This is a genomic window from Winslowiella arboricola (assembly GCF_025527015.1).
Lineage (GTDB): Bacteria > Pseudomonadota > Gammaproteobacteria > Enterobacterales > Enterobacteriaceae > Erwinia > Erwinia arboricola.
Genome location: NZ_JAODIM010000029.1, coordinates 1 through 55,684 on the forward strand (window position 1 = coordinate 1; position 55,684 = coordinate 55,684).

The 55,684-nt window shown below is 54.0% G+C and carries 58 protein-coding genes, 1 other RNA gene and 1 other annotated feature; of the genes, 26 read left to right on the forward strand and 33 right to left on the reverse strand.

Features of this window, described 5'->3' with window-relative positions; genetic code table 11:
* Window positions 1–169: 169 nt before the first annotated feature.
* Together N5923_RS00360 and N5923_RS00365 are read right to left on the reverse strand one after the other, a co-directional pair.
* Window positions 170–325 carry a Hok/Gef family protein gene (locus tag N5923_RS00360; protein WP_267141378.1) on the reverse strand — a complete coding sequence of 52 codons (156 nt, stop codon included), beginning with the start codon at window positions 323–325 and terminating at the stop codon, window positions 170–172.
* A gap of 353 nt (window positions 326–678) precedes the next feature.
* Complete coding sequence (locus tag N5923_RS00365; RefSeq protein ID WP_267141379.1) at window positions 679–834, reverse strand: Hok/Gef family protein; 156 nt, start codon at window positions 832–834, stop codon at window positions 679–681.
* A gap of 417 nt (window positions 835–1,251) precedes the next feature.
* Between N5923_RS00365 and N5923_RS00370 the strand changes: the two genes are divergently transcribed.
* The 4 genes from N5923_RS00370 to N5923_RS00385 all read left to right on the forward strand — a co-directional run bounded on the left by N5923_RS00370 (window position 1,252) and on the right by N5923_RS00385 (window position 4,392).
* Window positions 1,252–2,025: an SDR family oxidoreductase gene (locus N5923_RS00370; protein WP_267141380.1), complete on the forward strand. Its 774-nt coding sequence runs from the start codon at window positions 1,252–1,254 to the stop codon at window positions 2,023–2,025.
* A gap of 80 nt (window positions 2,026–2,105) precedes the next feature.
* Window positions 2,106–2,963: a co-chaperone YbbN gene (locus N5923_RS00375; RefSeq protein WP_267141381.1), complete on the forward strand. Its 858-nt coding sequence runs from the start codon at window positions 2,106–2,108 to the stop codon at window positions 2,961–2,963.
* Between the two features lie 62 nt (window positions 2,964–3,025).
* Window positions 3,026–3,943, forward strand: coding sequence for an SPFH domain-containing protein (locus tag N5923_RS00380; RefSeq protein WP_267141382.1), 918 nt, complete (start codon window positions 3,026–3,028; stop codon window positions 3,941–3,943).
* Window positions 3,943–4,392 (forward strand): NfeD family protein, encoded by a 450-nt coding sequence (locus N5923_RS00385; RefSeq protein WP_267141383.1) that lies wholly within the window; start codon window positions 3,943–3,945, stop codon window positions 4,390–4,392. Before N5923_RS00380 ends, N5923_RS00385 begins: the two co-directional genes overlap by 1 nt.
* Here the strand turns inward: N5923_RS00385 and cueR are convergent.
* Together cueR and N5923_RS00395 are read right to left on the reverse strand one after the other, a co-directional pair.
* Window positions 4,376–4,798 (reverse strand): Cu(I)-responsive transcriptional regulator, encoded by a 423-nt coding sequence (cueR, locus tag N5923_RS00390; protein WP_267141384.1) that lies wholly within the window; start codon window positions 4,796–4,798, stop codon window positions 4,376–4,378. The two genes, N5923_RS00385 and cueR, sit on opposite strands and share 17 nt — an antisense overlap.
* A 135-nt stretch (window positions 4,799–4,933) precedes the next feature.
* Window positions 4,934–5,323, reverse strand: coding sequence for a hypothetical protein (locus N5923_RS00395; RefSeq protein WP_267141385.1), 390 nt, complete (start codon window positions 5,321–5,323; stop codon window positions 4,934–4,936).
* Window positions 5,324–5,594: 271 nt separating this feature from the next.
* On the opposite strand from N5923_RS00395, the gene copA reads away from it, so the two are divergent.
* From copA to ybaK, 3 genes are all read left to right on the forward strand, one after another.
* Window positions 5,595–8,108, forward strand: a complete 2,514-nt coding sequence (gene copA / locus N5923_RS00400) for a copper-exporting P-type ATPase CopA (protein WP_267141386.1) — start codon at window positions 5,595–5,597, stop codon at window positions 8,106–8,108.
* Window positions 8,109–8,215: 107 nt separating this feature from the next.
* Complete coding sequence (locus N5923_RS00405; protein ID WP_267141387.1) at window positions 8,216–9,019, forward strand: TraB/GumN family protein; 804 nt, start codon at window positions 8,216–8,218, stop codon at window positions 9,017–9,019.
* A gap of 169 nt (window positions 9,020–9,188) precedes the next feature.
* Complete coding sequence (gene ybaK, locus N5923_RS00410; protein WP_267141388.1) at window positions 9,189–9,668, forward strand: Cys-tRNA(Pro)/Cys-tRNA(Cys) deacylase YbaK; 480 nt, start codon at window positions 9,189–9,191, stop codon at window positions 9,666–9,668.
* Here ybaK and N5923_RS00415 read toward each other — a convergent pair.
* Complete coding sequence (locus tag N5923_RS00415; RefSeq protein WP_267141389.1) at window positions 9,665–10,534, reverse strand: LysR family transcriptional regulator; 870 nt, start codon at window positions 10,532–10,534, stop codon at window positions 9,665–9,667. The two genes, ybaK and N5923_RS00415, sit on opposite strands and share 4 nt — an antisense overlap.
* A gap of 90 nt (window positions 10,535–10,624) precedes the next feature.
* Between N5923_RS00415 and N5923_RS00420 the strand changes: the two genes are divergently transcribed.
* Entirely contained in the window at window positions 10,625–11,059 is a 435-nt protein-coding gene (locus tag N5923_RS00420) for a multidrug/biocide efflux PACE transporter (RefSeq protein ID WP_267141390.1), read from the forward strand.
* Between the two features lie 468 nt (window positions 11,060–11,527).
* Here the strand turns inward: N5923_RS00420 and ushA are convergent, their stop codons facing one another.
* Window positions 11,528–13,294, reverse strand: a complete 1,767-nt coding sequence (gene ushA, locus N5923_RS00425) for a bifunctional UDP-sugar hydrolase/5'-nucleotidase UshA (RefSeq protein WP_267141391.1) — start codon at window positions 13,292–13,294, stop codon at window positions 11,528–11,530.
* Window positions 13,295–13,549: 255 nt separating this feature from the next.
* On the opposite strand from ushA, the gene N5923_RS00430 reads away from it, so the two are divergent.
* Both N5923_RS00430 and ybaL read left to right on the forward strand, forming a co-directional pair.
* Window positions 13,550–14,752 carry an MFS transporter gene (locus N5923_RS00430; protein ID WP_267141392.1) on the forward strand — a complete coding sequence of 401 codons (1,203 nt, stop codon included), beginning with the start codon at window positions 13,550–13,552 and terminating at the stop codon, window positions 14,750–14,752.
* 256 nt (window positions 14,753–15,008) lie between these two features.
* On the forward strand, window positions 15,009–16,697 hold the full coding sequence (gene ybaL / locus N5923_RS00435) for a YbaL family putative K(+) efflux transporter (protein WP_267141393.1): 1,689 nt from the start codon (window positions 15,009–15,011) through the stop codon (window positions 16,695–16,697).
* A gap of 89 nt (window positions 16,698–16,786) precedes the next feature.
* Here the strand turns inward: ybaL and N5923_RS00440 are convergent, their stop codons facing one another.
* From N5923_RS00440 to N5923_RS00455, 4 genes are all read right to left on the reverse strand, one after another.
* On the reverse strand, window positions 16,787–18,088 hold the full coding sequence (locus tag N5923_RS00440; RefSeq protein ID WP_267141394.1) for an inosine/guanosine kinase: 1,302 nt from the start codon (window positions 18,086–18,088) through the stop codon (window positions 16,787–16,789).
* A gap of 59 nt (window positions 18,089–18,147) precedes the next feature.
* Window positions 18,148–19,107 carry a ferrochelatase gene (hemH, locus tag N5923_RS00445; RefSeq protein WP_267141395.1) on the reverse strand — a complete coding sequence of 320 codons (960 nt, stop codon included), beginning with the start codon at window positions 19,105–19,107 and terminating at the stop codon, window positions 18,148–18,150.
* A 122-nt stretch (window positions 19,108–19,229) separates the two neighbouring features.
* Entirely contained in the window at window positions 19,230–19,874 is a 645-nt protein-coding gene (gene adk, locus N5923_RS00450) for an adenylate kinase (RefSeq protein WP_267141396.1), read from the reverse strand.
* 200 nt (window positions 19,875–20,074) lie between these two features.
* Window positions 20,075–20,689 carry a DUF6024 family protein gene (locus tag N5923_RS00455; RefSeq protein ID WP_267141397.1) on the reverse strand — a complete coding sequence of 205 codons (615 nt, stop codon included), beginning with the start codon at window positions 20,687–20,689 and terminating at the stop codon, window positions 20,075–20,077.
* A 242-nt stretch (window positions 20,690–20,931) separates the two neighbouring features.
* Between N5923_RS00455 and N5923_RS00460 the strand changes: the two genes are divergently transcribed.
* Complete coding sequence (locus N5923_RS00460) at window positions 20,932–21,804, forward strand: LysR substrate-binding domain-containing protein (protein ID WP_267141398.1); 873 nt, start codon at window positions 20,932–20,934, stop codon at window positions 21,802–21,804.
* A gap of 79 nt (window positions 21,805–21,883) precedes the next feature.
* Here N5923_RS00460 and htpG read toward each other — a convergent pair whose 3' ends face one another.
* The 6 genes from htpG to N5923_RS00490 form a co-directional block, all read right to left on the reverse strand.
* Entirely contained in the window at window positions 21,884–23,752 is a 1,869-nt protein-coding gene (htpG, locus tag N5923_RS00465) for a molecular chaperone HtpG (RefSeq protein WP_267141399.1), read from the reverse strand.
* 104 nt (window positions 23,753–23,856) lie between these two features.
* Window positions 23,857–24,462, reverse strand: coding sequence for a recombination mediator RecR (gene recR / locus N5923_RS00470; protein WP_026111470.1), 606 nt, complete (start codon window positions 24,460–24,462; stop codon window positions 23,857–23,859).
* Window positions 24,462–24,791, reverse strand: coding sequence for a YbaB/EbfC family nucleoid-associated protein (locus N5923_RS00475; protein ID WP_017799391.1), 330 nt, complete (start codon window positions 24,789–24,791; stop codon window positions 24,462–24,464). The genes recR and N5923_RS00475 overlap by 1 nt, the downstream gene beginning before the upstream one ends.
* Window positions 24,792–24,845: 54 nt before the next feature.
* Window positions 24,846–26,774, reverse strand: a complete 1,929-nt coding sequence (dnaX, locus tag N5923_RS00480; protein ID WP_267141400.1) for a DNA polymerase III subunit gamma/tau — start codon at window positions 26,772–26,774, stop codon at window positions 24,846–24,848.
* Window positions 25,449–25,510, reverse strand: a sequence feature (DnaX frameshifting element). Its footprint overlaps the gene before it by 62 nt.
* 103 nt (window positions 26,775–26,877) lie before the next feature.
* The gene (gene apt, locus N5923_RS00485) at window positions 26,878–27,429 is read right to left on the reverse strand and encodes an adenine phosphoribosyltransferase (RefSeq protein WP_017800971.1); all 552 of its coding nucleotides are present in this window, start codon (window positions 27,427–27,429) and stop codon (window positions 26,878–26,880) included.
* 156 nt (window positions 27,430–27,585) lie between these two features.
* A complete protein-coding gene (locus tag N5923_RS00490) occupies window positions 27,586–27,963 on the reverse strand; it encodes a DUF454 family protein (RefSeq protein ID WP_267141401.1) in 378 nt (125 codons plus the stop codon).
* Between the two features lie 57 nt (window positions 27,964–28,020).
* Here N5923_RS00490 and priC point away from each other — a divergent pair, with 57 nt between their 5' ends.
* The 3 genes from priC (at window position 28,021) to rsmS (ending at window position 29,049) form a co-directional block, all read left to right on the forward strand.
* Window positions 28,021–28,557: a primosomal replication protein gene (priC, locus tag N5923_RS00495; protein WP_267141402.1), complete on the forward strand. Its 537-nt coding sequence runs from the start codon at window positions 28,021–28,023 to the stop codon at window positions 28,555–28,557.
* 72 nt (window positions 28,558–28,629) lie between these two features.
* The gene (locus N5923_RS00500) at window positions 28,630–28,875 is read left to right on the forward strand and encodes a GlsB/YeaQ/YmgE family stress response membrane protein (protein ID WP_267141403.1); all 246 of its coding nucleotides are present in this window, start codon (window positions 28,630–28,632) and stop codon (window positions 28,873–28,875) included.
* Between the two features lie 24 nt (window positions 28,876–28,899).
* Window positions 28,900–29,049 (forward strand): pleiotropic regulatory protein RsmS, encoded by a 150-nt coding sequence (rsmS, locus tag N5923_RS00505; protein ID WP_267141404.1) that lies wholly within the window; start codon window positions 28,900–28,902, stop codon window positions 29,047–29,049.
* Here the strand turns inward: rsmS and acrR are convergent.
* Window positions 29,040–29,675: a multidrug efflux transporter transcriptional repressor AcrR gene (gene acrR / locus N5923_RS00510; protein WP_267141405.1), complete on the reverse strand. Its 636-nt coding sequence runs from the start codon at window positions 29,673–29,675 to the stop codon at window positions 29,040–29,042. The two genes, rsmS and acrR, sit on opposite strands and share 10 nt — an antisense overlap.
* 141 nt (window positions 29,676–29,816) lie before the next feature.
* Between acrR and N5923_RS00515 the strand changes: the two genes are divergently transcribed.
* The 4 genes from N5923_RS00515 (at window position 29,817) to ykgO (ending at window position 34,731) form a co-directional block, all read left to right on the forward strand.
* Window positions 29,817–31,007: an efflux RND transporter periplasmic adaptor subunit gene (locus N5923_RS00515; protein ID WP_267141406.1), complete on the forward strand. Its 1,191-nt coding sequence runs from the start codon at window positions 29,817–29,819 to the stop codon at window positions 31,005–31,007.
* A 17-nt stretch (window positions 31,008–31,024) separates the two neighbouring features.
* Window positions 31,025–34,177, forward strand: a complete 3,153-nt coding sequence (gene acrB, locus N5923_RS00520; RefSeq protein WP_267145185.1) for a multidrug efflux RND transporter permease subunit AcrB — start codon at window positions 31,025–31,027, stop codon at window positions 34,175–34,177.
* Between the two features lie 141 nt (window positions 34,178–34,318).
* Window positions 34,319–34,576 carry a type B 50S ribosomal protein L31 gene (locus N5923_RS00525; protein WP_267141408.1) on the forward strand — a complete coding sequence of 86 codons (258 nt, stop codon included), beginning with the start codon at window positions 34,319–34,321 and terminating at the stop codon, window positions 34,574–34,576.
* 14 nt (window positions 34,577–34,590) lie between these two features.
* Window positions 34,591–34,731, forward strand: a complete 141-nt coding sequence (gene ykgO / locus N5923_RS00530; RefSeq protein WP_017800962.1) for a type B 50S ribosomal protein L36 — start codon at window positions 34,591–34,593, stop codon at window positions 34,729–34,731.
* A gap of 170 nt (window positions 34,732–34,901) precedes the next feature.
* Here ykgO and N5923_RS00535 read toward each other — a convergent pair whose 3' ends face one another.
* The 4 genes from N5923_RS00535 to N5923_RS00550 are packed head-to-tail and all read right to left on the reverse strand — an operon-like array spanning window position 34,902 to window position 37,451.
* Window positions 34,902–35,780 (reverse strand): metal ABC transporter substrate-binding protein, encoded by an 879-nt coding sequence (locus N5923_RS00535; protein ID WP_267141409.1) that lies wholly within the window; start codon window positions 35,778–35,780, stop codon window positions 34,902–34,904.
* Complete coding sequence (locus N5923_RS00540; RefSeq protein WP_267141428.1) at window positions 35,777–36,652, reverse strand: metal ABC transporter permease; 876 nt, start codon at window positions 36,650–36,652, stop codon at window positions 35,777–35,779. Before N5923_RS00540 ends, N5923_RS00535 begins: the two co-directional genes overlap by 4 nt.
* On the reverse strand, window positions 36,652–37,332 hold the full coding sequence (locus N5923_RS00545; RefSeq protein WP_267141410.1) for a metal ABC transporter ATP-binding protein: 681 nt from the start codon (window positions 37,330–37,332) through the stop codon (window positions 36,652–36,654). The genes N5923_RS00540 and N5923_RS00545 overlap by 1 nt, the downstream gene beginning before the upstream one ends.
* Window positions 37,326–37,451 carry a hypothetical protein gene (locus N5923_RS00550; protein WP_267141411.1) on the reverse strand — a complete coding sequence of 42 codons (126 nt, stop codon included), beginning with the start codon at window positions 37,449–37,451 and terminating at the stop codon, window positions 37,326–37,328. The genes N5923_RS00545 and N5923_RS00550 overlap by 7 nt, the downstream gene beginning before the upstream one ends.
* A 299-nt stretch (window positions 37,452–37,750) precedes the next feature.
* Between N5923_RS00550 and N5923_RS00555 the strand changes: the two genes are divergently transcribed.
* From N5923_RS00555 to N5923_RS00565, 3 genes are all read left to right on the forward strand, one after another.
* Window positions 37,751–38,104, forward strand: coding sequence for a hypothetical protein (locus tag N5923_RS00555; RefSeq protein ID WP_267141412.1), 354 nt, complete (start codon window positions 37,751–37,753; stop codon window positions 38,102–38,104).
* A 152-nt stretch (window positions 38,105–38,256) separates the two neighbouring features.
* Window positions 38,257–38,637 carry an Hha toxicity modulator TomB gene (gene tomB, locus N5923_RS00560; protein WP_267141429.1) on the forward strand — a complete coding sequence of 127 codons (381 nt, stop codon included), beginning with the start codon at window positions 38,257–38,259 and terminating at the stop codon, window positions 38,635–38,637.
* A 29-nt stretch (window positions 38,638–38,666) separates the two neighbouring features.
* Window positions 38,667–38,885 (forward strand): HHA domain-containing protein, encoded by a 219-nt coding sequence (locus N5923_RS00565; RefSeq protein WP_017800956.1) that lies wholly within the window; start codon window positions 38,667–38,669, stop codon window positions 38,883–38,885.
* Between the two features lie 73 nt (window positions 38,886–38,958).
* Here the strand turns inward: N5923_RS00565 and ffs are convergent.
* Window positions 38,959–39,055: signal recognition particle sRNA small type (gene ffs, locus N5923_RS00570), an RNA gene on the reverse strand.
* A gap of 302 nt (window positions 39,056–39,357) precedes the next feature.
* Here ffs and N5923_RS00575 point away from each other — a divergent pair.
* The gene (locus tag N5923_RS00575) at window positions 39,358–39,669 is read left to right on the forward strand and encodes an MGMT family protein (RefSeq protein ID WP_267141413.1); all 312 of its coding nucleotides are present in this window, start codon (window positions 39,358–39,360) and stop codon (window positions 39,667–39,669) included.
* 46 nt (window positions 39,670–39,715) lie between these two features.
* On the opposite strand, the gene N5923_RS00580 is transcribed toward N5923_RS00575, so the two are convergent.
* Window positions 39,716–40,273 (reverse strand): YbaY family lipoprotein, encoded by a 558-nt coding sequence (locus tag N5923_RS00580; protein ID WP_267141414.1) that lies wholly within the window; start codon window positions 40,271–40,273, stop codon window positions 39,716–39,718.
* A gap of 229 nt (window positions 40,274–40,502) precedes the next feature.
* On the opposite strand from N5923_RS00580, the gene tesB reads away from it, so the two are divergent.
* Window positions 40,503–41,363 (forward strand): acyl-CoA thioesterase II, encoded by an 861-nt coding sequence (gene tesB, locus N5923_RS00585; protein ID WP_267141415.1) that lies wholly within the window; start codon window positions 40,503–40,505, stop codon window positions 41,361–41,363.
* Between the two features lie 94 nt (window positions 41,364–41,457).
* Here the strand turns inward: tesB and amtB are convergent, their stop codons facing one another.
* The 5 genes from amtB to N5923_RS00610 all read right to left on the reverse strand — a co-directional run bounded on the left by amtB (window position 41,458) and on the right by N5923_RS00610 (window position 47,423).
* On the reverse strand, window positions 41,458–42,744 hold the full coding sequence (gene amtB / locus N5923_RS00590; RefSeq protein ID WP_267141416.1) for an ammonium transporter AmtB: 1,287 nt from the start codon (window positions 42,742–42,744) through the stop codon (window positions 41,458–41,460).
* Window positions 42,745–42,778: 34 nt separating this feature from the next.
* Entirely contained in the window at window positions 42,779–43,117 is a 339-nt protein-coding gene (gene glnK, locus N5923_RS00595) for a P-II family nitrogen regulator (RefSeq protein WP_009114005.1), read from the reverse strand.
* Between the two features lie 265 nt (window positions 43,118–43,382).
* On the reverse strand, window positions 43,383–45,152 hold the full coding sequence (locus tag N5923_RS00600) for a SmdB family multidrug efflux ABC transporter permease/ATP-binding protein (protein WP_267141417.1): 1,770 nt from the start codon (window positions 45,150–45,152) through the stop codon (window positions 43,383–43,385).
* Window positions 45,145–46,914, reverse strand: a complete 1,770-nt coding sequence (locus N5923_RS00605) for a SmdA family multidrug ABC transporter permease/ATP-binding protein (protein WP_267141418.1) — start codon at window positions 46,912–46,914, stop codon at window positions 45,145–45,147. The genes N5923_RS00600 and N5923_RS00605 overlap by 8 nt, the downstream gene beginning before the upstream one ends.
* A 47-nt stretch (window positions 46,915–46,961) precedes the next feature.
* The gene (locus N5923_RS00610) at window positions 46,962–47,423 is read right to left on the reverse strand and encodes an Lrp/AsnC family transcriptional regulator (protein WP_267141419.1); all 462 of its coding nucleotides are present in this window, start codon (window positions 47,421–47,423) and stop codon (window positions 46,962–46,964) included.
* Between the two features lie 113 nt (window positions 47,424–47,536).
* Between N5923_RS00610 and N5923_RS00615 the strand changes: the two genes are divergently transcribed.
* Complete coding sequence (locus N5923_RS00615) at window positions 47,537–48,571, forward strand: PLP-dependent cysteine synthase family protein (protein WP_323372701.1); 1,035 nt, start codon at window positions 47,537–47,539, stop codon at window positions 48,569–48,571.
* A gap of 37 nt (window positions 48,572–48,608) precedes the next feature.
* Here the strand turns inward: N5923_RS00615 and cof are convergent, their stop codons facing one another.
* The gene (cof, locus tag N5923_RS00620; RefSeq protein ID WP_267141420.1) at window positions 48,609–49,430 is read right to left on the reverse strand and encodes an HMP-PP phosphatase; all 822 of its coding nucleotides are present in this window, start codon (window positions 49,428–49,430) and stop codon (window positions 48,609–48,611) included.
* A 99-nt stretch (window positions 49,431–49,529) separates the two neighbouring features.
* Between cof and N5923_RS00625 the strand changes: the two genes are divergently transcribed.
* On the forward strand, window positions 49,530–51,230 hold the full coding sequence (locus tag N5923_RS00625; protein ID WP_267141431.1) for an SgrR family transcriptional regulator: 1,701 nt from the start codon (window positions 49,530–49,532) through the stop codon (window positions 51,228–51,230).
* Window positions 51,231–51,382: 152 nt separating this feature from the next.
* Window positions 51,383–52,078: a 7-cyano-7-deazaguanine synthase QueC gene (gene queC, locus N5923_RS00630; protein WP_267141421.1), complete on the forward strand. Its 696-nt coding sequence runs from the start codon at window positions 51,383–51,385 to the stop codon at window positions 52,076–52,078.
* A 153-nt stretch (window positions 52,079–52,231) separates the two neighbouring features.
* Here queC and N5923_RS00635 read toward each other — a convergent pair whose 3' ends face one another.
* From N5923_RS00635 to hupB, 4 genes are all read right to left on the reverse strand, one after another.
* A complete protein-coding gene (locus N5923_RS00635; protein ID WP_267141422.1) occupies window positions 52,232–52,627 on the reverse strand; it encodes a YbgC/FadM family acyl-CoA thioesterase in 396 nt (131 codons plus the stop codon).
* A 123-nt stretch (window positions 52,628–52,750) separates the two neighbouring features.
* Complete coding sequence (locus N5923_RS00640; RefSeq protein WP_267141423.1) at window positions 52,751–53,092, reverse strand: helix-hairpin-helix domain-containing protein; 342 nt, start codon at window positions 53,090–53,092, stop codon at window positions 52,751–52,753.
* Window positions 53,093–53,235: 143 nt separating this feature from the next.
* Window positions 53,236–55,101, reverse strand: a complete 1,866-nt coding sequence (gene ppiD / locus N5923_RS00645) for a peptidylprolyl isomerase (RefSeq protein WP_267141424.1) — start codon at window positions 55,099–55,101, stop codon at window positions 53,236–53,238.
* Between the two features lie 256 nt (window positions 55,102–55,357).
* Window positions 55,358–55,630: a nucleoid-associated protein HU-beta gene (hupB, locus tag N5923_RS00650; RefSeq protein WP_026111673.1), complete on the reverse strand. Its 273-nt coding sequence runs from the start codon at window positions 55,628–55,630 to the stop codon at window positions 55,358–55,360.
* Between the last annotated feature and the right edge of the window lie 54 nt (window positions 55,631–55,684).

Here is a 55,684-nt window from a genome sequence, read left to right on the forward strand (position 1 = left end):
TGCAATATAAAATTCAGATAAACCAGAGTTAATTAAATCCTGTCATCAGTAATTTCAATTATTAATTATAAAACCAGAATAATTATCATAAGAATAATTCAGGACGGGTGCTCAGGGATCTCTGCCTGACAACCAACAGACGGGGGTTACCCCCCGCCGTTGGGTTGCCTTAACCTCTGGATTCGTAAGCCAGAGTCGCCACAACCTCTGTACTACCTCGCCTGATATATAACTCGCAAAGCGAATTATGGCTTATCCATGCAACAATAAGTATTGTCACACAGATAATTATCAGACTCAGTAATCGCAGTTTTAATGGCGTCATTGCCTTATCTCCTTATTGCCTTGCGGCAGGTAAAAGGCTACCATCATGTTGTCGTGCATGAGAGTGGCCTCACTTTGACTTAATCGTCGGGGTGGGGCCTTTCTCTTTCTGTCCGTTGCCAATGCTCAGGACAAAAAAGATCCAGAGCACCCGCCGCAGAGTTTATATATCACGCCACCTGGTATGCAATATAACATTCAGATAAACCAGAGTTAATTAAATCCTGTCATCAGTAATTTCAATTATTAATTATAAAACCAGAATAATTATCATAAGAATAATTCAGGACGGGTGCTCAGGGATCTCTGCCTTACAACCAACAGACGGGGGTTACCCCCCGCCGTTGGGTTGCCTTAACCTCTGGATTCGTAAGCCAGAGTCGCCACAACCTCTGTACTACCTCGCCTGATAACTAACTCGCAAAGCGAATTATGGCTTATCCATGCAACAATAAGTATTGTCACACAGATAATTATCAGACTCAGTAATCGCAGTTTTAATGGCGCCATTGCCTTATCTCCTTATTGCCTTGCGGCAGGTAAAAGGCTACCATCATGTTGTCTGGCATGAGGGTGGCCTCACTTTGACTTATATCGTCGGGGTGGGGCCTTTCTCTTTCTGTCCCTTGCCTATGCTCGGGACAAATAAGATCCAGAGCACCCACCGCAGAGTTTACGCTTCTCACCTTTTATTTCGCAATATAAAATACTCTGAACCTGCTGTAAGAGAGTTGTTTTATATACATGCTTATAATGAATCCAATTATATTTTCACATCTTCATATATCACTCAGATAAATACGTTTTATCTCACGCAACCAATGCCTTCTTAGCGATATAACGTGTAGACTGATGGCAGGAAAACAGGATATTGCCAAAAAACGCACTATCCTGAAGCAATAAATAACATCTGCAGCGTAGAGGATTATGCAAAAGTCTATTTTAATTACCGGCTGCTCAAGCGGCATTGGCCTGGTAGCAGCTCATGATTTGCTGCATCGTGGTTATCGGGTGTTGGCCGCCTGCCGTAAAGCCGACGATGTCGCACGTATGGATCAGCTCGGTTTTACCGGTATAGAACTCGATCTTGATGATGCACACAGCGTTGAACGCGCGGCGCAGCAGGTGATTGAACTCACCGGTAACGATCTTTACGCGTTGTTTAACAATGGCGGTTATGGCGTCTATGGCGCACTGGACACCCTGTCGCGCCAGCAACTGGAGCAGCAATTCTCTACCAACTTTTTTGGCACTCATCAGCTAACAATATTACTGTTGCCGGCGCTGCTGGCCAATGGCGCAGGCCGCATTATTAATACCAGTTCGGTGATGGGATTAGTGTCAACACCGCGCCGTGGCGCTTATGCCGCCAGCAAATATGCACTGGAAGCCTGGTCTGATGCGCTGCGCATGGAGCTGCATGGCACGGGCGTGCGGGTCAGCCTGATTGAGCCCGGTCCGATTCATACCCGATTTACTGATAATGTGAACCAGACCCGGCAGGACCAACCGGTCACCAACCCGGGTATCGCGGCGCGTTTTACTCTGCCGCCGGAAGCAATCCTGCCAAAATTGCGCCATGCTTTAGAGAGTCGCTGGCCCAAAATACGTTATCCGGTAACTATGGTGGCGCACGCTATGACTATTTTGCGCCGCCTGTTGCCGGGCTGGATGCTGGATCGCATTTTGCGCAGTAACTAGACGTGTAATAATAATTTCGCTTGAAGCCAGGGGTTACGCCCCAATATCGTTACAAAGTCATCAGCAAAAGAGACGAATTCATGTCACCACAAGCTTCGATTATCAACATCAATGAATCCAACCTGCACCAGACACTGGAGCAGTCGACGTCCATACCGGTGCTGTTCTACTTCTGGTCTGAACGCAGCCAGCACTGTCAGCAGCTGACGCCGATTCTGGATCGCCTGGCGCAGGAGTATGCAGGGCAGTTTATTCTGGCTAAACTGGATTGCGATACCGAACAGGCGGTGGCGTCTCAGTTTGGACTGCGCTCTATCCCGACAGTCTATCTGTTCCAGAACGGCCAGCCGGTTGATGGTTTCCAGGGGCCGCAGCCTGAAGAAGCTGTACGCGCATTGCTGGAAAAGGTTTTGCCACGTCCGGAAGAGCTGAAGGCGCAGGAAGCCGTGGCGCTGATGCAGGAAGGCAAAATGATCGACGCGCTGCCCTTGCTGAAAGATGCCTGGCAGCTGAGCAACCAGTCGAGTGATGTCGGTTTTCTGCTGGCTGAAGTGCTGATCGCGTTAAACCGCAGCGATGAAGCCGAAACCATTCTTAAGGTCGTACCGCTTCAGGATCAGGATACCCGTTATCAGGGGCTGCTGGCGCAGATTGAGTTGCTGAAACAGGCCGCTGATACGCCGGAGATCCAGCAGCTGCAACAGCAGCTGGAAGCGGAACCAGAGAATGCCGGACTGGCGGCGAAACTCGCTCTCCAGTTGCATCAGGTTGGGCGTAATGAAGAAGCGCTGGAGTTACTGCTTATCCATCTGAAAAAAGATATGAATGCGGCGGATGGCCAGGTGCGTAAAATGTTGCAGGAGATCCTTGCGGCACTTGGCACCGGCGATGCACTTGCGGCAAAATACCGTCGTCAGCTCTACTCTTTGCTCTACTAATTCAGGAATCAAGCGGGCCGAAGCGACTCGGCCCGTCAATTTAACAGTCAGGAGGTTTATCTATGTTAGCCATTATCCCGGTACTCATCATACTGGCGCTTATTGTTGTCTGGTCTGGTATCAAAATCGTCCCACAGGGCTATCAGTGGACGGTTGAACGCTTTGGCCGTTATACCAAAACACTCTCCCCCGGACTTAACCTGATCGTTCCTTTTATGGATCGTGTAGGTCGCAAGATCAATATGATGGAACAGGTACTGGATATTCCCTCGCAGGAGATCATCTCCAAAGACAACGCCAACGTCACTATTGATGCCGTCTGTTTTATTCAGGTGATTGATGCCTCGCGGGCCGCTTATGAAGTCAGCAACCTTGAGCTGTCGATCCTTAATCTCACCATGACCAACATTCGTACCGTACTCGGCTCGATGGAGCTGGATGAGATGCTGTCACAGCGTGACAATATTAATACCCGTCTGCTGCATATTGTTGATGAAGCCACCAATCCCTGGGGCATTAAAGTGACGCGTATTGAGATTCGTGACGTGCGTCCACCCGCCGAGCTGATTGCCTCAATGAATGCACAGATGAAAGCGGAGCGTACCAAACGCGCCGATATCCTTGAAGCTGAAGGGGTACGCCAGGCCGCCATTCTGCGTGCGGAAGGCGATAAACAGTCACAAATTCTGAAAGCTGAAGGTGAACGCCAGTCAGCATTTTTACAAGCTGAAGCGCGTGAACGTGCCGCCGAAGCTGAAGCGCGCGCCACGCAGATGGTTTCTGAAGCCATTGCCGCAGGCGACCTGCAGGCGATTAACTACTTTGTCGCCCAGAAATATACCGATGCACTGCAAAAAATTGGTTCGGCAAATAACAGTAAAGTGGTACTGATGCCGCTGGAAGCCACCAGCCTGATGGGTTCCATTGCCGGCATCAGCGAGTTATTAAACGAGAGCAAGAAGGATCGGAGTAAAAACTGATGCTGGCTGAAATGATTGCCCACCCACACTGGTTCTGGCTGACGTTAGGCGGGCTGTTACTGGCCGCCGAAATGCTGGGAACCAGTGGCTATCTGCTGTGGAGTGGTATCTCGGCGGTGTTGGTTGGGCTGCTGGTCTGGCTGTTGCCACTGTCGTGGGAGTGGCAGGGCGGCATATTTGCGCTGCTGATTATGGTATCGGCTCTGTTATGGTTCCGCTGGATGCAGCGACGTGACCGTAAACAGACACCGAGTACGCTAAATAAGCGCGGCAGCCAGATGATTGGCCTGCATCTGACTCTGCAGACACCACTGGTTAATGGTTTGGGTCATGTGAAAATCGGCGACAGCAGCTGGCGCGTTCAGGCTGACAACGATCTGCCCGCAGGGAGTGAGGTGATAGTGACCGCCGTTGAGGGGATCACCCTGCGAATCAGCCCCCGGATTTAACTGTTTTACCGGTGTGACAGCAGCCTGCAAGGTTATTGATAATCGGGCAATCGGCGCTGTCATCGCCCGGACAAGCCTCCGCCAGTGCCAGCAGGCGCTGGCGCATAAGGGTTAATTGCTGGATGTGCGCTTCAATTTCCGCCACTTTATCCAGCGTACGTGCTTTGACATCAGCACTATGCCGCTGCGGATTATTAAACAGCGCCACCATCTCGCGACATTCATCCAGATTAAACCCTACCTGCCGTGACTGGCGCAGCAGCATCAGCTCTTCGATATGCTTGCTGGTATAACTACGGTAACCATTTTCGCTGCGCAGAGGCGGCGTCACCACGCCCTTTTCCTCATAAAAACGAATCGCTTTACTGGTGAGCCCGGTTTTTTTTGCCACATCACTGATATTCATCGTTGCACCTTTTATAACCACCTGTTCGCCAGCGGAATCTTAACAGATGTTGCCCGGAGAGATACCGTGTCGGCTCGCGATTTTCACCTCTCTTTGCCTGTTAATGCTTCCCCAGCCCATTAACGGATTTAAAAACTAAAATGCACCACCGGCCCCTTTCGCTATTGCTACCACAGCGACACCAATGGCAACAACGATAGCGACGGTTACAGCACTACCGCCAACCAAAGCGGACGTTTTTGTTTTAGAGAGATCTTTTCTTTCAATCGATGCTATCTGCGAGAGAGGAATTACCTGACCATTATTAGCGACAATAGAATTTGGTTCTATTTTTTCTATCGTCACCTGACCACTGTCACCACTTTTTAATTTGTATTTAATGATATCGCCAACGTACAGCGGTGGTTCTGTTTTATAATAACTGTATTGGCTGCCAATTTGTTCCGGTTTAAGCTGTACAGCGTTATAGGATGTACAGCCCCCTGACAACAATATTGATAGCATGATAATCGAAATGATTTTCATAATCCCTCCGGTCTCTGTTATTTCAGCAACCTGCAACTGCTGAAACTTACCCGTACATGATTATCGCCAGTACCAGTCCATTTCTTCGCGTAGCGCACAATACTGAAAAAATCATCAGGTCAACGAGTGAAACCAAATTGTCTGGTCAGACACCAAAGGTTGTTTTTTAATTATCAGGATAACTGCTTGACCTTCCCCTTGATGGAAGGTTTAACCTTGAATTCAATCCAGATTGATATTAAGTCAGGATGGATAATCAGGAGCGATAACTATGTCACAAACTACGTTACTGGCGCTGGACGGTTTGTCCTGCGGCCACTGTGTAAAAAGAGTCAAAGAAGCACTGGAACAGCGTACCGATGTTGAACAGGTGGATGTCACGATCATCGAAGCTCGGGTGACCGGCGCTGCCACCGGCGCTGAGTTGATAGCCACCGTAGAACAGGCCGGATATCACGCCAGCCTGCAACAGAGCGACATCCACCCAAAGCCTGACCCGTTGCCAGATTCAGACCTTCAGCCGGAAGCGCTGACAGCGGATACTCAACAGCTTCCGGCCCCCTCTTCCACCGACAGCCATCAGTTACTGATCGACGGCATGAGCTGCGCCAGTTGCGTCAGCCGGGTGCAGAATGCGCTGCAACAGGTGTCGGGTGTCGTCCAGGCAAGGGTAAACCTGGCGGATCGCAGCGCCCTGGTTTTGGGTTCTGTGACAGCCGAGGCGCTGGTGCACGCGGTGAGCAGCGCCGGTTATCACGCGGAAGTTATCGAGGATGACCAGCTGCGGCGGGAAAAACAGCAGCACAACGCCCGCCGCGCGATGCGCCGTTTTAGCTGGCAGTCAGCGCTGGCGCTGACGCTGGGTATCCCGCTGATGGTATGGGGAATGTTCGGCGATAATATGATGCTGACCGCCAGCAACCGTAGTGGCTGGCTGGTGGTCGGCGTAATTACCTTGTTGGTGATGGTGACTGCCGGTGGTCATTTCTATCGCAGCGCATGGCGCAGCCTGCTAAAAGGCGCGGCGACCATGGATATGCTGGTGGCGCTGGGTACGTCTGCGGCCTGGCTCTACTCGATTAGCGTTAATATCTGGCCCGACTTTTTCCCGATGGCGGCGCGCCATCTCTATTATGAAGCCAGTGCGATGATTATTGGCCTGATTAACCTTGGCCATGCGCTGGAGCAGCGGGCACGTCAGCGCTCCTCAAAAGCGCTGGAGCGGCTGCTGGATCTGACACCCCCTTCCGCCCGGGTGGTGACTGAACAGGGCGAGCAAACCCTGCCATTAAGCGCAGTGACGCCAGGTATGACTTTGCGTCTGACCACCGGTGATCGCGTTCCGGTGGATGGTGATATTAATCAGGGTGAAGCCTGGCTGGACGAAGCGATGCTGACCGGCGAGCCGCTGCCGCAGCAGAAATCAGTGGGTGATGCGCTGCATGCCGGAACGCTGCTACAGGATGGCAGCGTACTGTTTACCGCGCGCGCCGTTGGCAAAAACACCACCCTGGCGCGGATTATCCAGATGGTTCGCCAGGCGCAAAGCAGCAAGCCGGAAATCGGCAAACTGGCTGACCGTATTTCAGCGGTATTTGTACCAGCCGTGGTGGCTATCGCCGTGCTCAGCGCCGCCATCTGGTATTTCGTTGGGCCACAGCCGCAGCTGGTTTACACCCTGGTGATTGCCACTACCGTGCTGATTATCGCCTGTCCTTGCGCGCTGGGGCTGGCGACGCCAATGTCGATTATTTCCGGCGTCGGCCGCGCTGCCGAATTTGGCGTGCTGGTACGGGATGCCGATGCCCTGCAACGCGCCAGCAGCCTTGATACGCTGGTATTTGATAAAACCGGCACGCTGACGGAAGGTGTCCCGCGCGTTACCGATATTTTCACCTTTAATCAGATCGATGAAGCGCAGGTATTACTGTGGGCCGCGGCACTTGAGCAGGGTTCCAGCCACCCGCTGGCAAGGGCGATAACTGAACGCGCCAATAACCAAACTCTGCCGGTAACTGAGCAATTTCGTACAATACGCGGCCTTGGGGTCAGCGGCACAATTGACGGCGTGCCGATGCTGCTGGGCAACAGCGCACTGATGCATCAGCATCAGATAGATACTGCGGCAGTGGAAAGCGTGGTTAGCGCGCAGGCAGAGAGCGGCGCCACGCCGGTGTTGCTGGCGGCGGCGGGTCAGGTGGTGGCGGTAATGGCGATCCGCGATCCGCTGCGGACTGGCAGTCGCGAAGCGCTGCAACGTCTGCATCAGCTGGGCTATCGCCTGGTGATGCTGACCGGGGATAACCCGGCGACCGCCAGTGCCATTGCGCGCCAGGCCGGTCTGGATCAGGTGATTGCCGGCGTACTACCCGATGGCAAAGCGCAGGCGATTATTCAGCTGCAACAACAGGGTCACCAGGTCGCGATGATTGGCGACGGCATTAACGATGCGCCGGCGCTGGCGCAGGCTGATGTCGGCATTGCGATGGGTAGCGGCAGTGATGTGGCGATTGAAACCGCTGCCATCACCCTGATGCGCCACGACCTGAACAGCGTGGCCGACGCGCTGGCGATTGCCAGGGCCACTTTACGCAATATGAAGCAGAACCTGTTGGGTGCCTTTATCTATAACTCACTGGGGATACCGATTGCTGCAGGGGTGCTCTATCCGCTGACTGGCACCCTGCTAAGCCCGGTAGTGGCAGGGGCGGCGATGGCATTATCGTCGATTACCGTGGTCAGCAATGCCAATCGCCTGCTGCGTTATCAGCCGCCAAAGTATTGATGTACAGGGATTACCTCGCCTTGTAACTGGCGCATTACAGAGCTTTCCTCTGTTCATCAGTAAGTTTAACCGCTAGCATAAATCGTTTCCTTTCATGAGGCGGCATAATGGTTAAATTACTGCACAGAGTCAGCTCCCTGTTCAGAGCACTCTCTCCGGTGAAGTATGCATATCCGGCGCTGGATATCATGTTGCCCGCTAAGCGCCAGCTTCATCTGGTCGGCAGTATCCATATGGGTACCCGCGATATGATGCCGCTACCCGCAGCACTGCTGCAGCGTCTTAATCGCGCCGATGCGCTGATTGTCGAGGCGGATATTACCGGCGGCGCTTCGCCTTTCGCCCATAGCGAAACCCATGCGCCGCTGGAGCAGCGCCTGTCAGTGCAGAATATGCCAACGCTGCTGCGCCTCTGTGATGAGCTGGCGATTAATGCGGAGATGATCGCCTCGCTGCCGGGCTGGCAGGTAGCGCTGATGTTACAGGCGCAGCAGGCGCAACGGCTGGGGCTGCGACCTGATTACGGTATCGACTATCAGCTGTTGCAGGCCGCTAAACAGCGCGAGCTAAAAATTATTGAGCTGGAAGGGCCGGACGAACAGCTCGAACTGCTGAAAGCGCTGCCGGATAACGGTATGCCGCTGCTGGAGGATACGCTGCAGCACTGGCACACCAATGCGCGCATGTTGCAAACCATGGTGAGCTGGTGGCTTGAAGCGCCGCCGGGTCAGCGTCAGGTCGAACTGCCGAGCACATTTAGCAGTGAACTGAATGATGTATTAATGCACCAGCGCAACCAGCGCTGGTCAGATGCGTTACTAAGCATGCCGCCAGGCCGCTATATCGTTGCGGTAGGTGCGCTGCATCTCTATGGCGATGGCAATTTGCCGGATCTGCTGAAAGGCAGATAAAAAAAAGGCCAATATTAAAATTGGCCCGTCAAAGAGGAATTTATTTATGATTTTGGTTATCCACCGCAAGTGACTTGCTGATGGGATGGCGATTGTCGCTCAAAGCCTGGATTTTCGCCAGTACTTTTCTTCACCAGCTATATAAGATTATTCTGACCAAGGACAGCCCATGACCCCGGCGGTTAAACTTCTCGAAAAACATAAAGTCGCCTTTACCCTGCATTCCTACCAGCATGACAGTGATGAAACACACTTCGGCGACGAAGCTGTACGTAAGCTGAATCTGAATGCTGATCAGGTGTATAAAACGCTGCTGGTGGCGCTCAATGGCGACGCAAAAAATCTGGCAGTGGCGGTCACGCCGGTGTCGGGTCAGCTTGATTTAAAGAAAGTGGCGAAAGCGCTGGGAGCAAAAAAAGCGGATATGGCCGATCCGCTGCTGGCCCAGCGCATCACCGGCTATCTGATTGGCGGCATCAGCCCGCTAGGACAGAAGAAGCGCCTGCCAACGGTGATTGATCATCTGGCGATGCAGTGGCCGGGCATCTATATCTCCGGCGGTAAACGCGGGCTGGATATTGAGCTGGCGGCCAGCGATCTGGCAAAGTTGCTTGATGCCACGCTGGCCGATATCGCGCGCCGCGACTAATCAGGTCGCTGCGCGCAGAGCTGATCGATCATCCAGCGCCCTGCCGGCCCCGGTGGAGAGCGTTTTGACCATAGCGCATCGACCGCAATATTCTGCGGCCAGCCGTTAACTGGCAGCTCCGTCAATACCTGATGACCAAACTGCCTGACCAGCCAGCGTGGCAGGATACTCCAGCCAAAACCCTGCTCCGCCATCTCCAGCAGCAACAGATACGACGGTGCTGACCATACTTTGCCCACCGGTCGGTCACTGTCATTCTGCGTCCAGGTATTCAGCCGTAACTGGCGTTCAGGAGTAAGCTGATTCCAGCTGACCTTGCTCTGCTGCGCCAGCGAATGATCCTGGTGAATATAGATCGCCATCTGCGCCTGCACCTGCAGACGTGAGCAGGCGATATCCGGCGGCAAATGCGGCTGTGCCCGCACCACCCCAATATGCGCGCGCCCCATCTGCAGCGCGTCAATCACATCGGCATCTTCAGCAATCATGCAGTCAAATTCGATCAGCGGATAACGCGCCGCCAGCCGCTTCAGCAAAGACTCATGATGATCGGTCTGCCAGAAATCGGAGATCGCCATGCTAAGAAAAGGCTCTTCCTCACCCGCCAGGCGCACCGCAAGCTCCTCCAGCCGCTCGCTGGCAGCGAGAATTTCCTTCACCTGCGCCAGCGCGCGCCGTCCCTCTTCGGTCAGCACTGGTTGCCAGGCCTCGCGGTTAAACAGCGCGAAACCGAGATCGGCTTCTAAATTTGCCACGGCGGTACTGATAGTAGACTGACTTTTACGCAACGCACGTGCGGCGGCGGAAAACGAACCGCTCTCAACAGTCTGAACAAAGGCTTCCAGTGATTCAGGTGAATAACGCATGGCACTCTATCGCTTTTATCGATGGATACTCATTTTATTTTATCAGTAAAAACGATGAAAATAGCTGCCGAAACCGATTAAGGAGCAAATATGCGTACCAGAACACTGAAAGAACGTTTTTTACATGCTGCAGGCTTTGAGGTGCTGGCAATTCTTATTGTTGCGCCCGCAGCGGCCTGGATTATGGATAAACCGCTGTTTCAGATGGGCGCACTGGCGATCATGCTGTCGACTGTCGCCATGGTGTGGAACATGATCTATAACAGCATTTTCGATCGCTTTTATCCGCCGGGCAAAACTAAGCGTGGTCCAGCCCTGCGCGTGGCGCATGCGCTGGGTTTTGAAGGGGGCTTTATTCTTATGGGTCTGCCGCTGGCGGCGTGGATGCTGGGGATCAGCTTACTGCAGGCGTTTATGATTGAGATGGCCTTCTTCCTGTTCTTCCTGCCCTACACCGTATTTTATAACTGGATGTGGGATACCTTGCGGCAGAAGCTGATGGCGCGGCGGGCATGTGAGGTTTGATAAATTGGTCGGGCGCAGCTCAGGAGCACTTTAAGGTCAACTGCTGAAGGTCAAAATCAAGGGCATTTCTTTCGTCCTGAAGGCCGACCGACCCAGGGCCGACAGTCGCCCCGGCACTGGGAACCCACCTCCCATACCTCGCCATCCTGCAAATTATTTCGCAGTGAAACACCGCGCTCACATTGATGGTTTTGACCTGGAGGCGGCATTAAGAACGCTGAGTAAAAACCTCACTCCAGGATGAGCCGCATGGACGCGGCGAAAGAGTTGGCCGTGCCGGGAGCACGTCCAACCCGGTCCGTCAGGAGGGAGGGTTTTGCGAAGGAACCCGCACAGCGGGCGTTCGCCCTGCCGCAAGCGCGGATTGTTAAGGCCCGCGCTTACGGGCCTTAACTCGCTCGCCACGTGGGCGAGCGAAACGCCTTTGACCTGGACCTGGACCTGGACCTGGACCTTAAAAACATAAAACTATAACGAAGCGGTATCCATCTTTGGATACTTCGGCGCGCGCAGTTTCTCAGGCTCCGCCGCTTTCTCTTTCTCTTTCTCTTTCTCTTTCTCTTTCGCCTGCTTCTGTTCGGCGCTGAGATAAACTATTTCCCCCTGCGGAGCAAACTTCGCCGCATCCAGCGGGGAATTCTGCTGAATATACTGTTTCAGCACTTCCGCATCGACAAAACCGGTATTGACGTAGCCGGGCAGATTACTGACCATCGGATAGCCGTCACCGCCAGTGGCATTAAAACTCAGTAGCGCCATGCGGTAGGTTTTATCCATTTGCAACGGTTCACCTTTGATTTTAATCTCGCTGACTCCTTCGCCATCCGCCACCAGGCTGACGTTAGCAAACTGCGCGTAAGCACCGGAATCCACCTGCTTATTGGCAACAACTGCCAGATACTTCTCCACTTCGCTGCCTTTGATATCGACATAGGTCAGCGTATTGCCAAACGGCTGCACCTTCAGCACATCTTTATAGGTGATCTCGCCCTTCTCGATGGAGTCACGTACGCCCCCGCCACTCATCACCGCAAAATCAGCCTTCGTACGATCCATCTGCGCACTGAGGATCAGCCGCGCCAGGTTGGTTTGCACAAAGCGCACTTTACTGCGATCGCCTTCCAGATGATCGTTAACGCTGCCGATCTTCACTCCCAGCTGCGCTTCACCTTTTTTCTGGTACGGGGTCAGCAATTTCATCATCGCCGGATTTTTATCAATTTGCTGGGTGTAGTTAACCCAGCTTTCCGAGCCATCGCTGTTTTTCACTTTGTGCTTCAGGTTAACCGGCAGCAGCGCATAATGCTCCAGCGTCAGTTTGCCATTGAGGAAAGTGAAATCCGCGCGACCAACATATTTGCCCCACTCATGCGCCTGCACAATCCAGGTGCCGTTCTGCCGATCCGGCGCGCATGGGGTACCCGGCACATAGTCGGCCTGTTTCACATTGTCGCTGGCCATACAGACAGGATCCTGGGAGTGACCGCCGACAATCATATCGAGATAACCTGCCGGCAACTCGCGCGCCATCTCCACGTCACCCGGCGCATTGGAACCATGTTTGCCGTTATCGTAGTGACCCATATGGGTCGCGGCGATAATCACATCCGGCTTCTCTTTCGCACGCAGCTCTTCAACTACCGCTTTCGCTTCGGTGGCGGGTTTACGGAACTCCATATCAGTAAAGTATTCCGGATTGCCGATTTTGGCGGTGTCATCGGTGGTTAAACCGATAACTGCGATTTTCAGTCCCATACGGTTAAACAGCGCATAGGGCTGGAACAGACGCTTACCGGTGCTTTTCTGGTAGATATTGGCGGAAAGCAGCGGGAATTTAGCCCACTTTTGCTGCTGGCGTAACACCGGGAGCGGATTATCAAACTCATGGTTGCCGAGCGCCATCGCATCGTAACCAATCAGGTTCATACCGCGGAAATCAGGTTCGGCGTCCTGCAAATCGGACTCCGGCACGCCGGTATTAATATCACCACCGGAGAGAACCAGCACCTGCCCGCCATGGGCCTGCACATCATAGCGAATAGTGTCCACCAGCGTTTTCTGCGCGGCCAGACCATATTCATCGTGATCGTTATTCCAGAAGCGTCCGTGATGATCATTGGTGTGCAGCACGGTAAATTTATAAGTACGGCCTTTTTCCCATGCCTGGACCTGCAGTGATGCGGCCATTAATGACAGCAAAAGGGTTCCCAGCACCGTTTTTTTGGTAAAACGCAAAATCGATCTCCTTGTCAGCAACGCCATCTGATTATCTCGCCAGTGTAGAACGCCAGTGAAGATAACATCAACGCTTTCAATTTTTTGAGACTGCGCACCGATTATGCCGCAGCTTTATGACCGTACCCAGTCAGCATTGTTATGGATATGTTAGTAATCGCACGCAGAACCATTGCAATAGCGGCGACAACCCGTTTGAATAACCCCTGCGCTATTGTCCGGCGCCATAACAATACTCAATATTCAGGTTAATTAATGGCAAGCGAACAAACCCTCTCTGCATCTCCGGCGGCGCCACGGCGTACCGCTTTCGGCGTGCTGGGCGCAATCAGCCTGGCGCATCTGTTAAATGATATGATTCAGTCGTTGATCCTGGCGATCTACCCGCTACTGCGCAGCGAGTTATCCCTTAGCTTTGTGCAGATCGGTTTGATCACCCTGACCTTCCAGGTCACCGCCTCACTGCTGCAACCGCTTATCGGCCACTATACCGATAAACATCCACAGCCATGGTCACTGCCGATTGGCATGGGTTTTACCCTTTCTGGTCTGCTGCTGCTGGCGGTAGCGCAAAGTTTCCCGCTGATTCTGCTGGCCGCCGCGCTGGTAGGCACCGGATCTTCCGTATTCCATCCTGAATCCTCGCGCGTGGCACGTATGGCATCCGGGGGGCGTCACGGTCTGGCGCAGTCACTGTTCCAGGTCGGCGGCAATCTCGGCAGCTCGCTTGGCCCGTTGCTGGCGGCGATCATTATTGCGCCTTACGGTAAAGGTAATGTGGCCTGGTTTACCCTCGCGGCGCTACTGGCGATTGTGGTATTGCTGCAAATCAGCCGCTGGTATCAGACTCAGCATCGCGTGGCGAAAAGCGGCCCGACGGCAGAGGTGAAAAACCCGCTGCCACGCAACAAGGTGGCGCTGGCGATCGCTATTTTATTGCTGCTGATATTTTCCAAATATTTTTATCTCACCAGCCTCAGCAGCTATTACACCTTTTATTTAATCCATAAGTTTGGCCTGTCGGTACAGGATGCGCAGTTGCATCTGTTTGCCTTTCTGTTTGCCGTCGCCGCCGGTACGGTGATTGGCGGGCCGCTGGGCGATAAGATTGGCCGTAAGTATGTTATCTGGGGATCGATCCTTGGTGTTGCGCCCTTTACCCTGCTGCTGCCCTATGCCTCACTGGCGTGGACCGGGGTACTGAGTGTGATTATCGGCCTGATCCTCGCCTCGGCGTTCTCCGCGATTCTGGTGTATGCGCAGGAGCTGATGCCGGGCCGCATTGGCATGGTTTCGGGGCTGTTTTTCGGCTTTGCTTTTGGCATGGGTGGCATCGGCGCAGCAATTTTAGGCCTGGTGGCGGATCGCACCAGCATTGAGTTGGTCTATCAAATCTGTGCTTACCTGCCGCTTCTCGGCATTCTTACCGCTTTCCTGCCGGATAATCGGCACAAATAGCCCCTTTATGCGGCGGATATTTGCGAATCGTGCCGCACCTTTCTGCGATAAAATACCGTCCGTTTTATGATGAGTGGGAGAAATCCCGCTCATCTGCCGAAGTCGGCGCCATTTTCATATTTTTTGCACTTATCACCATTATTGACAAGCGCGCACCAGAAATTTGCCATAAACTGAATACTTACAACCGGACACATTTGCTTACCCTCAAAGTCGCTGCAATGTCAGATACGAAGAGGGATACAAGGAGACAGGCATGCATCACACTACGCCGCTTATCACGACAATTGTCGGAGGCCTTGTTCTCGCCTTCCTCTTTGGCATGCTGGCTAACCGGCTACGCATCTCACCTTTAGTGGGTTATCTGTTAGCTGGCGTCTTAGCTGGCCCTTTCACCCCCGGTTTTGTGGCAGATACGAACCTCGCCCCGGAACTGGCTGAACTCGGCGTAATCCTGTTGATGTTCGGTGTCGGTTTGCACTTCTCCCTGAAAGATTTGATGTCGGTTAAATCCATTGCTATCCCCGGCGCCATTGCGCAGATTGCCGTCGCTACACTGCTGGGTATGCTGCTGTCGTGGGCAATGGGCTGGTCGCTGATTACCGGTTTAGTGTTTGGTCTCTGTCTCTCCACCGCCAGTACCGTGGTGCTGTTGCGTGCGCTGGAAGAGCGTCAGTTGATTGACAGCCAGCGCGGACAGATTGCAATTGGCTGGTTAATTGTAGAAGACCTGGTGATGGTGCTGACGCTGGTCCTGCTGCCAGCGATTGCCGGTATGCTGGAAGAAGGCAACGCCAGTTTCTCGATGCTCGCCTGGGATATGGTGTGGACCATCGGTAAAGTGGTGGCGTTTATGGTGCTGATGATGGTGGTCGGCCGCCGCGTGGTGCCGTGGATTCTGGCGAAAAGCGCCGCCACCGGTTCGCGTGAGCTGTTTACCCTTTCGGTATTAGCGCTGGCGCTGGGCATCGCCTTTGGTGCTGTTGAGTTCTTCGATGTCTCCTTTGCACTTGGCGCCTTCTTTGCCGGTATGGTGCTGAACGAGTCGGAGCTCAGCCATCGTGCTGCCCACGATACGCTGCCGCTGCGTGACGCTTTTGCCGTGCTGTTTTTTGTTTCGGTCGGCATGCTGTTTGACCCGATGATCCTGGTGCAGGAACCGCTGGCGGTGCTTGGCGCGCTGGCGATTATCGTGCTGGGTAAATCCATCGCCGCTTACTTGCTGGTGACGCTGTTCGGCCATTCACGCCGTACCGCGCTGACCATTTCCGTCAGTCTGGCGCAAATCGGTGAATTCGCCTTTATTCTGGCCGGACTGGGTATTTCCCTCGGTATTCTCTCCGATGAAGGGCGCAATCTGGTGCTGGCGGCGGCGATTCTGTCGATTATGCTGAACCCGATTCTGTTTACGCTGCTGGAACGTTATCTGGAGAAAACCGAGACGATCGAAGAGCAGACCATGGAAGAGGCGATTGAAGAAGAGAAGCAGATCCCGGTCGATCTCTGTAATCATGCGCTGGTGGTCGGCTATGGTCGCGTTGGCAGTCTGCTCGGTTCGCGTTTAATTGCCGCCGGAGTGCCGATTGTGGTGGTGGAAAACTCACGTCCCCGCGTTGAAGCGCTGCGTGAGCAAGGCATCAAAGCGGTGCTGGGCAATGCCGCGCGTGCCGATACCATGGAACTGGCACGTCTCGATTGCGCACGCTGGCTGTTGCTGACCATCCCCAACGGTTACGAGGCAGGTGAGATCGTGACAGCGGCGCGCGAGAAGCGACCTAATATTGAAATTATTGCCCGCGCGCACTACGACGATGAAGTGGAATATATTATGGAGCGTGGCGCCGATCGCGTGGTGATGGGCGAACGTGAAATTGCCAATAGCATGCTGAATATGTTGCAGCTGGAGCTGGAAAAAGATCCGCAGCCGCAGGAGTGTCCGATTTAGTCATAGCCGGGAGGCGAAAACGCCTCCCCTACAACTCGACAGGGGTGGCGTTCTCGCCGCCCCTGTCGATGGTTTGCACCTGCCGTAATCTACCTTTCCCAGTATGCCTCTTCCAGACTGTCTTCACGCTCTGGCAGACCCCGGGTTAAACGCGGCGAATGCTGGTTTAACACCTGATAGCTGACGCGGTTGGCATACTTGCACACCTGCGCCAGTGATGAATAAGTCAGATAGCTGCGCCCATGCTTGCTGGAGTTCGGCACATTGCTGCGATGGTAGTTATTGGCGGTAATATCATGCAGCAGCGCCGCCAGCGCGCCATCACCGGCGCCATTGGTATTCATAATTTTCTCCGGCCCGCCCATATAAGGGGCGATATGCGAGAAAATACGCAGCGGCTGCTGACAATCCTGATGACGCATGGCGCGGCTGAATTCGTACAGGTTAAACTCCGGGATCACCCCTGGCAGCAGCGGATGGTTGGTCTTACGCTTGCCTTCATCCTCGGTAAAACCGGCCATATACAGACCATTTGGCCCGGCGGTACACAGTACCAAATCGACCCAATCCAGTGCCTTATCGGCCGCCTGCAGCGGATCGCTAAAACCGGTCAGCTCCTGCGCTTCATCTTCATTCATCGCCACAATCGATACATGATCGCGCAGGAAGTCGCGCCAGAACTGCGGATTATCGGCAATCACATATTTGGTGCCCAGCGTCAGTACCACCGGTACATTGTGTTTTTTCGCCAGTTCAATGGCTTTCATCGTCGCCTGCGGCATCGGCTCGCCCGGCTTACAGCGCACCAGATAGGAAGTCAGTACCAGCGCCGACGCACCGGCAATCACCGCTTCAGGGATACTCTCTTCACGCAGCTGATTCATCATGCCCGGACTGATGGCGAAAGTACGCTCACCGTTATCGCCAATCAGCGTAAAACAGCGGCCAATGGCGCCATCAACGCCTTGCAGATAGTTAAGATCGGTACGGCTGGAGGTATTGCACAGATAACGATAGGCGTAGCCGCCAATCTGCACATTGTTGCACATCACGCCGAGTAGTACGGAGCGGTCATCCGCCAGTACCGAGTAGTTGTGCAGCGTATTACCAATGGTGCCGCCTGCAAACTGATGGCTGATCAGCTGGTCACGCATCAGTTCGCTGTACAGCGCTTCCGCCACATCATCATCAATCACCAGCGAATGGCCCGCGCTCAGGCCATAGCGCGCCACAAACGCATCATCCACTTTGGCTTCAATATCCACCAGCGTCTGATCGATACCCACCACCCAGCTGCTGACGTTTTCCGGCGGGAGTTGGGTTTGCAGTAACGGATCGCGGGCGCTGACGGGGAAGTAGTGTTTAGATTTGCGTTTGCCGGGAAATTTCATGATCGATAGCTTCGGAAGAATTCAGGCCGTAAATAGTATCATATTCACGGCCCTCACGGTCAGCGCTGGCGGTTAACCAGTTCCACCATCATCTCAATATGTCCGGCATCATCATTCAGCGCCGGAATATATTCAAATTTGCGGCCACCGGCATGCATAAAGAATTCGCGGTTCTGCTCACTGATCTCCTCAAGGGTTTCAAGGCAGTCAGCGGAGAAGCCAGGGCTCATAATCTGAATATGCTTCACACCTTTGGCCGGCAAACTTTTCAGCGTCTCATCGGTATAAGGCGTCAGCCACGGCTCGCGGCCAAAGCGCGACTGGAAGGTGAGCATTACATCGCCCGCAGCCAGCCCCAGTGCCGCCGTCAGTGCTGCGCAGGTATCGTGGCAGCGCTGTGGATAATCATCACCTTCATCGGCGAAGCGTTGCGGAATACCGTGGAACGACATTACCAGCAGATCGGGCTTGCCATGCACTGCGAAAGAGCGCTCAACCGAGGCCTTCAGCGCGGCAATGTATGCCGGATGTTCGGCGTAATCGCGAATAAACTGCACATCCGGCAGCGAGCGATAGCCCGCGAATACGCTGGTTAAGCCATCCCATACCGCCGCCACTGTCGAGCAGGAGAATTGTGGATAGAGCGGCAACACAATCAGGCGGGTTACGCCCTGCGCCATCAGGCTGTCTGTCGCGCTTTTCAGGCTGGGATTACCGTAACTCATCCCCAGTTCAACCGGCATATCAAGCCGGGCCGCCAGGGCATTACGCTGACGCTGGCTGTACACCAGCAGTGGTGAACCTTCGTCCATCCATACTGAAGCATACAATTTTGCCACGCGCGGTGAGCGGATCGGCAGGATCGCGCCATTCAGGATCGGCCACCACAACCAACGCGGGGTGTCCACCACCCGTGGATCGCTGAGAAATTGTTTCAGATAACGTTTTACCGCTGGTGTGGTGGGCGCATCAGGCGTCCCTAAATTCACCAGCAATACGCCGGGCTTATCTTGCCTCATTGTTATTCCTTTGATTGGCATAAAAGGGGTCTAAATGAAAACGAGAATGATTGTAGCGAAAAAATGCGGGGGATAAACCGATTGCTGTAACAGGGCCAGGTTAAACCTGGCCCGAAAAGCGATTAACCGAGGATTTTTGCCAGCTCGGCGCTGACTTCAGACACTTTACGCGTGCCGTCAATTTTATGGTACGCGGTGTTACCGGCTGCGGCTTCTTTGCTGTAGTAAGCAATCAGCGGCGCGGTCATCTGATGGTATTCCACCAGGCGCTTACGCACGGTCTCTTCCTGATCGTCTTTACGCGTGGTCAGCTCTTCGCCGGTCACGTCGTCTTTACCTTCTTCTTTCGGCGGGTTATAGGTGACGTGGTAAACACGGCCTGATGGCGCATGCACACGACGTCCGACGATACGATCAACAATCAGTTCGTCGGGAACCGCGAACTCCAGCACGTTATCGACTTTGATGCCCGCTTCTTTCATCGCATCAGCTTGTGGGATGGTGCGCGGGAAGCCGTCTAACAGAAAACCATTGCGGCAATCTTCTTGCGCAATTCGCTCTTTTACCAGCGCAATGACCAGTTCATCGGTTACCAGTTTGCCAGCATCCATAATTTCTTTGGCTTGTTTACCCAGCTCACTGCCTGCTTTGACTGCGGCACGTAACATATCACCGGTGGAGATTTGCGGAATACCGTATTTCTCCATAATGAACTGAGCCTGAGTACCTTTACCTGCGCCCGGAGCGCCGAGCAGAATAATACGCATTGCGTAAATCCCCTTGCGAATCGCATTGATCTAACGAATAAGGGCAAGAACATACCATTAAGCCCCGATATCCACAAGAAAACGGGCGGTTAATCAACCGCAACATTCTGGTTACATCACAGCAAGAAAATCCAGATAAGCGGATGAGTTACAGGGAGTTAACACGCAGAACCCGGCAGAAAGCCCGCCGGTATTTCAGACTAGCGGCATAATGTAACAGCGCCATGAGTGACGGCAACCGGCGCCATTCTGAAAGGCTGCCAGTAGCCATTATTGATAATTGCCAGTGACTTCTCCAGCGGCGTCGCCACGGAGGTCGCCGCTTCAAACAGGCGCAACTCGCTGCGCAACAGGGTACTGAATTCCGCAGTACGCAGGGCAATTATCGTCAGTGCAGGTGAAAGCCCGGCATGCAGATTTAACGGTGCAACAAAAATCGCACTGTCACGCACCAGTTCTTCATGGTGCAGCGTCGCAAAGCTGTGTGAACCATCCACCACCCCTTTACCCGCGCAACCGCGCAAATCGGTAACCTCACCACTGCAAGGATCGACATGGCTGATCAGCGTAACATGACCCGGTTCACCGATTTGCATCGCCGGGCGCTGCAATAGCTCACTGACCGGTTGTTGCAGGGCCTGGCGCGCATGACAGCGCGCCACTTCCTGTTTGTAAAACTGATGGGATAAGATCACCCGGGCAATACGCAGCGACTTCATAAAAAAGATGTCGTGATTTTCCAGCTTATAGTGGCGGGAAAGGGTCTGACGCAGTTCGTTGCGTAGCGCATTAACCTGCTGTTGTGATGGTTCCATGAAATGATTAACTCTTGCTGATAAAGCAGTGCCACAGATGAAGGGTGTTATTTTTTTTATGTTTGTTTAGCGAAGTGTTACTGATGCACGGGTTCCCTGGTGCTGGCGGAAAAATCAGCGCGCACAGAGTGTTACCCGGGCTGACCGCTATTTTCTGTCGCTAAGAGTATGAAAATGCGGCTGGACTTTAAAATGATATAAACAGACAATTCCTGTTAGTTTTTCTCACAGGGATAATATTTATGGCTGGCCTTCCTCCGCTGCGCGCCCTGCGCTATTTCCAGCAGGCGGCGCTGCACAACAGCTTCAGTCTGGCGGCGCAGTCACTGAACGTGACCCACAGCGCCATCAGCCATCAGATTAAACAGCTGGAAGAGTGGCTGGGTAAGCCGCTGTTTATTCGCGCCAATGGTCGGGTACAGCTGACAGCGGATGGTGAGCGCCTGAAAGTGACCTGCACTCGGGCATTTAGCGACATCGAAACCACCTGTGAAAAAATAAGCCTGCGTCATAACAGCAGCCTGACGGTCTCTTCTGCCCCCAGTTTTCTGTCGCAATGGCTGATTCCGCGTATCAGCGACTTCAGCCAGCTCCACCCGACGATTACACTGAACTTCCAGACCCATATGGATGTGGATAAAGTACGCGGCGACCAGACCGATATCCTGATCCTCAGCCATGAGCAGTCTTCCCACGAGGATATTGCCGCAACACTGATCACCGTCGACTATATTGGCCCGGTCTGCTCGGCAAATTTTGCGCAGCCAGTGAGTTACGACACCGATTTCACCACCCTGCCGCTGCTGCATGCCGATACCAAACGCCACGCCTGGGCGGAATGGGCGGAAAAAACCGGCGCGCGCGGTGATTTCTGGGCGGGCAGATATTTCGATAATCTGACGCTGGGCATTCAGGCGGCGCGCAATGGTCTCGGCCTGATGATTACGCCGCAGATTCTGGTGAAAAAAGAGCTGGAGGAAGGCACGCTGGTGGCGCCTGTCGGCTTCGCGGCAATGGATCGTGCGACCTGGATGATGGTCAAGCAGACCAGAAAAGATGAGCAGGAGATTGCGCTGTTTCGGCAATGGTTATTAGCCGAGGCGGCCGGGGAATAAGATGAAAAAGGGCGGCGAAAACGCCGCCCCTACCATAGCCATCGGTCTTGTGCAGGGGCGGCGTTCTCGCCGCCCACTATCAGGCAATCAACAGCTGATTCATACGACGAATAAACTGGTTAGGATCTTCCAGCGTGCCGCGCTCGGCGAACAGCGCCTGCTCCAGCAACAGCTCGATCCACTCGGCAAACTGCGCTTCATCCTGAGTATCCGCCGCGCGTTTCACCAGCGCGTGATCCGGGTTGATCTCAAACAGATACTTCACTTCCGGCACCGCCTGACCCGCGGCGGCAAACAGCTTCGCCATCTGGGTGGTCATATCGTTAGCTTCGGTAGTGACGATGGCTGGCGTATCGGTTAAGCGATGCGTCAGACGCACTTCTTTCACCCGCTCGCCAAGCAGCGTCTTCACCCGCTCGATAAACGGCTCCAGCGCTTTCTCCGCTTCTTTCTGCTCGTCGCTCTCTTCATCCGCCAGTTTGCTTAACGCGTCATCCGCTTTGCTGGCCGACTGGAAGGATTTACCGTCGAACTCAGTCAGATAGCTCATCATCCACTCGTCGATGCGATCGGAGAGCAGCAGCACTTCGATGCCTTTCTTGCGGAACACTTCCAGCTGCGGGCTGCTTTTCGCCGCCGCGTAGCTGTCCGCGGTGATGTAGTAGATCTTATCCTGACCTTCCACCATACGGCTGACGTAATCTTCCAGCGAAACGGTCTGCGTCGCGCCTTCGCTGCTGGTAGAGGCAAAGCGCAGCAGTTTAGCGATGGTTTCCGCGTTGCTGGTATCTTCCGCCGGGCCTTCTTTCAGCACCAGACCAAACTGCTGCCAGAACTGCTGATATTTTTCTGCGTCATCTTTCGCCATTTTCTCCAGCATCTGCAACGCACGCTTGCTTAACGCGCTGCGCAGACTCTGGGTAATGCGGCTGTCCTGCAGAATTTCACGCGATACGTTTAGCGGCAGATCGTTGGAGTCGATCAGACCACGGACGAAACGCAGGTAATTCGGCATAAACTGCTCGGCGTCATCCATAATAAACACGCGCTGCACATAGAGTTTCAGACCATGTTTATGCTCGCGGTTCCACATATCGAACGGTGCCTGCGCCGGAATATACAGCAGGCTGGTGTACTCCTGCTTGCCCTCAACGCGGTTGTGGCTCCAGGCCGCCGGGTCGCTAAAATCATGGGCGATATGCTTATAAAACTCTTTGTATTCGTCTTCGCTGATCTCAGACTTATTACGCGTCCACAGCGCCTGGGCTTTGTTAATTTTCTCCCAGTGGGTGGTGTCATCTTCTTCATTATGCGACTCAATCTCGACCGGCAATGCAATATGGTCGGAGTATTTGCCGATAATGCCGCGCACGCGCCAGGCATCAAGGAACTCATCTTCGCCTTCGCGCAGATGCAGAGTAATTTCGGTCCCGCGATCGGCTTTATCAATATCGGCAATGGTGTAATCGCCTTCGCCTGCTGATTCCCAGTAAACCCCTTCATCTGCGCCAGCACCAGCGGCACGGGTGCGCACCGAGACTTTATCGGCAACGATAAATGCGGAGTAGAAACCGACGCCAAACTGACCAATCAGCTGACTGTCTTTCGCCTGGTCGGAACCCAGCGATTCGAGGAAGGATTTGGTGCCGGATTTGGCAATGGTGCCCAGGTTTTCAATGACTTCATCACGGCGCATACCGATACCGTTATCGCTAAGCGTGATGGTGCGTTGTTCCTTGTTCACCGAAACCCGTACCCGCAGATCGCCATCACCTTCATACAGCTCAGGGGTGGAGAGCGCGCGGAAACGCAGCTTATCCGCCGCATCGGAGGCGTTGGAAATAAGCTCGCGCAGGAAGATTTCTTTATTTGAATAGAGCGAATGGATCATCAGATGCAGAAGCTGTTTCACTTCTGACTGGAAGCCACGGGTCTCTTGTCCTTTCATGGTCATTGATACCTCAACAAATCAGGTTTATTGAATGATGAGGAGGAGATGGGGATGAAAAAAAACTTTTCAAGCAGGTACGGAAACACCGTACCTGTGAATGCTTAAAATTTAATCTTCTGACGTCCTGCCAGCGAGTGCGACAGGGTGGTACCGTCGACCATTTCCAGCTCGCCGCCCATTGGCACGCCATGGGCAATACGACTGGCGTCGACGCCATATTGCCCGCACAGCTCAGCAATATAGTTAGCAGTGGCTTCCCCTTCTACCGTTGGGTTGGTAGCGAGGATCACTTCGACAATGGTTTCACGTTCCAGACGCTGCTCCAGACGATCCAGCCCAATATCATTGGGGCCGATACCGTCCAGCGGCGAAAGATGGCCCATCAGCACAAAGTAGCGACCGGCAAACTGCCCGGTCTGCTCAATGGCATGAATATCGGCCGGGCTCTCCACCACGCAAATCTGGCCATTCTGCTGACGTCGCGGATTGGCGCAGATGGTGCAGATATCCTGTTCGGTAAAGGTATGGCAATCCTTACAGTGACCGATTTCGGACATCGCCCGCGTCAGCGCCTGCGCCAGACGCATGCCGCCGCTGCGATCGCGCTGCAGCAGCTGAAAAGCCATGCGCTGCGCTGATTTAGGCCCGACTCCGGGTAAACAGCGCAGCGACTCCATCAATGTTTCGAGGAGTGGGCTGGTTTGCATCAGAACGGCATCTTAAAGCCCGGCGGCAACTGCATACCGCTGGAAACTGCTGCCATTTTCTCTTTCTGCGTTTCAGCCACACGGCGCGCCGCATCGTTAAATGCCGCCGCAACCAGGTCTTCGAGCATATCTTTGTCATCTTCCAACAGGCTTGGATCGACTTCCACACGACGGCAGTTATGCGCGCCGTTGATGGTGACTTTAACCAGACCTGCGCCGGACTCACCGGTCACTTCCATTGCAGCAATCTCTTCCTGCACCTGGGCCATTTTGTCCTGCATTTGCTGGGCCTGCTTCATCAGGTTGCCCAAACCGGCTTTACCAAACATAGTCTTCTCTCTCAGCTCAGGCCGCGTAATCGTCGGATACGCTTAGGCGGCGGTTCAAACGGGGCGGATACTCTCTTCATCCAGGTCGGCATCAAAGAACCGGCGCAGAGTCTGAATATGAGTATCCGCGATTATCGACTGGCGCGCCTGCGCCAGCTTCTCTTCATAAATGGCCTGTCGCCACTCCAGCGGCGTTAACACCGCCGGATTATCGTCTTCGACGATGGTCAGTTCAACCGGCTGTCCGGCCGCCTGACTTAATGCTTCGGCCAGCACCTTCTGCGCGGAAGGGGAGTTAAGATGTCGCTGACCAGCGCGTAAATGCAAACAGACACCCTGCTCAGTCTGTTCTTTCCACGCATTTAATGCCAGCTGCTGCACCAGTTTCGGAATGGTCATGGCGGCGATTTCCGCCGCCCAGGCATCACGCTGCTGTGACTCTTCCGTCAGCTTGCCCGCCAGTTCCGGCGTCTTTTCATGCTCTAACGCCGAACGCAGCGCTTTCGGCGTCGCCACCACTTCCGCCTTCACTTCCTGCGGATTTTGCGCCGTCCAGCGATACGCCTCTTTTTTTACCGCCGCGACAGATTCGGCAACAGCGGCTTGCTGTCGCTTCTGACCGCGTTCGGTAACTGAAGCCAACCGCTCCAGTGCCGAACTCGCCGGCCGCGCACCTGGCGCCGCCGGCTCACTCTTTTTTAGTTTGGTCGCTCCCTGCTGGCGCATCAGTTGGGTGCGCGCCTGCAGAAGCTGGCTGGTAGCATCAGGTAAATTGCCCGCCGCTTCCGGCGCACTGTGCGCTGCCGGGGGTTGCGACGGCGGCGTGACGGGGACTTCCGGCTGTGGCTGCGCCTGCGGCGTCATCGTCGGACGTGCGGCTGGTTCGGCAATCACCTGGCGTGGATGAAAGGCCAGCGCGCGCAGCAGGGTCATCTCGACGCCCATACGGCGATCCGGCGCCAGCGCCAGCTCTTTACGCCCGACCAGTAAAGTCTGGTAATAGAGCTGAACATCCGCCGGCGGCAGCACTCGCGCCAGTTCGCGCAGACGCTGTTCAGTCGCCGCCTGCTCGTCGCCCATCGCCGACGGCAACAGCTGCACCATCGCGATACGGTGCAGCAAACGCAGCATTTCAACCAGCAGCGCTTCCCACTCGACGCCGCGCGACGCCGCCTGGTTCAGCAGCGTCATCACCTGCTGACCTTCAGCATTGACCAGCGCTTCGATTAGCGCCAGCGGCTGCTCATCATCCAGCGTGCCAAGCATCGCGTTAACGGTGTCAGTGGTAATTTGCCCCTGTCCCATCGCGATGGCCTGGTCGGTCAGACTCAGCGCATCACGCATACTGCCGTCGGCGGCGCGCGCCATCAGCTGTAATGCACGGGTTTCCGCACTGATATTCTCTTCTTTAAGCACATGCTCCAGCTGGCCGCGGATCTGTCCGACATCCAGCGCTTTCAGATGGAATTGCAGACAGCGTGACAAGATGGTCACCGGCAGTTTTTGCGGATCGGTGGTTGCCAGCAGGAATTTGACGTGTGATGGCGGCTCTTCCAGCGTTTTCAACAGGGCGTTGAAGCTGTGGCGCGACAGCATATGCACTTCGTCAATCAGATAGACTTTGAAACGACCGCGCGCCGGAGCGTACTGCACGTTGTCCAGCAGGTCACGGGTGTCTTCAACTTTGGTGCGCGAGGCGGCATCGATCTCAATCAGATCGACAAAGCGCCCCTGCTCAATTTCACGGCAGTTATCACACTGGCCGCACGGCGTCGCCGTAATACCGGTTTCGCAATTCAGTCCTTTCGCCAGCAAACGCGCAATAGTGGTCTTTCCCACACCGCGGGTGCCGGAAAAAAGATAAGCGTGATGGATGCGGCCGAGCGACAGGCCATTCGCCAGCGCTGTCAGGACATGCTCCTGACCGACAACATCAGTAAACGCTTGTGGACGCCACTTGCGGGCAAGTACCTGATAGCTCATTAATTCGCGGAATTTGTCAGTGAAACAGAGGGTAATGCTAACACAGCCCCACCTTTACGGCGAGGCTGAAGAATATGAGAATCTGGAAGAACCCGGGCTGGAATCAATGACCCGGAAAGGCAACCAGGCTGTAGCTGTTAACGCCCATCGCTTTCAGACGCGCTTCACCGGTCAAGTCGAACAGGTTGATCACAAAAGCAGCGTCTTTCACTTCACCACCGGCACGGCGGATCAGTTTCACCGTGGCTTCGATGGTGCCGCCGGTCGCCAGCAGATCGTCAACCACCAGCACCACATCACCGGCGCCAATCGCGTCACAGTGCAGTTCGAGGCTGTCGGTGCCGTACTCTAACTCATAGCTTTCGCTGAAGGTTTTACGCGGCAGTTTGCCTGGCTTACGCACCGGGACAAAACCGACGCCCAGTGCCAGCGCAACCGGCGCCCCAAACAGAAAACCGCGCGCTTCAGTGCCCACGACTTTAGTAATGCCACTATTGCGATAGCGATCAACTAACAGTTCAATGGCAGTGGCATACGCTTTCGGATCTTCCAGCAGGCTGGTTACGTCACGAAACAGGATGCCCGGCTTTGGATAATCCGGGATGCTTTTGATACTGTCTTTAAGGAATTCAAGCTGCTGCGCAGTCGCGGTCATAATATTATGCCTGGTAAAAACGAATCTGACTCACGCAGCTTCACTCCATACTGACAGTCAAAAACTGCAGACGGAGGAGATAAATCAGGGAAGCCGCGCACGAAAACGACCAAATCTAAGCAAAGTGTCTGGCAAATGCAACCTTGAAGCGGGAAATCAGCGGTTTTGTTGTTCTTTCTCAACTACCGGCAGGCGCAACATAAAGATCACCAGTACACAGAGCATGCATGCCAGTAGAATACGTAACCAGAGTATTTTTACCAGCCATAGCGAGACGGCGAAAGTGATAATGATAAAAAGTATCGCCCGCCCTTTGGCTTTGGGCGGTAAAGCACGATGCTGTTGCCAGTGGCGAATGTAACTACCAAACCATGAGCGGTAAAGTAACCAGTGGTGAAAGCGCGGCGACGAGCGTGCAAAACACCAGGCCGCCAGCAGAATAAACGGCGTGGTGGGCAACAGCGGCAGAACCACGCCCAGTGTGCCAAGGGCAATCGCCAGCCAACCGACAACTAATAATAATATGCGCTGCATAGTGCGACCTGAATTAATCATGCTGTGGCTACTTTAACACAGCACCGGAGAAGCAAAATGAGAAGCTCGCTATTACTGCAACAGCTGGACAGCCGCGTGGAACAGCTGGCAAAGCGTGTTGCGCCGCTGGCTGGCAGGCGTGCCCGCCGGGCGCGCTTTGATAACCAGCTGTTTCATTGTCAGAGTCTGCGCCTTGGCGACTATCTGCTGGAAATCCGCGAAACCCTGCTGCAACTGCGGCACGCCGTTGACGACAGTCACACCGAGCGCCTCGCCTGGCTGGCGGAACGCGTGGTGCTGCAAATCGGCGCGCTGCAGCGTGAGATCGCCACCCTGCCGTTGCGCGATCAGGAAGGTGGCGGCAGCAAACGCGCCGCGACGATCTATCAGAAGCTGGCCGATCACCAGGAGTTTGAACGCCGTCTGCTGCAGATGATTGCCGAGCGTGAAAGCCTGCTCGGCCAGCAGGAGACACTGATCCAGCAGCAAAAAATGCAGCAGGAGCTGGAGGCGCTGGAAGCGCGCGTGCAGCGCTGCCGCGCGGCCTTAAAAGAGATCGAGCAGGAGATCGCCCGGCGCGAGGAGCAGCAGTAAGCGGCACGCGGCTGCCACTTCAGTGGATGGCGGGCTATACTGGACAGGCAATTTTCACCGCGGAGCAACAGAATGGGACTTCTCTCCTGGATTGTTATCGGCTTAATCGCCGGTTTACTGGTACGCAAGTTTTTCCCGGGCCGTCAGGGGGGATCGATTCCCACTCTGGTGCTGGCGCTGGTCGGCGCGCTGGTCGGCGGCTATATCAGCAGCTATTTCAGCTGGGGAACGCTGGCCACCATTGAACCGCGCGCACTGTTGCTGGCGCTGCTGGGCGCGCTGGTGATGCTGCTGGTGGCGAAGATACTACGTTTATAATCACCCATTTAATGGAGTCGCGCGATGTCACTAGAGAACGCCCCCGATGAGGTCAAACTGGCGGTAGATTTGATTATGCTGCTGGAAGAGAATCGGCTGGCGCCGCAAACGGTGCTGGCGGCGCTGGCGATTGTTAAGCGGGATTTTGAAAAAAAACTGGCGACTCAGGACTGACGTAGCGTCGGGCTGTTCATCAGCATATCGATCAGGGTTTCTACTAATAGCGGCGCGTCGGCCGCCAAATCGAAGCTGTCAGGCATAAACAGCCAGTTTTCCATGATTCCGCTGACATAACCGCGCATTATCACCGCCGCGCGACGGGTATTGAGTTCAGCGGGTAATTGTTCCCGCTCAATGCAACTACGCAGGACTTCTTCAATTTTTTCGTAACACTCAAGATATAAATTTTGCTGCATCATTTGCAGAGTGGTCATTTCACCGACAAACTCACACTTATGGAAAATAATTTCCATAAGTGACCTTCTCCGCTGGTCGCGCGCCGTGGACTCAAATACATAGTTAAGCATCGCACGCATAACGGAAAGTGGATCGTCAGGGTATTTTATTTGATACTCAGTCTCTAAGTCGTCCATTCCGGACTCAGACTGTGACCAAATCTCGTTCAGCAAGTCAGCTTTATTTTTGAAATGCCAGTAAATCGCACCACGCGTCACACCTGCGGCTTGAGCAATGTCCGCCAGTGATGTCGCGGAGACACCATCTTCAGAAAACCGGGTTATCGCTGCATCAATAATTTGATTCCGCGTTTCAAGGGCTTGCTGTTTGGTTTTTCGTGCCATAAGGGTGTTTTTTACAAAAGGGTAGATTTACATACATTTGCGAATGTATGTAACATAGCACGACCATAATTTAAACGCAGCAATGGGTTTAACGGTTTGTGATCCATTGAACAATCGATATCGGAAACTCGAGGTTTATTTATGAACAAAAACAGAGGGTTAACGCCTCTGGCGGCCGTCCTGATGCTATCAGGCAGCTTAGTGCTAACAGGATGTGATGAAAATAAATCCCAGGAAGCCGGCCAGCAACAAGCACCTGAGGTTGGCATTGTCACCTTAAAAAGCGCGCCACTTAAAATGACCACCGAGCTACCGGGCAGAACCTCTTCCTTCCGCGTTGCAGAAGTGCGCCCACAAGTTTCGGGCATTATTTTGAAGCGGAATTTCGTTGAGGGAAGCGATATCAAAGCAGGGGAATCCCTGTATCAGATCGACCCGGCCACTTACCAGGCGGCTTACGACAGCGCCAAAGGTGATCTGGCTCAGGCTAACGCTAACGCGCAGATCGCCGCGGTAACCGTCAAACGTTATAAACCGCTGCTGGGCACTAAATATATCAGCCAGCAGGATTATGACCAGGCCATCGCCACCGCCAGCCAGACCGCAGCAGCGGTACAGGCAGCGAAAGCGAATGTCGAAACGGCGCGGATTAACCTCGCCTACACTAAAGTCACTTCACCGATCAGCGGACGTATTGGGAAATCGTCGGTCACTGAAGGTGCTTTAGTGCAGAGCGCGCAAACCACCGCCCTCGCCACCGTGCAGCAACTTGACCCGATCTATGTTGACGTTACGCAATCCAGCGATGAATTTCTGCGTCTGCGTCAGGAACTGGAGTCAGGCAAACTGAAACAGGATGACGGCAAAGCCAGCGTCACACTGTTAATGCAGGATGGTAGCGCCTATGCCCGCACCGGAACATTAGAATTCTCTGATGTCACCGTGGATGAAACCACCGGCTCCATTACCCTGCGAGCCATGTTCCCGAATCCGGATCAGCGTTTGCTGCCAGGGATGTTTGTTCGTGCCCGTCTGGATGAAGGCACCAACCCGACTGCGCTGCTGGTTCCGCAACAGGCTGTGACCCGTACGCCAACCGGTGAAGCGACCGCGATGGTGATTGGTCAGGATAATAAAGTGGAAGTGCGCAAGCTGACCGCTGAACAGGCGATTGGTGATAAGTGGCTGGTTTCAGCAGGTCTGAAGGATGGCGATAAAGTTATCGTTACCGGTATTCAGCGTGCGAAACCTGGCGCTCAGGTGACTCCGCAGGAAGTAAGTGCAGACGACGCAAAGAAACAAGATGCGTCGGCTGAACAAACCAAGTCATAAACAGGAGCCGCTGATACATGGCTAAGTTCTTTATCGATCGCCCCATTTTTGCCTGGGTTATCGCCATCATTATTATGCTGGCGGGTGCGCTGTCGATTCTTAAACTGCCGATCGAGCAATATCCTAACGTTGCTCCACCGGCGATTGAGATCACCGCGACTTACCCGGGTGCTGATGCGAAAACCTTGCAGGACTCCGTCACGCAGGTCATCGAACAGAATATGAATGGTATCGATGGCCAGATGTACATGAGTTCCAGCAGTGACTCCTCTGGTACCGTGACGCTGACCATTACCTTTGAATCGGGTACCGATCCGGATATCGCGCAGGTTCAGGTGCAGAACAAACTGCAGCTGGCGATGCCGTTACTGCCTCAGGAAGTTCAGCAACAGGGGATTAAAGTTCAGAAATCCTCCAGCAGCTTCCTGATGGTGGCCGGTTTTATCAATGATACCGGCAGCATGACGCAGAATGATATTGCGGACTATGTTGGCTCGAATATCAAAGATCCGATCAGCCGCGTCAGCGGTGTCGGCGATACCCAGCTGTTTGGCGCCCAGTACGCGATGCGTATCTGGATGGATCCGCATAAGCTGAATAACTATCAGCTGACGCCGGTGGATGTGATCACCGCGATTACCAATCAGAACGCCCAGGTCGCAGCCGGTCAGCTTGGTGGTACGCCACCGGTGAAAGGCCAGCAGCTGAACGCCTCAATTATTGCGCAGACACGTCTTACCTCCAACGATGAGTTCGGCAAAATTTTGCTGAAGGTCAACGCGGATGGTTCGCAGGTCCGCCTGCACGATGTGGCGAAAATTGAACTGGGTGGGGAAAACTACGAGATTGTTGCCCGTTACAATGGCCAGCCGGCATCCGGTCTGGGGATTAAACTGGCAACCGGCGCTAACGCGCTGGACACCGCCGCAGCGGTAAAAGCGGAGCTGGCAAAACTGGAACCGTTCTTCCCTGCGGGTCTGAAAGTCGTTTATCCGTATGACACCACGCCGTTCGTTAAAATCTCCATCTTCGAAGTGGTGAAAACCCTCGTTGAAGCGATCGTGCTGGTGTTCCTGGTAATGTATCTGTTCCTGCAAAACTTCCGCGCCACCCTGATCCCAACGATCGCGGTGCCGGTGGTGTTGTTAGGTACCTTTGCCATTATCAGCGCCTTTGGCTATTCGATAAATACCCTGACGATGTTCGGGCTGGTGCTCGCCATCGGGCTATTGGTGGATGACGCCATCGTGGTGGTGGAGAACGTCGAGCGTGTGATGGCGGAAGATGGGCTACCGCCCAAAGAAGCCACGCGCAAATCGATGGATCAAATCCAGGGCGCATTGGTGGGTATCGCACTGGTGCTGTCAGCGGTATTTATTCCGATGGCGTTCTTCGGTGGTTCTACCGGGGTAATCTATCGTCAGTTCTCAATCACCATCGTCTCCGCGATGGTTCTGTCGGTGATTGTGGCACTGGTGCTGACTCCGGCGCTCTGCGCCACCATGCTGAAGCCGATCAAGAAAGGCGATCACGGCAAAACTACCGGTTTCTTCGGCTGGTTTAACCGTATGTTTGATAAGAGCACCCATCACTATACCGACAGTGTGGGCCATATCATTCGCAGTACCGGTCGCTACCTGATTATCTATCTGCTGATTGTGGTGGGTATGGCGTTTCTGTTCCTGCGCTTACCCAGCTCGTTCCTGCCGGAAGAGGATCAGGGTGTCTTCCTGACCATGGCGCAGCTGCCTGCTGGCGCGACGCAAGAACGTACGCAGAAAGTGCTCGACCAGGTGACGGATTACTATCTGACCAAAGAGAAAGAGACGGTCAGCTCAGTGTTTACCGTTAACGGCTTCGGTTTTGCCGGTCGTGGTCAGAACACCGGTATCGCCTTCGTCAGTCTGAAACCATGGGATGAGCGTCCGGGTACCGAGAGCAAAGTTCCGGCGATTACCGCACGTGCCATGGGTGCGCTGTCGGTCATCAAAGATGCGATGGTGATTCCGTTTAACCTGCCAGCGATTGTTGAACTGGGTACTGCCACCGGCTTTGACTTCCAGCTGATCGACCAGGCTAACCTGGGTCACGAGAAGCTGACGCAGGCACGTAACCAGCTGTTTGGTCTGATTGCACAGCACAGCGATACGCTGGTGGGTGTGCGTCCAAATGGCCTGGAAGATACGCCGCAGTACAAACTGGATATTGATCAGGAAAAAGCGGAAGCGCTGGGCGTCTCAATTTCTGATATCAATACCACGCTGCGTGCTTCCTGGGGCGGGACTTACGTCAACGACTTTATCGACCGTGGTCGTGTGAAGAAAGTTTACGTAATGGGTGATGCGCCTTACCGTATGTTGCCAAGTGATATCAATAACTGGTACGTGCGTAACAGCAGTGGCGGCATGGTCTCGTTTAACGCCTTTGCATCGGCGAAATGGGAATATGGTTCACCACGTCTGGAACGCTATAACGGTTTGCCATCGATGGAGATTCTCGGCCAGGCCGCACCGGGCAAAAGTTCCGGCGCTGCAATGGACCTGATGGAAAATCTGGCGGGGCAGTTGCCAACCGGCATCGGCTACGACTGGACCGGAATGTCCTATCAGGAACGCCTGTCCGGTAACCAGGCCCCTGCCCTGTATGCCATCTCGCTGATAGTGGTGTTCCTCTGTCTGGCGGCATTGTATGAGAGCTGGTCGATTCCGTTCGCGGTTATGCTGGTGGTGCCGCTGGGTGTGATCGGTGCGCTGTTGTTCACCACCCTGCGTGGTCTGAACAATGACGTCTACTTTGTGGTGGGCCTGCTGACAACCATTGGCTTGTCGGCGAAGAACGCGATATTAATCGTCGAATTCGCCAAAGATCTGATGGAAAAAGAGGGCAAAGGACTGGTCGAATCGACTCTCGAAGCGGTACGTATGCGTTTACGTCCGATTCTGATGACCTCTCTGGCCTTTATCCTCGGGGTATTGCCACTGACCATCAGTACTGGCGCCGGTTCCGGTTCTCAGAACGCCGTAGGTACAGGCGTAATGGGCGGGATGGTCACGGCGACCGTGCTGGCAATCTTCTTCGTTCCGGTGTTCTTCGTGGTGGTACGTCGCCGCTTTAGTAAACACAAAGAAGAGATTGAACAGGGACATTCAGAACAGCAATCGCATCACTAAGCTTTCACAACAGTGATCAAAAGAGGCCGCAAATGCGGCCTCTTTTTTTTGCCCGTTTTCCGCGATTAAGTTGGGTTGCAATTCTTATCTGGCCGGCGCATAATAATTGTTATGTTATAACATATCTACCCCGGAGCAACGATGAAAGCTGATATCCATCCCCACTATCGTACGGTGGTGTTTCATGACACCAGCGCTGATCACTACTTTAAAGTCGGTTCCACGATTAAAACCGACCGCACCGTCGAGTTTGAAGGGGCGACTTACCCGTACGTGACCCTCGATGTCTCTTCTGCCTCACATGCTTACTACACCGGCAAGCAGAAAGAATTTAGCAAAGAAGGCAGTGCGGCGCGCTTTAATCAGCGCTATGGCAACTTCTTTAATAAAAGCAAATAAGTCAGGGGGCCGTTATGCAGGTACTGAGTTCACTGGCTTCGGCCAAAAAGCGTCATAAAGATTGCATCGTGGTGCGCCGTAAAGGCCGTATCTACGTCATTTGTAAGAGTAACCCGCGCTTTAAGGCGGTTCAGGGAAGAAAGAAAAAACGTTAGTGTCGTATCGTTTATCCCTTTGGGCCGGAAGCACGCTTCCGGCCCTTTTTTTATGCTGCGGGCGGCGAAAACGCCGCCCTTACGTTCAAAATCAAGTAGGGGCGGCGTTCTCGCCGCCCGTGTCGATGATTTGCGATATTCTTAATGACGGCGTTCTCGCCGCCCTTCTGCTAACGCATACTGCCGGCAATACTTTCAACATTGTGTTTGAACGCCGCAATATAACTGGCTGCCGGACCATCCTTCGGCGATAACGCTTCCGGATAGAGCTCGCCGCCCGGTTGTGCGCCGGTCGCCGCCGCAATCTGTTTAACCAGACGCGGATCGGTTTGATTCTCAATAAAGTAGCTGTGAATTTTCTCCTTTTTCAGCTGCCTGATTAAGCTGGCCACATCGCTGGCGCTGGCTTCTGACTCGGTAGAAAAACCGACGGGCGCGAGGAAGCGCACGCCATAACGCTGACCGAAGTAGCCAAAAGCATCGTGGCTGGTCAGCACCTGGCGCTTCGCATCCGGGATACCCTTGAAGGTTTGCTGCGCCCAGCTGTCGAGCTGCTTGAGCTGGCTGATATAAGCGGCACCGTGCTGACGGAAATAATCAGCATCGTCAGGATCGGCGGCAATCAGCGCGTTCATCACGTTGGTGGCATAAACCACGCCATTTTGCATACTGTTCCACGCGTGGGGATCGGTAATGGTTTCGCCATCTTCTTCCATTTTGCGCGTATTGATGCCATTTGAAGCGACAATCACGGTGCCTTTGTAGCCGGAAGCGGTCACCAGGCGATCCATCCAGCCCTCCATTCCCAGTCCGCTGACAAACACCACATCCGCCTGCGACAGCGCCTGGCTGTCCTGCGGCGTCGGTTCAAAGCTGTGCGGGTCGCCATTGGGTCCGACCAGACTTTTCACCTTCACATGTTCCCCACCTACCTGCTGCACGATATCTGCCAGTACAGTAAAACTGGCGACGGTTTCTACCGTTTTGGCCAGCGCCAGCGGGCTGCCGATCAACGCCGCTAATGCCAGCGCTATGGGTAACTTCTTCATACTTTCTCCTTACCTGTCAAAATAAAACGGCGGCCGGTTAACAGACCACCGTGCGGCCCGACTAAAATCGAGATAAAAAACAGAATGGCGGCACTCAGCACCACCGCCGGACCGGCAGGCAGCGCGAGATAAAATGAGGCGAACAGTCCGCTGAAGCTGGCAATTACGGCGAGGATCATCGCGGCGGCCAGCATGCCGGGCAGGCGCTGACTCCAGAAACGTGAGCTGGTGGCCGGCAACATCATCAGCCCCACCGACATCAGCGTGCCCAGTACCTGAAAACCGGCCACCAGATTGATCACCACCAGCACCAGAAACACACCGTTCACCAGGGGCGAACTCCAGCGGCTCTGCGCGCGTAAAAAGGTGGGGTCGAAGGCATCGATCACTAATGGCCGGTAGATCAGCGCCAGCAGCAGCAGCGTAATCATCGCGATGCCGCCGACCAGCATGATCGACAGACTGTCGACCGCCAGCAGCGAACCAAACAGCACATGCAGCAGATCGACACTCGATCCGCGCAAAGAGACCAGCGTCACACCCAGCGCCAGCGATCCAAGGTAAAAACCGGCAAAACTGGCATCTTCACGCAACGGGGTAAAGCGACTGACGGCGCCGGAGAGTAACGCGACGGTCAGACCGGCAATAAAGCCGCCGATGCCCATCGCCACCAGCGACAGCCCAGAGATCAAATAGCCAATCGCCGCACCGGGCAGCACCGCATGGGACAGCGCGTCGCCCACCAGGCTCATACGTCGTAGCTGAAGAAACACCCCAAGCGGTGTGGCGCTGATTGACAACGCCACACAGGCCACCAGCGCGCGACGCATAAAGCCGAACTCAATAAATGGGTGCAACAGGCTAACCATCATCACTGCATGCTCCCCACCTGCCGTAGCGGCGCCGCAGAGAGCATACGCGTCTGCCATTCGCACTTATCGTCATGCAAACGCAAAACCTGCGGAAACCACGCATCGACCATACTCAGGTCATGCAATACCACAATCAACGTGCATCCCTGCCGATGGCGTTCTGCCAGCAACTCCAGCAGCAGCTCGATGGTCTGGCTATCGATGCCGGTAAATGGCTCGTCGAGTAACAACAGAGAAGCCTGTTGCATCAGCAGGCGGGCAAACAGTACTCGCTGCAACTGTCCGCCGGAGAGCGTACCGGGCTGGGCATCAGCGAAATCAGCCATTCTTACCCGCTGCAGATTTTGCATAATCTCCTGACGTAGCTGACGACCAATACCACCAAACCAGCCGCTGCGCTGCCAGCAGCCCATTGCCACCAGATCAAATACGCTAATCGGGAATTGCCGTTCAATTTCAGACTGCTGCGGCAGCCAGCCAATTGCCGCAGAGGGCTGCGATAGCTGACAGTCTCCCGCAACCGGCGGCAGCAGACCGGCGAGGGTTTTTAGCAGTGTAGATTTTCCCGAGCCGTTGGCACCGACCAGTGCAGTCATCGATCCATCGGCAAAATGGCCATTTATTACCGGCGTAACCGCCTGACGCCGATAGCCGGCCTGCAGGTTTTGCAAGGTCACCATGGCGTGGTCGCCCAGCTTATCGCAGCAATCAACAACACCACGGGCAATAAGCTCAGCAATAGCCGGGCTGCGACAGAGAGCGTAAACAGAGTAGAGTGAGGAGGAAGAGAAGCAGGCATTACGATGGTTCCGGTGATACAATGTATGTTATAACATAACATTAAACATCAGCATTTTTTCACTCACCACATCGGAAAAATGTATCCAGGTGTTACCTTACATGCCCATACAATGGATATGGATTTAGATAAACAAAACTCATCAGCAAATTGTGCGCTGTCGCAGAAAAAGACGCAAAGCCTTAAAATAAAACTGATTAAAATCATAAAGATGGCAATATGGCTTTTTTTGCCACTTGCTTTATTTAGTACTGAATACAATGATCAATATTAGTAGTGATTAACACAGTGATGGAAAAATGCGCACATTAATTCCCTGTAATAATTTGCAGGACGATGTTGACCCGCTAATATTGAAGGAAATAATTCAACAGAATATTCCCAAAATAGAACCGCAACTGGTGGGTGACTTAGCATGGTATTCTCAAAATGCCCGATTCGTTCCCGGCAGTGTAAAAATTATTTCAATAGCTCCTGCCGGAACTTTACGTTATAAAATGAGCTATCAGTTTGAATGGATGATATTCAATGCCTGTCTGGATATTGATGCCAGCGAGACCGCGGTGGAAACGGTGCAGTTCCAGATAATTCCCGGTTTTCTCGCCTTTGAACTGATAGACAATCAATACCCATCCACCGCTAATGAATTGTAATCTTTGGTAATGAACTCAGGCACTATTAATTAATCTGGGTTATATTCAGGAAGTCCGTTTAATAAACTATTTTTTATAATCACTTCCAGGCCGCATACCTTTTAGCTTAGCCCGTGTACCGGCTTGTATCACTCGCTATGGAGGGGAAAGAGATGGACGAATACTCACCAAAAAGGCATGATATTGCCCAGTTGAAATTCTTGTGTGAAAGTCTGTACGATGAAAGTATGTCAACCCTGGGTGACAGTCATCACGGTTGGGTCAATGATCCTACTTCAGCGGTAAATTTGCAGCTTAACGAATTGATTGAACATATCGCCTCTTTCACCATGAATTACAAAATCAAACATGTTGAGGATGCGGATCTGATTGCGCAAATCGATGAATATCTCGATGATACATTTATGCTGTTCAGTAACTACGGTATTAATGCTCAGGATCTTCAGCGCTGGCAGAAATCAGCAAAACGACTTTTTAACATTTTCGCCGAAGAGTGCGCGCAGCGGCCTTTGCCTGCCAGCCACTCAGTTTAGCAACCCATTATTTTTACTACGGTTTAACAATGACAGACAAAATCCTTACTAAAACTGATTACCTGATGCGTTTAAGACGCTGTCGTTCAATCGATACCCTTGAGCGAGTAATTGAAAAAAACAAATACGAATTATCTGACGACGAATTAGAAGTGTTTAATTCTGCTGCCGATCACCGCCTGGCAGAATTGACCATGAATAAACTTTACGACAAAGTCCCGGTTTCCGTCTGGAAATATGTACGGTAAAAGCATCTTCTGAATATTGTAAGTTTTGACTGAATAAAAAAGAGGGTAATGCGAGGGGCTGAATTGGTGGAGGCCCTGCCAGCGACATCCCGGCACACGCGTCACCTGCTGCGGCTGCTTCCTTCCGGATCTGACCGAGTTCACAAGTTAGCATTGCGGGAGCACCAACAGGGCCTCCATTGACTGGCTCTAACCTTCAGAGCGCAGGCATTATCAATGATGCCCCCGCCAATTGCAAGCGCCCCTCCTGCGACCGTTGCTTTCTTGAACAGGTCACGCTTTTTAGTAGAATGTTCAGTCTGAAAAAACCTCGGTATTCTCCTAAATATTCCCCATCAACGGGTGAATTTTCCGCAAGAAGTGGTCAATATCTCCGCGTTACGATCGCCTTTAATGGCTGCTGTGATTAAATTTACTTTAGTATCGACGGGCTATCGATTAAGGTTTTATTATTATTCCCCCGGATATTGATATGTGCAATAACGACAACTTTCAGCAGCGCGTCTGGCAAATTATCGCCGCGATACCCAGCGGTTGCGTCACTACCTATGGCGACATTGCCGGTCTGGCCGGATCGCCACGCGCCGCACGTCAGGTGGGCGGCATCCTGCGCCGCTTACCCGAAGGCAGCAAACTCCCGTGGCATCGCGTGATTAATCGTAAAGGCGAAATCTCGTTGATGGGTGATGATCTTGATCGCCAGCGTACGGCGCTGGAAGCGGAAGGTATTGAAGTCAGCAACGACGGGAAAATCTCGCTGTCGCGCTATCGCTGGCAGCCCTGACAGCGGATGTTGCTGGCAAAGCATACGCCCTGCCAGCAATCGCCAGTCAGTAGCTGGTTGGCGCCGGTACTGATGAGGATGGCGTCACCTGCGTTGGCGAGGTTGATGGCACGGTGGTTGCCGCTCCGCTTTGCGCAGGCATGGCTACCGAAGGTACTGGCACCAGTAACAGTTCGGCTTTAGTGCCGCCACCGTTGATCACCGGTTTTACCGCTTCGGTGATAAATGCCATTTTGCCATCAATGGTAATCGCGGCACTTAACAGAATACGCGCATTGGGCTGAATGTCGGCCGGGTTAAATGGCAGTACAAAACTGAATGGCGCCTGTTTGCCTTCGGTGCGCACTGCACGCTGCGACAACACTTTCGATGGCGCATCCGCAAGTGTTGCATCTGATAAGGTCACCGTTAATACCGCATCCGGCGGTAACGCAATACGCTGACGAATATAGACTGAACCACTCACGTTTGGCTGCGCTATTGCCGCCTGCTGCCCTGCGGTCTTCGCGCCCAGCGTCGGGGTAGGAACATCTGCACTTTTATCTGCACAACCTGCCAGAGCCACCGCCATGGCGGCGCCACTCATAAGATGCCAAAATTTCATTGATTTATTCTCCTTGCTTATTATCAATGTGTTCCGCCAGTCAACAGGCAGAACCACGCTGTCAGCCAGCGTCACAAGCATAAGCCTGGCACAAGTTACTGCTTTTTTCCTGTTCACAACTTTTCATCATCCCTGCATAAAAAAAGGAGGAGATTACGCTTTAACGCAGTTGACGATAACTGGTCGGATCTCGCAAACTGATCGCTGAACACTTTTCGAGGATGCTGCTATGAGCCAGGCACTGCAAAACCTGCTAAATCTGCTTAATTTAGAAAAATTAGAAGAGGGCCTGTTTCGTGGCCAGAGTGAGGACTTAGGCCTGCGTCAGGTGTTTGGCGGTCAGGTGGTCGGACAGGCGCTGTATGCCGCCAAACAGACCGTCCCTGCTGAACGGATTATTCACTCATTTCATAGCTATTTTCTGCGCCCTGGCGACAGCCAGAAAGCGATTATTTATGATGTCGAGACCTTGCGTGACGGCAACAGCTTTAGCGCCCGTCGCGTTAGCGCCATCCAGAACGGTCAGCCAATTTTCTATATGACCGCCTCATTCCAGGCGCCGGAAAGCGGCTATGAGCATCAGAACAGCATGCCGTCAGTACCAGGCCCGGAGACACTGCCTTCTGAAACCGATATCGCTCATCAGCTGGCGGAGTTTATCCCGGAAAAAGCGCGCGAGAAGTTCCTGGCGGAAAAACCGCTGGAAATGCGCCCGGTGAAGTTTCATAACCCGTTGCAGGGGCATGTCGATGAGCCGGTGCGTCAGGTGTGGTTTCGCGCCAATGGCCCGATGCCTGCCGATCCCGGAATCCATCAATATCTGCTGGGTTACGCCTCCGACTTCAACTTCTTACCGGTCGCACTGCAACCGCACGGCAAAGGCTTCCTTGAGCCGGGCATGCAGATAGCGACTATCGATCACTCGATGTGGTTCCACCGCCCTTTCGATCTCAATCAGTGGCTGCTGTATAGCGTGGAGAGCACCTCAGCATCCGGCGCGCGGGGTTTTGTTCGTGGTCAGTTCTATACCCAGGACGGCACGCTGGTCGCCTCGACGGTTCAGGAAGGGGTAATGCGACTGCGCAGCTAATCGCGATGCAATAAAAAAGGGCGATATCATCGATATCGCCCTGTTCGTATTTATATTTTTTTTAGCGCACTGCTCTCTTCGAGCGATTTCTCTGTTACTGGTTGTAAGCGTTTTCGCCGTGGCTGTTGACGTCCAGACCTTCACGTTCCTGATCTTCCGGAACACGCAGACCGACAATCATATCCGCCAGTTTGAAGCCGATAAAGGCTACCACACCGGTCCAGACGATAGTGACGCCAACGCTGAACAGCTGAACCCAGACCTGATGGCCCATTGTCACGCCTTCTGCGTAGCCCACGCCGCCCAGTGAAGAGGAAGCGAACACACCGGTCAGAATACAGCCAACGATACCGCACACGCCGTGGACACCGAACACATCACAAGGGTCATCAACGCGCAGCCATTTTTTCAGGATGGTAACACCCCACAGACCGGCGATACCGCCTGCGATACCGATAATCAATGCACCGCCCACACCGACGTAACCACATGCCGGGGTGATAGCAACCAGACCGGCAATCACGCCTGAGCTGGCGCCCAGCAGTGATGGCTTACCGCGGAACATCCACTCACCGAAGGTCCAGGCCAGTACCGCACCGGCTGTCGCCATCACGGTGTTCAGGAAGGCCAGCGCAGCAATTTCGTTAGCGGCACTTGCTGAACCGGCGTTAAAACCGAACCAGCCAACATACAGAATCGCCGTACCGGTAAAGACCATCGGCAGGTTGTGTGGTTTAAAGGCTTCTTTACCGAAACCAGCACGTTTGCCCAGCAGGTAAGCACCGACCAGACCCGCCACCGCGGCGTTAATATGCACTACTGTACCGCCAGCGAAGTCCATTGCGCCATCCTGAGCCAGGAAGCCGCCTGCCCATACCATATGTGCAATCGGCAGATAAGCCAGCGTCAGCCATACCACCACAAAAATCAGCACCGCGGAGAAGCGGATACGCTCAGCGATAGAACCAACAATCAGCCCCACGGTGATACAGGCAAACGAGCACTGAAACGCCACGTGAATATATTGATAGAAAGTGCCGGTCAACGCCGTCAGTTCGATCCCTTTCAGCATTGCCATGCTAAAGCCACCGAAGAAGGCATTACCTTCGCTGAAAGCCAGCGAGTAGCCATACAGCATCCAGAGTACGCAGACCATTGAGAAGGTCACCGCCACCTGAGTCAGCATGGAAAGAACGTTTTTGCCGCGAAGCAGACCGCCGTAAAACAGCGCGATACCTGGTACAGACATAAAAAGCACCAGTGCGGTGCAAATCATCATAAATGCGTTATCAGCTTTATCTGCAACGGCAGGTGCAGCCATCGCGAGCGATGGTAACAATGCCAGGCCTGCCAGACCCAACTTAGTCAGTACTTTATTCATTTTATTCCATCCCTTCACAATTCAGAGCCCGAAATTACAGCGCGGCTTCGTCTGTTTCGCCGGTACGTATACGGATTACACGCTGCAGTTCTGCAACGAAGATCTTACCGTCGCCAATTTTGCCCGTGTAGGCAGCTTTGCTAATCACATCAATAACTTCATCGAGCTGATCGTCAGCAATAGCGATATCGATTTTTACTTTTGGCAGGAAATTCACGCTGTACTCTGCACCGCGATAAAGTTCTGCATGACCTTTCTGGCGACCAAACCCTTTCACCTCGGTGACGGTCAGCCCCTGAATGCCGATTGAAGATAATGCTTCACGCACATCTTCCAGTTTGAACGGTTTGATTACCACGGTAACCAGCTTCATAGAATCCCCTCCAGGTAGATAATTTGTTTGCCACACCCGACTCGGATTGATTAAAGCAAAGCCTGTGCCACAAATTAAAAAGACGAAAATTTCAGGGAATTAGCCAGACGGCGACTGATGCCGGGCTGTGACAGCGATCATCATTACCCGCAGGACGCCAGTGAACGGGCAAAAAAAACGCACCATAAAGGTGCGTTACGCGTTAACAGAGTGCATCAATATAGACGTTTCCGAAAAAACTGAGCAAAAAAGGTGCAAACTGAGTTTATGCTTCTGCAGCAATGCCCGACGTAAGTTCATCGCCTGCCAGCTGTAACTGGTACATCTGCCAGTAACGCCCCTGCTCAGCCAGCAGCTGGCGATGGTTGCCCTGCTCCACGGCCTGACCACGATGCAGCACCAGAATGCTGTCCGCTTCGGTAATGGTCGACAGACGATGGGCAATCACCACCAGCGTGGTCTGCTGGCGTATGGCGCGCAGTGCGCGCTGAATTGCCTGTTCGGTACCGGAATCGATATTGGCGGTGGCTTCATCAAGGATCAGGATTTGCGGTGACGCCACCAGTACGCGCGCCATTGCCAGCAGCTGCTTCTGCCCTACGGAGAGATTATTGCCCTGCTCACCCAGGCGGGTATAAATGCCGTCCGCCAGGCCAGCAGCCAGTTCGGCCAGCTGCACCGTCTCCAGCGCCTGCCACACCTGCTGTTCACTGATATCACGCCCAAGAGTGACATTGGCGAAGAAACTGTCGGCCAGCACCACCGGATCCTGCTGCACCATCGCAACGCCCTGCCGCAGTACCTGATGGCTGAGGCTGCTAAGCGGGCGGCCATCGAGATTAATTTCACCCTGCTTTAACGGGTAGTAACCCATCAGCAAATTCGCCAGCGTACTTTTGCCACTGCCGGTATGCCCCACCAGCGCCATAAAATGGCGCGATGGCACCTGCAGATTGATATCGCTGAGGACATTGCGGTCATCGCGATAGGCGAAGCTAAGGTTTTTCACCTCAATGCTGCCGCTGGTCAGTGGCCGCTTATCGTCGCCATACAGCTGACGCGGCGCATCCATCAGTTCGAAAATACGCTCACCGGCCACCACCGCCTGTTGCAGCATTGACTGCTGGGTGGTGAGTTCAATCAGCGGTTCATTCAGGCGTCCGAGATAGTTGATAAAGGCATACAGCACCCCGACTTCAATACTGCCCACCGAGGAGAAACCAAACAGCATCATCAGCCCGCACAGGATCATTGCCGAGAACAGGCTCAGCAACGGGCGCAGCAGAAAGCCATCCAGCCGCAGCGTCTGCATGCGCGCCAGATAGTGCGAACGGCTGGCTTCGCCCATCCGCTCACCAAAGCGCGCCTGCTGGCGGAACTGCTGGATCACACTCATACCGTTAATGACTTCGTTAAAGCCATTGTTGATATCCGCCAGATAGCTGCGCACGCGGCGCACAATCGGCGTGCTGTAACGCTGATAGATTAGCATCACGGTGATTACCGCCGGGAAAATAGTGATTGCCACCAGCGCCATCCGCCAGTCAAGGCTGAACATCGCCACCAGCATCGCGCCAATCAGCGCGGCGCTGCGCAACACTGTCGCCACTACCGTCACGTAGAGATCACGCACCACTTCGGTATCGTTGGTCACACGCGAGATAATCTGCCCCACCGGCTGGGTATCGAACGCGCTCAGCGGCTGACGCAGCGCGGCATCCATCACATCGCTGCGCAGACGCTGTACCACACCCACCGCCGCCTGATTAAACAGCAGCGCCTGGATATAGTGCAGCGTCGCCGCCAGCACCTGCAGCAGAATATATCCCGCAACAAGACCGACCACGATCCCCAGCGGCATCTGATGCTTCGCCACCATATTATCGATAAAGTAGCTCACCAGAATCGGCCCCAGCACTTCAGCTGCCGCGGCAACCCACAGCAGCGCCACCGCGATGCCCAGAGATTTACGCCACGGTTTGCCATAGGCCAGCAAGCGTTTAATGGTAGGCCAGAGCTGCGCCAGACTAGTCATGCGGCACTCCCTTTTCGTTCTCATCGTCGTCCAGTGCCGCTTCCAGCTGCTGATAGCGATACATATCGCTGTACCAGCCCGGCTGGCCGGCTAACAGCTCATGACTGCCGCGTTGCGCCACCACGCCATGCTGCATAACCAGAATTTCATTCGCTTCGGTCAGTGCCGACAGACGATGGGCGCTGATAATCACCGTGCGCCCTTCACCCCAGTTGCGAAGATTGTGCAGAATCTGATGTTCGGTACGGCCATCGACCGCCGATAGCGCATCATCCAGCAGCAGAATCTCGGCATTTAACAGCAGCGCACGTGCGATCGAAATTCGCTGTTTCTGTCCGCCGGAGAGCATTACGCCGCGCTCGCCCACTTCGGTGTCATAGCCCTGCGGCAGGCGCAGAATATCCTCATGGACGCTGGCCAGCCGCGCCACCTGCTCAATATCACTTTGCGTGGCATTCGGGCGACCCAGCGCAATATTGTTAGCTACCGTATCGGAGAACAGGAACGGGGTTTGGCTCACCACCGCCAGCCGGCTACGCCAGCCGTCAATGCGGAGTTGGGTTAGCGGGATGCCATGGTAACGAATATCCCCCTGCGCGCTGTCAAAGTGGCGCTGAATCAGGCTTAACAGCGTGCTTTTACCGGCGCCAGTCGGGCCACACAGCCCCAGCATCTGCCCCGGCTTCAGATTGAGATTGATATTGCGCAGTGATGGCTGCTTACTGCCCGGATAGGTAAATTCGCGAATCGCCACCTGCAACAGGCCACGTCCTTCCGGCAGAATTTTGTCGCCATCCTTCACCGTCGGCACTTCGGTCAGTAATGAACGAATACGGCTCCAGGCCGCGCTGCCGCGTTCGACGATATTAAACATCCATGCCAGCGCCAGCATTGGCCAGATCATCAGACCAAGGTACATCACAAAACTGGTCAGCTGGCCGAGTGTCATCTCACCCTGCCACACCAGCCAGCTGCCACCACCAATCGCCAGCAGATTTGACATGCCAATCGCGATATAGATGGTAGGGTCGAAACGCGCATCCACGCGCGCTACGCGCATATTTTTCTCGCCGGTGTCACGGGCAATCGCGGAGAACTGTGCGGACTGGTGATCTTCAAGGCCAAAGGCTTTGATCATGCGGATACTGGTCAGGCTCTCCTGGGTTTGATCGTTAAGCGAGGAGAAAGCCGCCTGCGCCAGTTTGAAACGGTTATGCAGCTGATCGCCATAGCGTTTAATCACCAGTGCCATCACCGGCATCGGCAACAGCGCCAGCAGGGTTAACTGCCAGCTAATCTGGGTGCTCATCACAATCAGCACCGCCAGCCCCATTACCAGCGAATCCACCAGCGTCAGCACGCCTTCGCCAGCGGCGAACACCACGCGGTCCACATCATTGGTGGCGCGCGCAATCAGATCGCCGGTGCGGTGGCGCAGATAAAACTCGGGATGCTGACGACTTAGCTGGCGATAGAAGTCTTCGCGCAGCTCAACCGCCAGTTGATAAGAAGCACCAAACAACAATACGCGCCAGACGTAGCGCAGCAGATAGACCACCACGGCGGTGACCAGCATCGCGCCAATCCACATCAGAATCTGCCCAACGCCCATATGTCGCTGTGTGACGCCATCGACGATTTCACCGACCACCTTCGGCGGCAGCAGCTGTAAAATCGCTATCACAATTAACAAAGAAACCGCGCCAAGATACCGACGCCACTCCCGGGCAAAATACCAACTTAATTGGCTAAACAATCGCACGCAATATGTCCTGAACTGGGAAAAGGAGGCGAAAAACCTCCATTAAATTAAGGATTCACCGGCAAAGCCGTGGTGTATTTTATCTCTTCCATGGCAAAACTCGAAGTGACATCGATTAATCCCGGAACGCCATTCACTAATCGTTTGTAAAATGCGTCATAGCATTTCATATCCGCCACCTGAATCCGCAGCAGATAGTCGTATTCGCCTGCCATGCGATAAAAAGCCATCACTTCCGGCAGGCTTTGCACCACGTCAACAAACTGCTGATACCAGGCGCTGCTGTGCTGCTGGGTTTTGATCAACATAAAGGCGGTTAATGACAGGCCAATTTTGTCGCCATCCAGTAGCGCCACTTTGCCACGAATTATGCCGTCATCTTCCAACTTTTTCAGCCGTTTCCAGCACGGCGTGGTGGTCAGATTAACCGCATCGGCCAGTGCCTGCAGCGAAAGCGTGCAATCCTGTTGCAACAGCGCCAGCAGTTTACGGTCAGTTTTATCTAACATACGCCAACTCCGGAGAAAGGTTTTCTCTAATCAGGCCATTATACAGTAAAGAAGATAAACCTTTTTTCCTCTGAATGCCTTACTCTTGCTGCACGATTATCAGGAGCCAGATCATGAGCAGCCAGTGGGTAAAGCACGCAATTAACGAAATTAACGCCGACTTTCAGCGTTCCGCTGATACGCATCTGATCCGTCTGGCTTTACCTGATTTTCCCGGTATCTGGCTCTATTTAAAAGATGAGAGCACCCATCCTACCGGAAGCCTGAAGCACCGTCTGGCCCGCTCGCTATTTTTATATGGTTTAAGTAATGGCTGGATCAAACAGGATCGGCCGATTATTGAAGCGTCTTCAGGCAGTACCGCGGTATCGGAAGCCTGGTTTGCCCGCCTGATTGGTGTGCCGTTTATTGCGGTGATGCCAGCCAGCACCGCCAGACGTAAGGTTGAGCAGATCACTTTCTATGGTGGCCAGTGTCACTTTGTCAGCGATCCCTGTCAGCTGTATGCCGAATCCGAGCGCCTGGCGCGTGACCTGGACGGCCACTTTATGGATCAGTTTACCTATGCCGAACGCGCCACCGACTGGCGCGGCAATAATAATATCGCCGGCAGCATTTTCCACCAGATGAGCAGTGAGCCGTTTCCGATCCCGGACACCATCGTCATGAGTGCTGGCACCGGCGGCACCTCGGCCACTATTGGTCGCTATCTGCGCTATCAGGGACATAACACCCGGCTGTTAGTGGTAGATCCGCAAAACTCCGTGTTCTTCGATTACTGGCAGCAACGGGATCCGACCCTGACCAGCGCCACGGGTAGCCGGATTGAAGGTATTGGCCGCCCGCGCGTCGAGCCGTCGTTTATCCCGGATGTGATTGATGCGATGCTGAAAGTGCCGGATGGCGCCAGTATTGCGGCGATGCTGTGGCTGGAAAAACAATTGGGCCGCAAAGCGGGCGCGTCGACCGGCACTAATATCTGGGGCGCGCTACAGGTCGCCAGAGAAATGCGCGAGCAGGGCCGTCAGGGAGCGATTGTCACCCTGCTGTGTGACAGCGGCGAACGCTATCTCGACAGCTATTATCATGCCGACTGGGTGCGGGAACATATTGGTGATATCAGCCCATGGCAGCAGGCGCTGGCATAAAAAAGCCGGACAATCCTGTCCGGCGGGCTGCGAAACCTCAGAATTCGGGGGAATAATTGAGATGTGGTGTGGTCAGCCAGTGATTAAGATAATGCGAAACTCCCTGTGTCGCGCAATGTCCGATAACCGGTAAATGCGGCAGTGCATTTTTCAGCTGATGCATGGCGTTGCCCATAATAAAACCCCGCCCCACTGCCGCCAGCATTTCACGATCGTTCATGGCATCGCCAAAGGCCATACAATCGGCCATCGTCAGGCCGAGATGGTTGCTCAGAAAATTCAGCGCGGTGCCTTTATTGCAGTTAACCGGCAACACTTCCAGACACTCCCAGGCTGAGAAGCAGAGATGCGCGCGGTCGCCCAGCGCTTCGCTAAGCTGGATTTCCAGCCGGCGCAGCTCCTCGTGTTCAGCAATAAAACAAATTTTCGTCACCTGATCCGCCGGGATCTGGCGTACATCCGCAAGCTGATAAGTAAAGCCGCTGATCAGATGCGCCTGCAATATTTCCGGCAGCTCGCTGCCCGTGAACCAGCCATCATCGTTAAATACATGCATGGTGGCGGTGGTGTCCCATTGGGTATCCGTAACCTGACGGGCGATTTCCGGCGGCAGATCGTTGCCAAACAGTCGCTCGCCATTCACCGCATTGACGCGGGTGCCGTTGCCGGTAATCAGCCAGGCATCCAGCTCCAGTTCCGCTGCCAGAATTTTCATCTCCAGCAGATGCCTGCCAGTGGCGAAAGCCAGAATCACCTGCTTTTCCTGTAATGCGCGTAGTGCCGCTATCGTCTCTTTACCCAACTGGTGATTAGGCAGTAACAGGGTGCCATCCATATCAAAAGCAGCTAAACGCGACATCTTATCTCCTGGCAGTGATGAAATTACGACATCAGAGTATCACCTGGTAATTGCGGAACTAATAGTGAATACTTTGTGAAAACCATTCCGGGTTTAACTATGCGCCAGCTTAATCGCCTTAACCAGTTCGCCCGCCTGTGGCAGCACAGTAGTGGCGTTGCACAGCAAACCAGCGTAGCCGAAATGGCCGGACGCTGTTTTTGCAGCGAGCGCCATATGCGCACCCTGCTCAGTCAGTGGCAACAGGCGCAGTGGCTCGACTGGCAGGCAGAGTCCGGGCGTGGCAAGCGCGGCGCCCTGCGCTTTCTGCAAACCCCTGATCATCTGCGCAGCGAACTGTTGCAACAGCAGCTGGATCGCGGGCAGCCGCAGCATGCCCTGCAACTGGTGCAGCTGGCACCAGAGCAGCTGGGTCAGCTGTTACAACCGTTTATGGGCGGACAGTGGCTGAATAACGCCCCGACCCTGCGCATTCCTTACTATCGCACGCTGGACAGATTACAGCCGCTGACCCTGAGCGGCCGCGCGGAACAGCATCTCTGCCACCATGTGTATGCCGGGCTGACCCGTTTTCAGCACAATCAGGTGGCCGCCGATCTGGCGCACCACTGGGTATGTAGTGACAACCAGCTGGAGTGGTTTTTCTTTTTACGTCCCCAGCTGCACTGGCACAATGGCGAAGTGATGACTGCGGCTCAGCTGCAACAGCGACTGCAACAGATCCTCGACAGCACCATCGGCAGCAAACTGCTGGCCAGTGTCAAATCGGTGTCGCTGGCGCATGCACTCTGCCTGCGCTTTGTGCTGCATACTGCCGATAACTGGCTGGCGCATCGTCTGGCCACCGTTTTCTGCCTGCTGCCGCATCCGCTGGATGAAAAACTGGGAGCCGGACCCTACCGGTTAAGCCACTTCAGCCCGACGCTGGTGCGAATTGAGAGCCACGGCTGGTATCATCTGCAACATCCGCTAATGCAGGCGATTGAGTACTGGATCACGCCGCAACTGTTTGACAGCCAGCTGGGCACCAGCTGTAGCCATCCGGTACAGATTGCGATTGGCGCGCAGGATGAACTGTCGCTGCTGCGGCCGGTCAGTAAAAGTACCAGCCTTGGCTTCTGTTATCTGGCGATTAATCAACAGCGCGCGTTAAATGCCGCTCAGGCGGCGAAGCTGATGCGCCTGATTCAGCAGGCGGAAATTATCGCGCAGTTACCCATTGAAGAGGGGCTGATTACTCCGAGCAGCGAGATGTTACCCGGCTGGCCGCTGCCCGACTGGTCTGCAGATGATGATATCGCCCTGCCCGCTACGCTCAGTCTGCACTATCATTTACCGGTAGAACTGGATGCGATGGCGCATAAGCTGCAGGAACTGCTGGACAGCCATAACTGCCAGCTGCAACTGCATTTTCATCACGCCAAAAACTGGCAGGATTTTGCTGAACTGGCGCAAGCCGATATAGTGATGGGCGACCGGCTGATTGGTGACGCGCCGGAGTTTACTCTCGAAAGCTGGCTGCGGCTTGATCCGCTATGGTCCACCATTCTTTCTGCAACACGCTATCAGCAGTTAATGGCCGATCTGTGCCAGATTCAGGCTGAACCCCGACAGTCGGTGCGCTTTGCCGCTCTGCAACAGAGTTTCCGGCAACTGATGAACGATGCGGTGATTACCCCGCTGTTTAACTATCGCTATCAGATTAGCGCGCCGCCGGGTGTGGAAGGCATTGACCTGAATGCGTCGGGCTGGTTTGATTTTACCCGCGCCTGGGTGCCGCCACCGGTGGTGATTGAGTGAAGCGGTCCTAAACAGTAGTATATGCAACCCCGAATTGTAGGGGAGCCGTTAACGGCTCCCGTATTACAGCGCGCACAGTGCAAACCACTGGCACGGGCGGCGTGAACGCCGCCCCTACAGGGTGATTTCAGGAACATGGAGAAAGGCAATATATGAAACGTGCAGTGGTGGTTTTTAGCGGTGGTCAGGACTCTACAACCTGCCTGATTCAGGCTCTTCAGCAGTATGACGAAGTACACTGCGTCACTTTCGATTACGGGCAGCGCCATCGCGAAGAGATCGACGTTGCACAAGCGCTGTCACAACAGCTGGGCGCCCGCGCGCATAAGGTGCTGGATGTGACCCTGCTGAATGAGCTGGCAGTCAGCAGCCTGACGCGCGATAACATTCCGGTGCCGGCTTATGATGCCAGCGCCAGTGGTTTACCCAGCACCTTTGTGCCGGGACGCAATATTCTGTTTCTGACGCTGGCGTCGATTTACGCTTATCAGGTCGAAGCGGAAGCGGTGATCACCGGCGTCTGTGAAACTGACTTTTCCGGCTATCCGGATTGCCGCGATGAATTTGTTAAAGCGCTGAATCACGCCATTGAACTGGGCATGGCACGCAAGGTACGTTTTGAAACGCCGCTGATGTGGCTGAATAAAGCGGAAACCTGGGCGCTTGCCGATTACTGGCAGCAGTTGCCGCTGATACGCCAGCAGACTCTGACCTGTTATAACGGGATTAAAGGCGATGGCTGTGGCGAGTGTGCCGCCTGCCACCTGCGCGCCCGCGGGCTAAGTGATTATCAGGATCATGCCGCCAGCGTGATGGCCAGTATGCTGGCAAAAACGGGTCTGGCGTAAGTGTTCTGAAACCGGCAGCGTAAATCATCGATACGGGCGGCGAAAACGCCGTCATTACATTTATCGCAAATCATCGACACGGGCGGCGAGAACGCCGCCCCTACGGAACGCTGTATGTAGGAGCGACGTTCTCGCCGTCCGCAATCCACGTGATTAATCAAGCAATGATTCCAGCTGCTGTTTTAAGTCCCCCTCCAGCGGCAGGACTTTTTGCGTTGGCAGATGCACACAGACAAAAGTGAGTAATGCATCCGCGACCACAGTGCCATCCGGCAGTAACACATTCTGATTCAGCACGCCGCTTTTGCCATTCAGCTGCTGCAGCTGACTATCGATAGTCAGCACATCGCCCAGCACCGCCGGACGCCGATAGTTAATATTGACATTAACCACCACAAATCCCATCTGTCGCTCCGCCATCCATGAGAATGCCTGTTTTCGTTCCAGCCAGTCCCAGCGCGCCTCTTCAAGAAACTCGAGGTAGCGGGCGTTATTCACATGTTGATAAACATCCAGATGATAGCCACGAACCTTAATCGTTGTCTGCATAGCCTGGTTTCCTCAATCATGTTTACGCGCAAGAAGAAAAGGCCATACCCACTGGTATGACCTGAACAGGTTAGCAGCCTGCCAGTGCGTGACCACTGGCAAAAATTCCGCTTGCGATTGTGATCACAGTTTCAGCCGCTCGGCATTACGCTCTACCAGCGCACTGCCGATACCGGGCACCTCCTTCAGCTGCTCGACAGCGCTAAACGGGCCATACTTTTCGCGATAACTGACAATCGACTCGGCTTTCTTAAGCCCCACGCCACTCATTGCCGCGGCCAGCTCTTCCGCACTGGCGCTGTTAATACTGACTATCCCCTGCTCGGCGGCGGCATCAGTGCTGTTATCGGCCACTGTTCTGGCTTCGGCCAGTGCACTCTGAGGCTCTGCTGCAAAGGTGGGTGACAGTGCGCCCACTCCCAGCATCAGCGCGAGAACCATGGCGTTGCGTCGGTTTTTAATCATGCTGTTGTTCCTCCATGTTGTGACAGCACGGCTAACTTACGCGCGTTGGTAGGGCAGAAACAAATGGCAAAAGACAAAAATGGAAAAGGCCGCGTAAGCGGCCTTCAGAGTTGCATCAGATTGCAGATTAATTGCGAGACAGCTTACTGCTGCGCGGCGTTGCCATACTTGATTTTGGCTTCTTTACGCAGGTTGCTCAGCAATGCTTCAAAAGCAATTTGCGCATTGTTCTGGGTAATACCCTGAATCATCGCCTGCTTCTGTTGCTCTGGCATGGTACCTGCCTGCACTTTATCCAGTGACAGCAGCACCACATTGCCCTGCATATCTTCACTGACACCGTAAGAGGCTTTATCTTTCGCCGGTTGTGGCAAGGCGAATGCGGCCTGCGTGATCGCATCCTGACCATTACGCGCCAGCGTTTTCACCTCACCAAAGCTCAGACCAGCGGCTTTAAATGCGTCATCTTTGCCCGCTTTCAGCCCGGCAATGATGTTATCCGCATCGGCTTTCGCCTGCTTTTCAGCTTTGTTGTGCTTGATGGTATCGGCGATCTGCGCCTGAACCTCAGCATAAGGTTTCACCGCTTCGGCTTTATGCTCGCTGACACGCACGATAAATGCGCGGTCACCTTCGACGGTAATGATGTCAGAGTTGCTGCCCGGCGCGCCATTTTCACCAACTAAGCCGCCGTTGAAAATCGCATCCTGCACCGGCTTAAAGTTCAGCTCAGCTGGCAGGTTGTCACGGCTAAACCAGCCGGTCTCAACCGCTTTTATGCCTGCTGCCTGCTCGGCGCTGGCCAGAGATTCGTTGTCATTACTCGCCGCATCACTGACTTTCTGCTGCAGTTTGTAATAAGCATCAATGCCTTTTTCCTGCTTCACTTTAGCAGCGATAGCATCACGCACTTCCGTCAGAGGCTTAACCTGCTCCGGCTGGATATCGTCGAGACGCACCACGAGGAACCCAACGGAAGATTTGATTACGCCGGAAAGCTGGCCTTTGCTGGTCAGATTGGCTTCTTTCAGCTCATCTGGCGTAGTAGAAGGCTCCAGCCAGCCCATATCACCGCCCTTGCGAGCAGAGATTGGATCGGCAGATTTCTCTTTTGCCAGCGCGGCAAAGTCGCCGCCGTTTTTCAGTTCATCAACAATCGCCTGCGCTTCAGCTTCGGTTTTGCTCTGAATGATGCTGTAACGGTTACGCTGTGGCTGACCGTAGTCAGCTTTATGCTCGTCATACCAGCTCTGGATTTCGCTGTCGCTGGCGGACTCCTGCATGCTTGCGGCATCCAGCTTGATATAGCTGACACGGAACTGCTCCGGCGCCATAAAGCTGTTTTGATTCTGCTGGTAGTAGTTTTTGCTCTCTTCGTCGCTCACCTGCTGCTTCGCTGCCAGCTGATTAACGTCGATGGTCGCCGTGCGAACTAAACGTTGCTGCGAAACCAGCGCCGCTAACGAGTCCGACTCGCTGCCCAGCATAAAGTCAGTACCGGCAACCGCAGTGACCAGCTGCTGAGTGGTCAGCTGCTTACGCAGCGCTTCAGCGTACTGATCGGCAGAGAAGCCCATATTGCCAATCAGGCTCAGGTATTTCGTGTTGTCGAATTTGCCGTCGGTCTGGAACGCCGGTTGGGTAAAGATCGCCTGCTTGATCTGGTCATCGCTGATGCCCAGTTTCAGATCTTTGGCGTACTGATCGAGTAACACCTCATCCACCAGCTGTGACAGCGCCTGCTGACGCATCTGCTGCAGGTAACCTTCGTTACCAGCCAGTTGCGAGAACTGATCGCCCAGCATCTGCTGCTGGCGGCCACGCTCACTGGCGAACGCACGCTCGAGTTGGGCCCGGCTAATTTCCTGTCCGTTAACCTTGGCGGCGTAATCGCCGTTACCACCAATTAAAAAGTCGCCGACACCGGTCAGCACGAATGACAGGATAATCAAACCCAAAATAATTTTGAGCACGACATGGTTCGACGCCGCGCGTAAATTGTCCATCATGGTATGCCAACACTCCGCTGTATGTAGTGTGAATGTAAACCTTACGCTTGCGCCCGCATCCTCACGGCCGTTTTACGTAGCTGCATTTCAGGCCCGCAGCTTCGGCCTTTTTTTTGACACGCGCATACGGCGTTTGTCACCAGTAACGATAAAAAAAGGCACATCATTTGCCTGATGTGCCCGGTATGTTACATGAGAACGCTTTGTCAGTCCTCAATCCACCGAAGAAATTGCTTCAGTGGAGGCTTATCCACTCTTAGTTTACAGCGTCTTTCAGCGCTTTACCGGCGCGGAAACCAGGTACTTTACCCGCTGGAATGGTAATTTCTTTACCAGTCTGTGGGTTACGGCCAGTACGCTCAGAACGCTCACGTACTGAGAAAGTACCAAAACCAACCAGCGCAACTTCATCACCTGCTTTCAGAGAATCGGAAACTGAAACCATAAAAGCATCTAATACACGTCCAGCCGCTGCTTTAGAAATATCAGCATTCGCAGCAATTTTGTCGATCAACTGTGACTTATTCACTCTATTCATCCCCTCTTTATTATTCACATCGTACCCGAGCATCCGGGCCCTGTA

Bases quoted from the DNA above. Each gene is read 5' to 3' on its own strand.
- N5923_RS00360 (WP_267141378.1), bottom strand. From the start codon at position 325: ATGACGCCATTAAAACTGCGATTACTGAGTCTGATAATTATCTGTGTG.
- N5923_RS00365 (WP_267141379.1), bottom strand. From the start codon at position 834: ATGGCGCCATTAAAACTGCGATTACTGAGTCTGATAATTATCTGTGTG.
- N5923_RS00370 (WP_267141380.1), top strand. From the start codon at position 1,252: ATGCAAAAGTCTATTTTAATTACCGGCTGCTCAAGCGGCATTGGCCTG.
- N5923_RS00375 (WP_267141381.1), top strand. From the start codon at position 2,106: ATGTCACCACAAGCTTCGATTATCAACATCAATGAATCCAACCTGCAC.
- N5923_RS00380 (WP_267141382.1), top strand. From the start codon at position 3,026: ATGTTAGCCATTATCCCGGTACTCATCATACTGGCGCTTATTGTTGTC.
- N5923_RS00385 (WP_267141383.1), top strand. From the start codon at position 3,943: ATGCTGGCTGAAATGATTGCCCACCCACACTGGTTCTGGCTGACGTTA.
- cueR (WP_267141384.1), bottom strand. From the start codon at position 4,798: ATGAATATCAGTGATGTGGCAAAAAAAACCGGGCTCACCAGTAAAGCG.
- N5923_RS00395 (WP_267141385.1), bottom strand. From the start codon at position 5,323: ATGAAAATCATTTCGATTATCATGCTATCAATATTGTTGTCAGGGGGC.
- copA (WP_267141386.1), top strand. From the start codon at position 5,595: ATGTCACAAACTACGTTACTGGCGCTGGACGGTTTGTCCTGCGGCCAC.
- N5923_RS00405 (WP_267141387.1), top strand. From the start codon at position 8,216: ATGGTTAAATTACTGCACAGAGTCAGCTCCCTGTTCAGAGCACTCTCT.
- ybaK (WP_267141388.1), top strand. From the start codon at position 9,189: ATGACCCCGGCGGTTAAACTTCTCGAAAAACATAAAGTCGCCTTTACC.
- N5923_RS00415 (WP_267141389.1), bottom strand. From the start codon at position 10,534: ATGCGTTATTCACCTGAATCACTGGAAGCCTTTGTTCAGACTGTTGAG.
- N5923_RS00420 (WP_267141390.1), top strand. From the start codon at position 10,625: ATGCGTACCAGAACACTGAAAGAACGTTTTTTACATGCTGCAGGCTTT.
- N5923_RS00430 (WP_267141392.1), top strand. From the start codon at position 13,550: ATGGCAAGCGAACAAACCCTCTCTGCATCTCCGGCGGCGCCACGGCGT.
- ybaL (WP_267141393.1), top strand. From the start codon at position 15,009: ATGCATCACACTACGCCGCTTATCACGACAATTGTCGGAGGCCTTGTT.
- N5923_RS00440 (WP_267141394.1), bottom strand. From the start codon at position 18,088: ATGAAATTTCCCGGCAAACGCAAATCTAAACACTACTTCCCCGTCAGC.
- hemH (WP_267141395.1), bottom strand. From the start codon at position 19,107: ATGAGGCAAGATAAGCCCGGCGTATTGCTGGTGAATTTAGGGACGCCT.
- adk (WP_267141396.1), bottom strand. From the start codon at position 19,874: ATGCGTATTATTCTGCTCGGCGCTCCGGGCGCAGGTAAAGGTACTCAG.
- N5923_RS00455 (WP_267141397.1), bottom strand. From the start codon at position 20,689: ATGGAACCATCACAACAGCAGGTTAATGCGCTACGCAACGAACTGCGT.
- N5923_RS00460 (WP_267141398.1), top strand. From the start codon at position 20,932: ATGGCTGGCCTTCCTCCGCTGCGCGCCCTGCGCTATTTCCAGCAGGCG.
- htpG (WP_267141399.1), bottom strand. From the start codon at position 23,752: ATGAAAGGACAAGAGACCCGTGGCTTCCAGTCAGAAGTGAAACAGCTT.
- recR (WP_026111470.1), bottom strand. From the start codon at position 24,462: ATGCAAACCAGCCCACTCCTCGAAACATTGATGGAGTCGCTGCGCTGT.
- N5923_RS00475 (WP_017799391.1), bottom strand. From the start codon at position 24,791: ATGTTTGGTAAAGCCGGTTTGGGCAACCTGATGAAGCAGGCCCAGCAA.
- dnaX (WP_267141400.1), bottom strand. From the start codon at position 26,774: ATGAGCTATCAGGTACTTGCCCGCAAGTGGCGTCCACAAGCGTTTACT.
- apt (WP_017800971.1), bottom strand. From the start codon at position 27,429: ATGACCGCGACTGCGCAGCAGCTTGAATTCCTTAAAGACAGTATCAAA.
- N5923_RS00490 (WP_267141401.1), bottom strand. From the start codon at position 27,963: ATGCAGCGCATATTATTATTAGTTGTCGGTTGGCTGGCGATTGCCCTT.
- priC (WP_267141402.1), top strand. From the start codon at position 28,021: ATGAGAAGCTCGCTATTACTGCAACAGCTGGACAGCCGCGTGGAACAG.
- N5923_RS00500 (WP_267141403.1), top strand. From the start codon at position 28,630: ATGGGACTTCTCTCCTGGATTGTTATCGGCTTAATCGCCGGTTTACTG.
- rsmS (WP_267141404.1), top strand. From the start codon at position 28,900: ATGTCACTAGAGAACGCCCCCGATGAGGTCAAACTGGCGGTAGATTTG.
- acrR (WP_267141405.1), bottom strand. From the start codon at position 29,675: ATGGCACGAAAAACCAAACAGCAAGCCCTTGAAACGCGGAATCAAATT.
- N5923_RS00515 (WP_267141406.1), top strand. From the start codon at position 29,817: ATGAACAAAAACAGAGGGTTAACGCCTCTGGCGGCCGTCCTGATGCTA.
- acrB (WP_267145185.1), top strand. From the start codon at position 31,025: ATGGCTAAGTTCTTTATCGATCGCCCCATTTTTGCCTGGGTTATCGCC.
- N5923_RS00525 (WP_267141408.1), top strand. From the start codon at position 34,319: ATGAAAGCTGATATCCATCCCCACTATCGTACGGTGGTGTTTCATGAC.
- ykgO (WP_017800962.1), top strand. From the start codon at position 34,591: ATGCAGGTACTGAGTTCACTGGCTTCGGCCAAAAAGCGTCATAAAGAT.
- N5923_RS00535 (WP_267141409.1), bottom strand. From the start codon at position 35,780: ATGAAGAAGTTACCCATAGCGCTGGCATTAGCGGCGTTGATCGGCAGC.
- N5923_RS00540 (WP_267141428.1), bottom strand. From the start codon at position 36,652: ATGATGGTTAGCCTGTTGCACCCATTTATTGAGTTCGGCTTTATGCGT.
- N5923_RS00545 (WP_267141410.1), bottom strand. From the start codon at position 37,332: ATGGTGACCTTGCAAAACCTGCAGGCCGGCTATCGGCGTCAGGCGGTT.
- N5923_RS00550 (WP_267141411.1), bottom strand. From the start codon at position 37,451: ATGCCTGCTTCTCTTCCTCCTCACTCTACTCTGTTTACGCTCTCTGTC.
- N5923_RS00555 (WP_267141412.1), top strand. From the start codon at position 37,751: ATGCGCACATTAATTCCCTGTAATAATTTGCAGGACGATGTTGACCCG.
- tomB (WP_267141429.1), top strand. From the start codon at position 38,257: ATGGACGAATACTCACCAAAAAGGCATGATATTGCCCAGTTGAAATTC.
- N5923_RS00565 (WP_017800956.1), top strand. From the start codon at position 38,667: ATGACAGACAAAATCCTTACTAAAACTGATTACCTGATGCGTTTAAGA.
- N5923_RS00575 (WP_267141413.1), top strand. From the start codon at position 39,358: ATGTGCAATAACGACAACTTTCAGCAGCGCGTCTGGCAAATTATCGCC.
- N5923_RS00580 (WP_267141414.1), bottom strand. From the start codon at position 40,273: ATGAAATTTTGGCATCTTATGAGTGGCGCCGCCATGGCGGTGGCTCTG.
- tesB (WP_267141415.1), top strand. From the start codon at position 40,503: ATGAGCCAGGCACTGCAAAACCTGCTAAATCTGCTTAATTTAGAAAAA.
- amtB (WP_267141416.1), bottom strand. From the start codon at position 42,744: ATGAATAAAGTACTGACTAAGTTGGGTCTGGCAGGCCTGGCATTGTTA.
- glnK (WP_009114005.1), bottom strand. From the start codon at position 43,117: ATGAAGCTGGTTACCGTGGTAATCAAACCGTTCAAACTGGAAGATGTG.
- N5923_RS00600 (WP_267141417.1), bottom strand. From the start codon at position 45,152: ATGACTAGTCTGGCGCAGCTCTGGCCTACCATTAAACGCTTGCTGGCC.
- N5923_RS00610 (WP_267141419.1), bottom strand. From the start codon at position 47,423: ATGTTAGATAAAACTGACCGTAAACTGCTGGCGCTGTTGCAACAGGAT.
- N5923_RS00615 (WP_323372701.1), top strand. From the start codon at position 47,537: ATGAGCAGCCAGTGGGTAAAGCACGCAATTAACGAAATTAACGCCGAC.
- cof (WP_267141420.1), bottom strand. From the start codon at position 49,430: ATGTCGCGTTTAGCTGCTTTTGATATGGATGGCACCCTGTTACTGCCT.
- N5923_RS00625 (WP_267141431.1), top strand. From the start codon at position 49,530: ATGCGCCAGCTTAATCGCCTTAACCAGTTCGCCCGCCTGTGGCAGCAC.
- queC (WP_267141421.1), top strand. From the start codon at position 51,383: ATGAAACGTGCAGTGGTGGTTTTTAGCGGTGGTCAGGACTCTACAACC.
- N5923_RS00635 (WP_267141422.1), bottom strand. From the start codon at position 52,627: ATGCAGACAACGATTAAGGTTCGTGGCTATCATCTGGATGTTTATCAA.
- N5923_RS00640 (WP_267141423.1), bottom strand. From the start codon at position 53,092: ATGATTAAAAACCGACGCAACGCCATGGTTCTCGCGCTGATGCTGGGA.
- ppiD (WP_267141424.1), bottom strand. From the start codon at position 55,101: ATGATGGACAATTTACGCGCGGCGTCGAACCATGTCGTGCTCAAAATT.